Genomic DNA, 56126 nt, shown 5'->3' on the forward strand with positions numbered 1-56126 from the left:
CAGTCGGCGGTCGCTATCTTGCGGTACCCGCTGAACTCGCCGTCATCATTCATCAACAACAGGCGGGTATTGGTGCCGCCGACGTCAACGCCAAGAAAATGCCGCATCATGTCCCCCGCCTCAGGCCGCCTGCCGCATTTGATCCAGCATTTTTTCCCATGCCGTCTCCAGATCCGGATCGAGGTTGAACAACCCGGAGCTGCCGACGATCAACACCTCCGCGCCGGCGCCCATCAGATCGCGGTAGGTCCGCTGATTGCAGGATCCGTCGATCTCGATCAGATAGCGCAGATTTTGCTGGCGTTTCAGATCGCGCAACTGACGGATCTTTTCCAGCATTTCGGGAATGAACGGCTGCCCGGCATAGCCCGGATCGACGGTCATCACGGTGACCTTGTCCAGCAGGTGAAGGTAGTGGCGGATAAACTCCACCGGCGTGGCCGGGTTCAGCACCACCCCCACTTTTTTGCCCAGCGCGCGGATTTGATTGATCACCCGAAACGCGTCGCGGTTGATGGTTTCGGCGTGCGGGCAGATAAAGTCCGCGCCGGCGCGGGCGATCGGGTCGATGAAATCGGTCGGGTTCTCCACCATCAGATGCACATCCAGCAACAACGAGGTGTGCGGGCGGATCTGTTCGATAAAGAACGGCGACAGCGTGATGTTTTTAACGTAGTGCCCGTCCATGATGTCGATATGCAGCATATCGGCGCGGCGATTCAGCACCGCCAATTGCTGGCGGATATCCATCAGGTTCATGCACATCAGTGAAGGTGAAATCTGGTATTTCATTAGCGTTATCCTGCGCAAAAGGGAAAAGGGATCAGTGGCCCGCCGCGGTTCTGGCCTGGGCCGCGCTGCGGCGCATCGCCCGCCGCTGCCGATAGCGATGCCGGAAAAACTTCATCGCCAGCACCGCGATCAGCACCGCGCCCCACATCGCCAGACTGAAATGCGGGCTGACGTTCATCAGGTTCAAACCGGTCGCGATCACCTGCAGCACGATCAGCGCCAATACCACGCCGCTGACCCGACCAAAACCGCCGAATGGATCGGTGCCACCCAGAATGATCGCCAGCACCGTCAGCAGCAGGTAAGAGTCGCCGTAGCCCATGCGCGCCGAGTTGAAGCGCGCCATCATCACCAGCCCGGCAATGACGCACAGCAGGCTGGAGAGGGTGTAAATGGCGATCAGTACTCGATGGGTATTCACGCCGCTGAAGTGGGTAGCGTTGATGTTGCTGCCGCTCATGTAGATGCATTTGCCGAGCCGGGTTTTCTGCAAGAACAGCGCCAGCAACGCGGCGACCACCAGGAAGATCCACAGCGGTACCGGCATACCCAGCACGCTCTCAGCGCCGATAAACCGCACGATCTCCGGCATACCGCTTAGGGCCGCGCCGCGCGTCAGGTAGATGCCGATACCGTTGACCGTGGTCATGGTGGCCAGCGTCACCAGAATCGGATGTGCACCGACGTACGCCACCAGTGCGCCGGTCGCCGCGCCGATAAGCCCGGCCAGCAGCATCGCCGCCGCCAGTGCCAACACCAGCCACAGCGCCTGCAAGCCCAGCCCGGCGTCCGCCGGCAGATAGCTGATGAACAGCCAGGCCATCAGCAGGCTAGTCAGGTTGGCGCTGGCGATAATGCACAGGTTCAGGCCGCCGCTGAGGATCGGGATGAACATCGCCAGCGTCAGCAGGCCCAGCTCCGGCAACTGGAAGGCCACGCTGGTGAAGGTGGCGCCGCTGAAGAAGCGCCCCGGCATCAGCAGGCTGAAGGCCAGCACCACCGCCAACAGCAAGGCCAGCAAACCGACGGCGGCCCCGTCTGGACGAAATTTCAGGTTGTTGCCCATCAGGTGCTCCTCAGGCGAAACCGACGTCGGTTTCTTTGCGTTTCTTGTAGTGAGTGACGGTGATCGCCGCGACGATCACCAGACCGATCACCACGTTCATGAAGTAGCTGGACACGCCGATCAGGTTGAGGCCGTTTTTCAGCACGCCGATCAGGAACACGCCCATCAGCGTGCCGACCACGCTGCCCTTGCCGCCGTTCAGGCTGGCGCCGCCCAGCACCGCCGCCGCCAGCACGTCAAGCTCGCCGCCCACCAGCGCGTTGGGCACCACCTCCCCCATGCGGTACACCTGCACCAGGCCGCCGATCGCCGCCATCGCGCCCAGATAGCCATAGGCGAACAGATGCAGCAGGCCGACGCGGATGCCGATGCGCCGCGCCGATTCCGCATCGCCACCGACGGCAAACAGCTGGCGCCCGAGGTGCGTTTTGTTCAGCAGCAGCCAGGTCAGCAGTGCCACCGCCAGCATCACCAGCGTCGGCAAACCGAGCTGATAGCTCTGCTCACCCAGTTGGAACGGCAGCACGCTGCGCGGCAGCGTCCACCAGTCCGGCAAGGCGTACAGGCTGCGGCCGTTGGTCAACCACATCAACATGCCGAACAACAACGCCTGCATGCTGATGGTGACGATGATCGAGACGATGCGCAGGCAGTAGATCAACAGCGCGTTGACCATGCCGAGCGCGGCGCCGATCGCCAACGCCAGCAAAATACTGCCCGCCGGGCTGGCCAGGCCGTAATGCGTCGCCAGCGTGGCGATCAGGTACTGCACCACCGAGGCGACTGCGGCGAAGGAAATGTCGATGCCGCCGGTCACCAGCACCACGAACAGGCCGAGGGCGAATATGCCGCTCACCGCGTAGCTTTCGCTGAGGTCGAGCAGGTTTTGCACCGTCAAAAACTGATCGCTGAGCAGCGAAAAGACGATGACCGTCAGCAGCAGCACCCAGGCCAGGTAGCCTTCGTTGCCGCGCGGTTTCAGACTGAATCTACGCATTGACCGCCTCCGCCAGCTGCTGCTGGCTCACCTGCCCCGGCAGGTATTCGCCGATCACGCTGCCGCCGCTGAAGTGCAGCACCCGATCGCAGTTGTAATACACCTCCGGCACTTCATCGGAGATCAGCAGAATGGCGATCCCTTCCTGCGCCAACAGATGGATCAGTTGGTAGATGCTGGCCTTGGCGCCAACGTCGACGCCAACGGTCGGCGAATCGAGGATCAGGATCCGCGGCTGGGTCAGCACCCACTTGGCCAGCACGATCTTTTGCTGATTACCGCCGGACAGCGTCGAAACCGCCTGATCCGGATCCGCCACCCGCACGCCGAGTTTGGCGATCCACTCCGCGACGATGCGATTCTTGCGGTAATCGTCGATCAGGCGAAAACGCCCGCGCAGCTTATCGAGAATGGTCAGCACCGCGTTGTCCGCCACCGACTGTTGCTGCACCAGCCCCAGCGTCAGGCGATCCTCCGAGACGTAACCGATGCCGGCCTTGATGGCGTCCTCATGGCCGCGAAAGCGTACCGGTTTGCTGTCGAGATAAAGCTTGCCGCTGTCGGGGCGGGTCATGCCGAACAGGCTCAGCGCCAGCTCGGTACGCCCGGAGCCGAGCAGTCCGCACAGCCCGAGCACCTCGCCCTGATGCAGGCGGAAGCTCACGTCCTGATACTGCCCGGCGCGGCTGAGACGATCCGCCTCCAGCATCACCCGATCCTTATTCATGCTCGGTGACTTCAGGCGATAATCCAGCTTCAAGCCGGTCATCAACTCGGTCAGGCGATCGCCGGTGATCTCCGCCGCCGGCCAGGTGCCGATCTTGTTGCCATCGCGGATCACCGTGACGCGATCCGAGATCTCCAGCACCTCGTCCAGCCGGTGGCTGACGAACACCACGCAGATGCCTTTCGCTTTCAGGTAATCCACCGTGCGCAGCAGCTGATTGACCTCGGTGCGGGTCAGTGAGGCGGTCGGTTCATCCATGATCACCAGCCGCGCTTCCGCCACCAGCGCGCGGCAGATTGCCACCTGCTGGCGCTGGGCAATCGGCAGCTCCGCCACCCGTTTGTCGAGATCGAGATTAAAACTCAGCTCCTGCAGCAGGCGCTCGGCGGTGCGCCGCAGCCGCGCCGGCCGGTGCCACCCCAACAGCCCGCGCAGGTTGTGCTCGAAGGCGATGTTTTCCGCCACCGTCAGGTTGGGAAACAGCGACAGATCCTGATAGATCACCTGGATGCCGAAGGCGCGCGCCTGATCCGGCGACAGCCGGCCGAAGGTTTGCCCATCGAGGGTAATGCGGCTGCCGTCATCCGGTTGATACACGCCGGCGATCGCCTTGATCAGCGTGCTCTTGCCGCAGCCGTTGGTACCGGCCAGGCAGTGCACCTCCCCCGGCATCAGCGCCAGTGAGATATCGTTCAGCGCTCGCTGCCCGCCGAAGGTCATCGACAGCTGTTGCAACGCGATCAGCGGTGCACCCTGCGTTGCCGTATTGCCGGAAATCGCCATGATTACAGCCCCATTTTCACCAGCTTCGGCAGGTTTTGCTTATCCAGGCTTTCGGTGGCGTTGCCGAGAATAGTGTGCTGCTGCGCATCCACCTGCACCTTACCCATACCCTCGATGGTCATGCCATCGGTGATTTTTTCTCCTTTGTGCATCATGTCGGCGATGCGCACGAACACTTCGCCGGCCACCATCGGATTCCAGATATAACCGCCCTTGATGGCGCCGCGATTGACCAGCGAAGCGCCCTGGCCTGGGCTGAACGGCCCAATGACGCAGATATCGTTGCTTTTGCCGCGGTTGAGCACCGCGCGCCCGGCGCCGATCGGCCCCTGCGAACCGAACGCCAGCACGCCTTTCAGATCGGGATATTTGGCCATCAGATCGTTGGTGGTGCGCACACTGTCATCCAGCGATTCCCCCACGCCGAACTTGTCGCCCACCAGCTGCATGTTCGGGTAGTGCTGCTTCTGGTAGTTGATGGCCGAGTCCGACCAGGTGATGTGCAGCGGCACCGTCAGGCTGCCGACATACACCGCATACTTGCCCTGCTCTTTCATGCAGGCGGCCAGCGCTTTCATGTGGTTGACCCCGTGCTGCGAGGCGTCCACCAGCTCAAAATCCCAGTCGGCGTACTTCTGGCCGGGGGATTCGTGCACGATCACCTTGATGCCCGCTTCCTGCGCGCGCTTGAGCACCGGCTCCAGCACCCGGGCGTCGTTCGGCACCACGCCGATAATGTCCACCTTCTGCGCGATCAGATCCTCGATGGCGCGCACCTGCAGCGCCGGATCCGCCGCCGTCGGCCCGACCATCCAGGCGTCGATGCCGCGTTTGGCGCTCTCGCTTTTGATGCCGGCCTCCATGGCGTTGAACCAGGGAATGCCGCCGATCTTCACCACCACGCCCATTTTCAGCTTGTCCGCCGCCTGCGCGGAGACCGACAGCAGCAGCGAGGCAAACAGACCGACCAGTACGGATTTTTTCATTGTTCTCTCTCCACAAGTGTTGGCTGTAATAAAAGGTTTTCGTTGTTGTTATCGCGCCGCCCTTTTCGCGGCGGGTGAAACTTCAATCACGTCGACGTTATTCCAGGCCAATTCCTGACGAAACTCGTCGTCGCCAAGCCTGTCGGTGATCAGGGTGTCTATTTCCCGGTAGTGGCAGATGCGCGCGAACGAGCGGCGGCCGAACTTGTTGCTGTCCACCAACAGGAACTTGCGTTCCGACGCCAGCAGCATCTGCTGCTTCAACCGCGCATGGTGCTCGTTGCTCTCGCGGATACCGCCGTCCTGGCAGATGCCGTGGCAGGAGAAGAACAGCTTGTTGATCACGAACTCCTTCAGCATCTGCTCCGCCAGCACGCCGATAAAATCCTCGTACTTGGCGGAATACTCGCCCCCCAGTCCGATGGTGCGCACGTTGGCCTTGCAGGCCAGCGTCTGGATGATGTGCAGCGAGTTGGTCAGCACCACCAGTGAAATATCCGGCAGCTGGCGCGCCAAAAACCAACTGGTTGAGCTGCTGTCCAGCAGCAGGCAATCCCCCGGCGCGATAAACTCCAGCGCGCGTTTGGCGATACGCGTTTTCTGCTCCGGCGCCTCGTTGCTGCGCTGGCGGAAAGATTCCCCCTGGTCTATCTCGGCGGGCACATAGGTTTTCTCCACCGCCGGTGGCTCGACGAACACCGCGCCGCCGTGGCTGCGCAGCAGCAGGCCGCGCCGTTCAAGCAAGGCCAGATCACGCCGCGCCGTCTCGATAGAGATGTGGCACAGCTGCGCCACCTCCTGCACCATCACGCGGCCGCGCTGGCTCAAGACTTCGGTGATAAAGCGATGACGTTCTACAGGCAGCATGTTTCTTTTCTCCTCCACGACGATGATTACGATATCGATTTGCCGCGCCGCGTTTTGCGCGCAGACGCAAAGCGCATCGCCCCGCGATCGGTCAACGATCGCGCTGTGATAGTTGTCAAAAAAATCGGGAAGGAAATGAAATGAATAATTACGAAAGTGTGGAGTAACAGGCAGTTATGATGTGTGTGCGTCTTAGACAGACAGGAGAGAAACGGTAAACGGTCACAATTCCACGTTCCGCAGCATGACCGTTAATGACCGTTTGTGTGGTTTTGACCGAGCGCCGGCCCCAAAGTAGCCCGGCGTTCTATTTACAGCGGCTTATGCGCCGTTTCCCGCGCCGCCCATACCGCCCAAAGTGTGATAAGCAGAGCCAACGCAACATAGGCGGAAATCGCCAGCGTGCTGTCGTAAGATTTAAACAGAGAAGTGATGATCAGCGGGGCAAAGCCGCCACCGATAATCCCCGCCAAGGTATAGGCTAACGAAGAGCCGGCATAACGCACCCGTGTCGGGAACTGTTCCGTGATGAATGCCGCCTGTGGCCCATACATCGCCGCATGGATCAACAGCCCAATCACCACAGCCATGCAGATCAACACCGGTTGACTGCTGTCGAGCAGGACGAAGAACGCAAACGCCCACACTATCGCCGCCAATGCACCGCCGATATACACCGGACGACGGCCGAAGCGATCCGACAACGCGCCAAACAGCGGTACTGCGACGGCGTTGCCTATCGCCCCCAGCATGGTGGCACCCAGCGCCAGCGGGCGCGGCAGATTCAGCACGGTGGTGACGTAGGTCAACGTGAACACGACCACCAACGCATAGAGCACGTCAGAGCCGATACGCGATCCGCCGGCGATCAGCAGCGGACGCATGTGCTGCGTGAAGACTTCGCGCACCGGCGACTGCGTAACATCTTTCGACGCCTCCAGTTGCAAAAATGCCGGCGTCTCACCCACACCCCGGCGCAGCCACAAACCGAAAATGACCAGCACCAGACTCAGCAGGAACGGAATCCGCCAGCCCCATTGCTGAAAATCGTCCGCCGACATCGCCAACGTCACCAGCGTAATGAGGCCTGTGCCGATCAACGAACCGCAGGACGGCCCTACCTGAGCAAAGGACGCGTTGCGCCCGCGCTGATGCGGCTTACCGTGTTCCATCGACAACAGTACCGCACCCGCCCATTCTCCGCCCAGCGCAATGCCCTGAATAAAGCGCAGCGTCACCAGCAGCAGTGGGCTCCAAATCCCCCAGCTGGCGTAGCCGGGCAGCAATCCCATCAACGCCGTGGTCACGCCCATGATCACCAGCGTGGTGACCAGTACAAAGCGCCGCCCCAACACATCGCCAAGGTGGCCGAATAAGATGCCACCGATCGGCCGGGAAACATAGCCCACCGCGTAAGTGGAGAAAGCCAGAATCGTGCCCACCAGCGGATCGAACGATGGGAAGAATACATGGTTGAAAATCAACGCGGCCATGATGTTGTAGACGGTGAAATCGTACCATTCCAGCGCCGTACCGATCGAGCTGGCCGCCGCAAGTTTGCCGGTATTGGGCGTTGCGGCGGCACTTTCTGCGGCCGGTGCGGCAACCTGTGCCGTTTCAGTGGTGTATGCATTCATGATGTCAGCTCCTGTGCAGTCAGTTGCCAGCCAAGGGCATAATGCCAGGCATCGGCGGCGGGCATGTTCAGCGCTTCAGCGGCCTGCTCGCTTAAACGCAGGCCGGCTTCGGCGTCGCTGCTTTCGATCAATAGCATCGGCAACATTCGGCGGTTTTCTCGCGATTCTTTCGGCAGCGGGGAACTGAGTTCGGCATCCGGCGTCAACAGGCTGCTGCGCACGAATCCAGGCTGTTCAGCCAGCTGCGCGCCCAGTTGCAAGATGCGGGCATGCAGCGCTTCCGATGCCGCCGACGGCAGCACGAAGATACAGAGATGACTGCCGCACCCTTGGCCAGTGACCGCCTCCACCGCACACACTCTGCGCATTGGATCTCGCATTTTCTCCAGGCTCGCCACCGACCATGGCGTTTGGTGTTGAAACGCGGCGCGATAGGCTTCGGAGGTAAAACTGGCCAACGATTCGGTTTTATACAACCCCAAATATTGACGCCCCCCCTGCAATGCCCGATAGCGTGTGCCGGATAAAAAGCCGGGCACCCGCACTCGCTCCTCCACATGTTCGCGGTCATACCAGCGATTGAAATCCGCATCATCCTGCGTGGCGACATCCGTCGCGACAAACAGCATTCCGTTCTGGGAATCGTTCATGAATATTCTCCTGGTCATCTCAAAAGGCAGGCCTGCGCCCACCGGAAAATCACGCGTCGGCGAGGCAGCGCTCGATCGCCAGCGCCCACCCCAACAACGCCTCATCACGCATCGGCAACCCAGCCAGCATCAGTCCGACCGGCGCCTCTCCTGGCTGTTGGCAAGGCAAGGACAACGCGCAACCGTCGAGGAAATTGATGATCGCGGGATTGCGCAGCATCAGTCCGTTGCAACGGAAGTAGGCATCATCCGCCGCCAGCTCGCCGATAGTTGGCGCAATCAGCGGCACGGTCGGCATCAGCAAAGCGTCAAAACTCTGCAGCGCCGCCGTAACTCGCCGCTGCCAGTCGGCACGTTGTCGCTGCAACAGCTGCAGCTCAGCATCGCCCAAGGATGCACCGCGGCGAATGCGCGACAGCACCCTTGGGTCATAGCCATCGGCCCGTTCAGCGATCAACGCTTGATGCCAGCGCCAGGACTCCAGCGCGGTGAAACCGCCATCGGCATTGATCGCCGCCAGCTCGGCGAACGCCGTGGCGGGGATCAATTCAATACGTGCGCCTGCCTGACTCAGGCATTGCAGGCTGCGCTGGAACGCCCCGGCAACTTCCGGCTGCAGTTCATCCAGCACCACCGCTTGCGGCACGGCAAAATGCGCCTGCGCCAACGTTTTTTGCGGCACCCGCAGCGGACAGCCGGCAATCAGTGCATCCAGCGCAATACAGCTGGCGACGTCATGAGCGATCACGCCGATCGAATCCAGCGAAGGCGACAGCGGCAGTAAGCCAGCGTCATTGATGCGCCGTGCAGTGGGTTTATAACCGGTCAACCCGCACAGCGCGGCGGGAATGCGTACCGACCCGCCGGTATCGCTGCCAATCGCGCCCAGGCACATGCCGTCGGCCACCGCCACCGCCGCACCGGAAGAGGAGCCGCCGGGAATGCGCGCCGCCTGGCGCTCCCAAGGATTGGCCGGCGTCCCGTAATGCGGATTGATGCCCAGACCGGAATAGGCGAACTCCGTCATCGTCGTTTTGCCAACCACCACCGCGCCGGCTTGCAACAGCCGTTCCACTACCGCAGCGTGTTTTTCAGCGGCTGGCGCGTCCGCTAATACGCGCGAACCGGCCGTGGTCACCTCACCGGCCACGTCAAACAGATCCTTGACCGAGATCGGCACGCCATCCAGCGCCGACAGAGGCGAGCCGGCGGCGCGTCGCCGATCGGAGGCCTGCGCTTGCCGTTGCGCCCACTCGGTGTATGTTCGCGTAAACGCGCGCCCCCCCTCTCCCCGCTCATCGACGATCTGCGCCAAAGCGGCGGTGGTGAGTTGCACTGCGGTGAACTCACCGCTAGCCAGCCCGGCGGTGGCCTGCATCAAAGTCAGCTTTTTCATTACGCCACCACCGGCAGTTCGATGCTGCGGTAGCGATGACTGATGGTTCGCCCGAGCACGTCGTCCACCAGTTCCATGCGAAACTCGCCAGCCGGTCGAATGCCGCCGATCGCCGCCACCGTGCCGCAAGTCATCGCCAACCCGTCGGGCGTTTGCGGCTGCGCCAGCCCGCACTCCGGCGGTTGCATACCGGTGAAGTAACGTTCCAGCAAATCACCGGGCGTACGCAACGCGGCAAGGCAGCCCTGTTGATACAATCGCCATTCGCCCTCTTCCCTGATCCACGAACGCAAGATCAAACTGTCCCAATGTTCCAACACCTCCTGGAGCGGCCAGGCGGCTCGCGCCACCGGTTTAACGCAAATCTGTTTCGACAGCGCCACGCTGTGCGCTTCGAGTTGACGATCGGTGTGATCGGACGCCAATGACACGAACAGTTCGCCGCGGTGGGCAAAAATCAGCGGTTCCACTTCGCCGGACGTCGCGTTGCCAATGACTTCAATGGTCTCTTGCTGGCTCAACTGATTGGCGGCAACGCGGTAAAACAGGGGGATTGCACTGGGCTGGGGCACGCCCAGCTCGGCCAATTCACGAATATGGTGCAAGATCGCCTCGCGATCGCGTCCGGTCCAACCGGCGATCACCAGATGATCAATCTCAACATTCAACGTCGCCGCGCCGCAGGATTCAGGTAAAGTGAAGGTCAGTCTCATGGCAGTTTCGCCCCTTTTGTTAAAACACTGTGAAATTTCACTATATCTTTAGTTACCAAATAAGCGATTTCCATGCCATGTTTTTGTGTACTATGTCTAAAAACTTTCTTCTTGCAGGAGCAAAACGTGAAGACTGTTGACGCAGAAAGCCCGCAGCGCCCGATGACGGAAGAAGCCGGCGTGTCACTGAACGAGCTGGCCTACCGGCGTTTCAAACAGGCGCTGGTCACACTCAGCTACAAGCCGGGCGAATATCTCAATACCGCGCAGGTGATGAACGACCTGGATATGGGGAGAACGCCGATCAATCAGGCAATCCACCGCTTGGCCAACGAGGGGTTATTGCAGGTCATCCCGCGCAAGGGCGTGATGGTTTCACCGTTGTCGATGGACGATGCGTTGGAATTGATCGAAGTAAGGCTGGCTAACGAGATGCTGTGTATGCGGCTGGCAAGCCAGAAGATTACCGAGAGGCAGATAGCAACGCTGACCGAACTCAATCGGCAAATCGAAGCCGCGAGCCAGGAGCGAGATAGGGTGCGCATGATGACACTCGATCATGAATTTCACCAGGAACTGGCGCAGATCGCCGGCAATAACATGCTGGCGGATATCCTGAGTGTACTGCACGCCAGGGCGCAGCGTTTTTGGGCCAGCACCCTGTCGCGGGAAGGGCATATGCGCGAAGTGATCGACGAACACCGGGCAATTATCGCCGCGCTGGCCGCACAAGACAGCGCCGCCGCCGCCGAGGCCGCGCAGGCGCATATCCTGTCATTCCGCACTGCGCTGCTGCACGACGGGTAACCCCGCGGCGCAGGATATTACCGGGAATAGTTATGATGACCCTGTTCTGCCGATGAGCAGGAGATAAACGGTAAACGGTCACATTTCACGCTCCGCGGAATGACCGTTTTTATAGTTTTGATCGAGCTCCATCGAGAGGTGGCCGACGTTGGTAGGCGTTGCCTTAAAAAACAGCAAAAAAATCCGGTGAGAATCTCACCGGATCGTTAGCCGCCTGACACACATTATTCTTCGTGCTCATGCTCTTTCAACATCGCCTCACGCAACACGGCGTTCAGGCGTTTCTGATAGCCTTTGCCTGGCCGCTGAAGCCAAGCCAACACATCCGCATCGATTCGGATGGTCTTCGATACTTTCATCGGCTTATAAAAACGCCCCTGCACCGCAGTCTGCCACGTTTCTTCCCCCAGCGCCGGCGCATCGGCATAATCGATGTCCTCGTCCGGCAACGCACTCAGTGAAGCAATTTGCGCTTTCTGCTCCTCCGTCAACGGCGGGAGTACGCTATGGGCCAGATTTTTGGCGGAATTTTTGCGCTTCATATCTTCCCCTCTCTTTGGCATCGGCCTTGCGTGCTGAAATGATACGCACGATCTCGACGGTATCGCCTTCGACATCCGTTTCGATCGTCGTATGTGCCACCAGCAACAGCAAACAGGATCCGACCATACCGATCGTTTGCCAACGTTCTTCTCCATCCTCGATCCTTTCCAGCACAGCCAAATGGTTGGGATCCAGAAAAACCCGTTGCGCTATCTCAAAACTGACACGGTGTTTACGCTGGTTGCTGTGATTTTTATCCTGATTCCATTCAAAATAAACATACATTTTTGTAACTACATTTTGATTGTTATTTAATCAAAATACACTCCGCACGACGGGATGTCAAAACCCCCTCATGCATTCAACGCCCGCCTGCTGCCTCGATAAAAGTACCGGTCACGTAAGACGCAGCGTCAGACAGCAGCCAAGCGATCGCCTCCGCCACTTCCTGCGGCTGCCCGCCGCGCTGCATCGGTAAACTGTCCTTCACGCGATCCACCCGGCCGGGCTCGCCGCCGCTGGCGTGCATCTCGGTATAGATGAATCCGGGCCGTACGCCGTTGACGCGGATGCCCTGCGCCGCCACCTCGCGCGATAACCCGATGGTCAGGGTATCGACGGCGCCTTTCGAGGCGGCGTAATCGACGTATTCCCCCGCGGCCCCCAACCGGGACGCCGCGGAGGAAACGTTGACGATAGCGCCGCCCTGCCCGCCATGGCGCTGCGCCATGCGTTTCACCGCCTCGCGGCAACACAGGAAGTAACCGGTGACGTTGGTGCCGAGCACCTGATTGATGCGCTCGGCGGTCAACTGTTCAATGTTCGCCTGCTGGAACAGAATGCCGGCGTTGTTGACCAGCGCGCTGAGCGTGCCCAGCCCGGCATCCAGCGCCCTGAACATCGCCATCACCTGCGCTTCATCGGCCACGTCGGCCTGCAGCGCCAGCGCCTTACCGCCCTGCGCCTCGATCTCCGCCACCACCTGGCGCGCCGCATTTTCGTCACGCAGGTAATTCACACCCACCGCATAGCCCTGCCGGGCCAGCAGCAAGGCGGTCGCGCGGCCAATCCCCCGGCTTGCGCCGGTCACCAATGCCACTTTCGTCATACTGTTTTTTCTCTGGTTAGCGATATCAACACAGCGGCCTGCGCGCAGGCGCCCCGTATGCCCGTCAGAGTATAGAGCGGCTCCCTAAAAACCGCTTCAAAGCTGAGCCAGGCGGCGCAGCTGCTTTTTAATGCGCGACTTGGCGCAGCCGTAAGCATCCGTCGCCGCCGCCTGATGCACCCGCTGCAAAGCGGAAGCATGATGGCCGCCGTGGCTATGGCTCTGCGCATCGCCGCGAAAAGACAACAGCAACAAAACGAGCAACGTCGCCACGCCTGAATACATCAGCCGCCGCGAGGCGCCCGCGTTCGGGAAACCTTCAGTCTGCATGTTTCGCTCCCCCAGCCATGATTTCGAATGGCAGCAAAATAACTGAAATTCCCCCCCGCTCCCTTAACGCGAGATTAAAGCCAGATTAAGGTTTGCTTAAGAACGCGCAGGCAGAGCGGTTTTCCCCGTTGTCTTCCCGTCAGCGTTATAGTTAGATAAGCGCGACTCAAGGCTCTCAGCGGAAATAACGTGAACATACTGTTGGTGGAAGACGACCTGCAATTAGGCAAGGCGCTGTGCCGCGCATTGGAGCTGGCCGGCTTTAATTTGTGCTGGGTGCGCCTGCTCACCGACGCGGAAAATAAACTTTCACCCGGCGGGTTCGATTTGATGCTGTTGGATCTCACGCTGCCGGACGGCGACGGTTTGCAGAAGCTGATCGCCTGGCGCGCCGCCGGGCAAAATATTCCGATCATCATCCTGACCGCTCGCGACCGCATCGAAAGCTTGGTGAACAGCCTCGACTCCGGCGCGGACGACTTTCTGGCCAAACCCTTTGCGCTGCCCGAACTCATCTCGCGCGTCAAAGCGGTTAACCGGCGCATGGCGGGCTTCGCTTCTCAAACCTGGAGCCTCGGCGCGCTGTATCTCGATCCGGTCAACCATCAGGTCATGCTGGATAACGAACTGCTGATGCTGTCGAAAAAAGAGTATCACCTGCTGCACGAACTGATGCGCTGCGCCGGCACCGTGGTGCGCAAAGCGGTGTTGGAACAGCGGCTGTTCGGCCACGGCGACAGCGTGGAAAGTAACTCGCTGGAAGTGCACATGCATAATTTACGGCGCAAAATCGGTAAAGAAAGAGTGATTACCGTACGCGGCATTGGCTATTTGCTGAAGAAAGAGTAGCGGAATGATCGGTTTCAAATCCTTCTTTATGCGTACCATTATTTTTCAGGTGCTGGCCATTTTATTATTGTGGGGGATCCTCGTCGCCTGGGTGAAATATTGGTATTACCCCGACATGGAGAAATATTTCGATAACCAGCAACGCATCGTCGCTGCAGGCATCGCCAATATTCTCGACGAAACCGGCACTGACAATATCGATTACCGCGGCATCATCAAGACCATTGAAGGCATGTACATTGATTCCATCAATAACGGCATGCAGGATGAAATCGACTATCACCCGCTGTTTGTGGTTTACGATCGGGACAGCCGGGTGCTTTACAGTTCGCAAACGCAGGGAGAACCGCTGCGCCTGCCGCCTTCGGTGCTGTCCGGCTCCGTCAATTACGCCGGTGCCAACTGGCATCTCGCCGGCAGCTGGAGCGAAAAGCACCAGTACCGGGTGATCGTCGGCGAATCGTTCAACGATCGCACCACGCTGTTCGGCAACCCGGCGGAGAGCACCGCCGTACCGCTGCTGGGCATTCTGGCAGCCATCATCGTTACCTTGCTGTTTACCGCCTATTTCAGCCTGCGGCCGCTGCGCCAGATCGCCCGCACCATCTCCGATCGCCAGCCTGGCAACCTGTCGCCGATCAACGTCAGCGAGCAGTATCAGGAAATCCGGCCGGTGGTGATGGAGGTCAACAAGCTGATGGCGCGCATCGACGCCGCCAATCAGCGCGAGAAGCGCTTTATGGCCGATGCGGCGCACGAGCTGCGCACGCCGATCGCCGCCGTGCTGGCACAGCTGCACCTGCTGACCCAGGTCGGCGAGCAGCAGGAGCGCCGGGAGATCATCGGCGACATGCAGCAAGGGCTAGATCGCGCGGCATCGCTGTCGCGCCAGCTGATCAACCTGGCCAAGCTGGAGGCGGAAGATTTTCCACTGAAAATTGAGGCGGTGGACATCTACGCAGAGATCGGCAAATGCATCGCGCAGCACGTCCCCTATGCGCTGGAAAAGGATGTGGAACTCTCGCTCGACGGCAGCGAGGACGTGGTGGTGAGTACCGATCGCCATGCGCTGATCGCCATCTTCACCAACCTGCTGGACAATGCGCTCAAGTACGCGCCCCCCGGCAGCCGTATCGAAGCCAATATCCGCTCGCTGGCGCCGCTCGGCTGCTATATTACGTTGCGCGACAACGGCCCGGGGGTGAGCGAAGAACACCGTTCCCGCCTGTTTGAGCGCTTTTACCGCGTGCCCGGCACGCAGCAAACCGGCAGCGGGCTCGGCTTGGCCATCGCCCGAAACCTGGCCGACAAAATCGGCGCGCAGCTGCGCGTCACCGAAGGCCTTGACGATCGCGGCATCGGCTTCATCATCGATTTGCCGGAAAGTTATCGGCCGCAGACTGAGAGGGAACAACGACCATGATCGCCCCTGTTCTGCTGCAACGGCAGCAACTCGACCGGCTATGGGATATCGACCGCAGCGAAATTATCGACACTCTGTATCGCCTGCACGACGGCAAGCTGCAAGCCTACCCGGACTACTACGACGTGCGCGGCTGGGATCCGCACGATCGGGAAACCTATACGCCGATCCACGAAGCCTGCTTCGATCGCGGCGGCGCGTTCTTCGCGCTGTTCGAAGGCGAGGAGATCGTGGCAGCGGCGGCGCTGGACACCGAACCGCGCGGCCCACAGCGGGATCTGCGCCAGCTGCTGTTCTTTTACGTCAGCGCGCACAAACGCGGCCAGGGGTTAGGCAAGCAGCTGTTCCAACTCTGCCTGCGTCAGGCGGCGCAAGACGGCGCCGCCGGGCTGTATGTCTCCTCCATTCCCAACAAAAGCACCGTAGACTTCTATCTGGCGCAGGGTTGCCGGCTCATCGAACAACCGGATACCGAATTGTTCGCCCGTGAGCCGGAAGACATTCATCTGGTCTGCCCGTGCCGCTAGCGGCCGGGGTTAACGGGCAATGCGCATCACCGAACGCACGTCGCTTTTCTTGTTCAGATCCCACACCTCGGCGATCTCCGCCAACGCGTGCTCCTGCGTCTCGATAGTGAGCGCTCCGGTCGCCGCCAGCGCCAAAATCTCGGCCGCGTAGCGCTGCATCTCCGGGATCGGCGGGAAGTTGCCGGTGCCGCTGCCGAGGATCTGCAGCTGGTTGCTGCGCAGCACCGCCGCCGGCAGCCGGATGTCCGGCGCGGCCATCGAACCGACGTTGACCAGGCGAATGCCGCGTCCGCCGGCGTAAGACGAGAGATCGTGATTATTGAGCGTCGCGAGCAGCGCTTCGGTCGCCGGCCCCCAGATGTAATCGACGATCACCTGATAACCGCCCGGCCCCGCCGCTGCCGCGAAGGCCTGCGTCAGCGCCTCGCCGTGCAGGCTCAGATCCACCGTGGCATCCACGCCCAATGCCTCCAGCACGCTCAGCCGACGGCCGGCGGCAACGATACGCCCAGCCCCTGCCTGACGCGCCGCGGCAACCGCCAGTTTGCCTGAGGTGCCGGTGGCGCCGATGATCAGCACCGTTTCACCGGGCTGCAGATCCGCTCGCCAGCGCAACGGCAACCAGGCGGCGAAGGCCGGATTGATCAGCGCAGCCGCCGTGGCGTCATCCACCGCCTCCGGTACCGGCACCGTCCATGACGCGACGCTGCGCTCAGCCATCGCACCGTAAGGACGGCGGAAGGAGGCAAAGTACACCCGTTTTCCGTCCGCCGTACGGCCCACGCCGTCGGTACCGGGCACAATTGGCAATTGCTTCGGGCTGGAATAGTGGGTGCCGGCGACGGTGGCGCGATCCAGCTGTTTGATGCCGGCCGCCAGAACGTCGATCGGCACTTCATTCGCCTGCGCCTGGGGCTCCTCAAAAGTGCCGAAAACCGGGGCTTGCCCCAGCGCTGTTACGATTGCCGCTTGCATGGTGACTCCTTAAATCGTGGGAACGTACAGGAAAAAATAGGCCGCTATAAAATAAAAAGGGACACCGCATGATGCGGTGTCCCCCAAACACAAACTTTGCCGAACGTGTTATTCGTAATCGCTCATCGGCACGCAAGAGCAGAACAGGTTACGGTCGCCGTACACGTCGTCCAGACGCTTAACGCTCGGCCAGTACTTGTTCTCGCGCACGCCGGCCACCGGGAACACCGCCAGCTCGCGGCTGTACGGGTGCTGCCAGTCGTTGACCAGCTCCGCCTGCACGTGCGGCGCATTCACCAGCGGGTTGTCTTCCAGCGGCCATTCGCCTTTGGCGACGCGGTCGATCTCGCTGCGGATTGCCAGCATCGCATCGATAAAGCGATCCAGCTCCACTTTGCTTTCCGACTCGGTCGGCTCGACCATCAGCGTGCCCGCTACCGGGAACGACATGGTCGGCGCGTGGAAGCCGAAGTCGATCAGGCGCTTGGCGATGTCCATTTCGCTGATGCCGGTCTCTTCCTTCAGCGGACGAATATCGAGGATACATTCGTGCGCCACGCGGTGATCGCGGCCGGTATACAGGATCGGATACGCGTCTTTCAGACGAGTTGCGATGTAGTTGGCATTCAGGATCGCCATCTGGCTGGCCTGCTTCAGGCCTTCCGCGCCCATCATGCGGATGTACATCCAGCTGATCGGCAGGATGGAGGCGCTGCCGAACGGCGCCGCGGAGACCGCGCCCTGCTGGGTGGTTACGCCGTCGATCTGCACGACACTGTGGCCCGGTACGAACGGCGCCAGGTGCGCTTTCACGCCGATAGGGCCCATGCCCGGGCCGCCGCCGCCGTGCGGGATGCAGAAGGTTTTATGCAGGTTGAGGTGCGAAACGTCCGCACCGATGTAGCCTGGCGTGGTGATGCCCACCTGGGCGTTCATGTTGGCGCCGTCCAGATATACCTGACCGCCGAACTGATGCACGATCTGGCACACTTCACGGATGGTTTCTTCATACACGCCGTGGGTCGACGGGTAGGTCACCATGATGCAAGAGAGTTCTTCACCTGCCTGCTCCGCCTTGACGCGCAGATCGTGCAGATCGATGTTGCCGTTCTTGTCACAGGCGACCACCACCACGCTCATGCCCGCCATTTGGGCGGAGGCCGGGTTGGTGCCGTGCGCCGAGCTCGGGATCAGGCAGACGTGGCGGCCCGCTTCGTTGCGGCTTTCGTGGTAGCGACGGATCGCCAGCAGGCCGGCGTATTCGCCCTGCGCGCCGGAGTTCGGCTGCATGCACACCGCGTCATAGCCGGTCAGCTGCACCAGCCACTGAGACAGTTGGCCGATCATCTGCTGGTAGCCGGCAGCCTGCTCCGGCGGGCAGAACGGGTGCAGTTCGGAGAATTCAGGCCAGGTGATCGGGATCATTTCCGCCGCAGCGTTCAATTTCATGGTGCAAGAGCCCAGCGGGATCATTGCCTGGTTCAGCGCCAGATCCTTACGCTCCAAGCGATGCATGTAGCGCATCATCTCGGTTTCGCTGTGATAGCGGTTGAATACCGGGTGGGTCAGGATCGGGTCCTGGCGCAACATGGCGGCCGGGATCGATGCGCTGTTCTTGCTCACAGCCGCGTCCAGCGCGTCGATGTCCAGGCCGTGGTTGTCGCCGGCCAGCAGTGCGAACAGCGTTTGCACGTCTTCACGCGAGGTGGCTTCATCCAGCGTGATGCCCACGGCGCCGTGAATGTCGGTACGCAGGTTGATGCCGAAGCTCAGCGCACGTTCCAGCACGGCAGCCTTGTCTTTCACTTCAACGGTCAGGGTGTCGAACCAGGTGTTATGACGCAGCGTCAGGCCGGCCTTCTGCAGCCCGGCGGCCAGAATGTCGGTCAGGCGGTGGATACGCCCGGCGATGCGCTGCAGCCCTTGCGGGCCATGGTACACCGCGTACAGGCTGGCGATGTTGGCCAACAGCACCTGGGAGGTACAGATATTCGAGTTGGCCTTCTCGCGGCGGATATGCTGCTCGCGGGTCTGCATCGCCATACGCAGCGCGGTGTTGCCGGCGGCATCGCGGGAAACGCCGATGATGCGGCCCGGCATCGAACGCTTGAACTCGTCGCGGCAGGCGAAGAAGGCGGCGTGCGGGCCGCCGTAGCCCATCGGCACGCCGAAGCGCTGCGCGGAGCCGAACACCACGTCGGCGCCCTGCTTGCCCGGCGCGGTCAGCAGCACCAGGGCCATGATGTCGGCGGCCACGCTGGTGATGATTTTGCGCGATTTCAATTCGGCCAGCAACGCGCTGTAGTCGTGCAGCTCGCCGGTGGTGCCCACCTGTTGCAACAGCACGCCGAACACGCCGTCCAGCTCCAGCACTTTTTCCGCTTTATCGACGATGACGTCGAAGCCGAAGGTTTCGGCGCGGGTGCGCACCACGTCCAGCGTCTGCGGATGCACGTCGTCAGCCACAAAGAAGCGGTTGGCGTCTTTCAGCTTGCTGGCGCGTTTGGCCAACGCCATCGCTTCGGCGGCGGCGGTCGCTTCATCCAACAGCGACGCGGAGGCCAGATCCAGGCCGGTCAGATCGAGGGTCACGGTCTGGAAGTTCAGCAGCGCTTCCAGGCGGCCCTGCGACACTTCCGGCTGATAAGGGGTATAAGCGGTGTACCAGCCCGGGTTTTCCAGCATGTTGCGCAGGATCACCGGCGGCGTCAGCACGGCGCTGTAGCCCATGCCGATATAGGATTTGTAGCGCTGATTTTGCGAGGCGATCGCCTTCAGCTCAGCCAGCGCCTGGTGTTCGGTCGCCGCGTCGCCGACCGGCGGCGGCCCCGGCAGCTGAATATCCGCCGGCACGATCTGTTGGATCAGCGCGCTGAGCGAGCGAGCGCCCACCGCTGCCAGCAACTCCTGGCGTTGTTCCGCAGAAGAGCCGATGTGGCGTTCGATGAACGCTTCGCTGTGTTCGAGTTGGCTGAGTGTCTGAGTCATTGCTACAAATTCCTGAATGCTTGCGTGATACGGGATATAGCTTGAACGGTAACTAAAACGCCCCGGCCGAGAAGCCTGGGGCGTGGTCACGATTACTCGTCGATCGAGGCCTGATAAGCCGCGGCGTCCAGCAGGTTCGCCAGCTCGCCTTCGTCGGAGGCTTTGATCTGGAACAGGAAGCCGTCACCGTAAGGTTCGCTGTTGACCAGCTCCGGGGAGCTTTCCAGCTCGCTGTTCACCGCCACGATTTCGCCGCTGATTGGCGCGTAAATGTCCGACGCCGCCTTGACGGATTCCGCCACGGCGCAATCTTCACCGGCGGCGACGCTGCGGCCCACTTCCGGCAGATCGACAAACACCATATCGCCCAGCAGTTCCTGCGCGTGTTCGGTGATGCCTACGGTGTAAACGCCGTTACCTTCTGCACGAACCCACTCGTGGGAGGATGCGTATTTCAATTCTGTTGGCACATTGCTCATCGCCGGTTACTCCTTCGAAGAAATAAAAGAATCAATCAATAAAAAATCAATTTGTCAGCGGCTTGCCGGCGCGAACGAAACCGGGCTTGGTCACTTTGACCGGCATTTCACGGTTGCGGATCTGCACGATAGCCTGCTCGCCGATGCCTGCCGGCACGCGCGCCAGCGCGATGCTGAAGCCCAGCGTCGGAGAGAACGAGCCGCTGGTGATCACGCCTTCGTGGGTTTGCCCCGCCGCGTCGGTGAAACGCACCGGCAGCTCATTACGTAATACGCCTTTTTCCGTCATGATCAAGCCGACCAGTTGCTCGGTGCCCTGCTCGCGCTGTTGCTCCAGCGCTTCGCGGCCGATGAAACGGCGATCTTCCGGCTGCCAGGCGATGGTCCAGCCCATGTTGGCGGCCAGCGGCGAAACGCCTTCATCCATCTCTTGCCCGTAGAGGTTCATGCCCGCTTCCAGACGCAGCGTGTCGCGCGCGCCCAGACCGGCCGGCTTGACACCCGCGGCCAGCAATTTTTGCCAGAAATCCGCCGCCTGCTCTTTCGGCAGCGCGATCTCATAGCCGGCCTCGCCGGTGTAACCGGTAGTGGCGATGAACAGCTCGCCGGCCTGCACGCCGAAGAATGGCTTCATGCCCTCGACCGCGCTTTTTTGTTCCGGGGTGAACAGGGTGCCGGCACGCTCTTTGGCCTGCGGGCCCTGCACTGCGATCAGCGCCAGATCGTCGCGCACCGTCAGCGCGACGCCATACGGCGCGGCGTGCTCTTCGATCCAGGCCAGGTCTTTGTCGCGGGTGGCGGAGTTCACCACCAGGCGGAAATAGTCTTCAGTGAGGAAATAAACGATCAGGTCGTCGATCACGCCGCCGGAGGCATTCAGCATGCCGGTGTACAGTGCTTTGCCGGGTTGGGTCAGTTTGGCGACGTCGTTCGCCAGCAGGTAGCGCAGGAACTCGCGGGTGCGGGCGCCGTGCAGATCTACAATGGTCATGTGAGACACGTCGAACATGCCGGCATCCTGACGCACCGCGTGGTGCTCATCAAGCTGCGAGCCGTAGTGCAGCGGCATCATCCAGCCGTGAAAGTCTACCATGCGCGCACCGCACGCCACGTGCTGGTCGTACAGTGGGGTTTGCTTTGCCATCTTTTCCCTCTTTCCACTCGTCGCTAGAAGTTAGGGTGCTGCCACGCAATGCGGCGGAGCCTGGCTCGCGGCCCGATCGCCATGGCGCACTGACTGCTCAACACAAATGCTGCGCCGGGACGGGCGGAAACTGCGTGTAACCGCCGTGACGCAAACGATACCTTTCCCTCGAACTTATCACCGAACGACCACATTAACCATAAGTTAAAATAGGCTCATCGCCGTTCCCGGGCGGTAAAATGCCGGGGTAGTGTGCAGAGTTTTTCACTGGAAAAATGCGCCTTAAGGCACAAAATTAACAATTAAAGCGGTAAAACGCCGAAGTTATATAACAAACAGATGGTCGCGCATGGGATCCCGACTTTTGATAACCGAACATGGAATTAGAAAAAGTAATGATAAAAAGCGGCTGAAATTAGATTATTTCAAATGAAGGGTTATATAAGGAAAAGCGATGGAATAAGGCGAGAAGCGCGAGCCCGGTGCGGGCCCGCAGAAGGAAGGGATCAGGCAAGCCACTCGGGCAGATCGTTCAGGCCCATCGCCTGACGCACCAGCTTAGGCTTGACGCCCGGCAGGCTGTCCGCCAGCCGCAGGCCCACGTCACGCAGCAGCTTTTTGGCCGGGTGGTTGCCGTCAAACAGTTCGCGGAAACCCTGCATGCTGGCCAGCATCACCGCCGCGCCATGTTTGCGGCGGCGCTCATAGCGGCGCAGATAGAGGTGCTGGCCGATATCCTTGCCCTGCCGCTGCAGGCGGCGCAGTTCGGAAATCAGCTCGGCGGCATCCATAAAGCCCAGGTTCACGCCCTGCCCGGCAAGCGGGTGCACGGTATGCGCCGCATCGCCCACCAGCGCCAGGCGGTGCGCGGCGAAGCTGCGCGCATAGCGGCCGGTCAACGGGAACGCCAGCCGTTCGCTTTCCAGGCTGCAAGCCCCCAGGCGCATGTCGAAGGTCATCGCCAGTTCGCGGTTGAATTGCTCCGGTTCCAGCCGTTTGAGCCGTTCGGCTTCTTCCGGCGTCACCGACCAGACGATAGAGCTCAAATGCGGATCGCTGAACGGCAGGAACGCCAGAATGCCGTCGCCGTGGAAAATTTGCCGCGCCGTCGCCTGATGCGGTTCTTCGGTGCGAACGGTGGCCACCAGCGCGTGGTGACGGTAATCCCAGAAGGTGAGCGGGATATCGGCATGCTGGCGCAGCCACGACTGGGCGCCGTCGGCGCCGATCACCAACCGGGCGGTCAGCATGCGCCCGTCCTCCAGCGTGACGAAGGCGTCATTTTCGCCCCATGCTACCTGCTTGAGCGCGGCCGGGGTAATCAGCGTGATGTCCGACAGGCTTTCGGCGCGTTTCCACAGCGCCTGCTGGATCACCGAATTTTCGATGATGTGGCCGAGATGGCTGAAGCCGCACTCGTCGCCGCGGAAAGCAATCTTGCCGAAGCTGTCGCGATCCCACACTTCCATCGCATTGTAGGCGCTGGCGCGCAGCTGGAGAATGTCGTCCCACACGCCGATGTGCTGCAGCAAACGCTCGCTGGCGGCATTGATGGCGGAGACGCGCAGGGCCGGCTGTTCCGACGGCGGCGCCATCTCCGGCTGGCGCTGCTCCAGCACCGCCACGCGCAGCCCGCTGCCCTGCAGGCCGCAGGCCAACGCCAGCCCCACCATACCGCCACCGGCGATAATCACGTCAAATGATTGCATGCTGCTCGATTTCCTTAAATAACGCGCGACGCCTTGCCGCGCCGCGCTTTGGGCGCGTTAAAGCGCCCGACCATGTCTCTAACGTTCCACCCAGCCCAGCGTACGCTTGGCGAAGGCATCGCGTATCGCCGGCAAACGTTCCATCGCCATCAGCCCCAGATTGCGCCCAATCACCAGCGGGCCATAACGGTTGGCGAACAGATGAATCAACCCGTCGGTCACGCCGATCGTCGCCTGTTGATCGTTTTGCCGCCGCTGCTGATAACGGCTCAGCAGTGCGTAACCGCCGGCGTCTTCGCCGCTGTCTGCCGCTTCCGCCAGCGTTTCCGCCAGCGACATCACGTCGCGCAGGCCAAGGTTGAACCCCTGCCCGGCGATAGGATGCAGCGTTTGCGCCGCGTTGCCCACCAGCGCCAGCCGGTGGCTGACATGGCGATCGGCGGTCAGCAGCCCGAGTGGATAACTGTGCCGTTTACCGGCCTTGAGGATACGCCCCAGCCGCCAGCCGAAAGCCTGTTGCAGCTCGGCGATAAAGCGCTCGTCGTCCCAGGCATCCACCTGGGCGCGATCTTCACGCGCATGGCACCACACCAGTGAACTGCGCCCCTGCGACATCGGCAACAGCGCCAGCGGCCCATAGCGGGTAAAGCGCTCAAAGGCGCGCCCCTGCGGATCTTCCGCCGTGGTGACGTTGGCGATGGTGGCGAACTGCGGATAGTCCTCCTGCCGCCACTGCACGTTGCAGGCCTGCGCCAGCGCAGAGCGCGAACCGTCGGCCGCCACCAGCAGCTGCCCGCGCAGACGCTGGCCGTTGTCCAGCAGCACCTCCGCCCGCTCTGCGGTGCGGATCACGTCCACCACCCGCGCCGGGCAGTGCAGCGTGACACCCGGCGCCTTGGCCAGCAGCGCGAACAGCCGCTGCCCGGCGTCGTGCAGTTCGATCACCTGGCCGAGCGCATCGACCTGATAGTCTTGCGCCTGCAGATTCACGAAGCCGGCGTGCCCGCGATCGCTGACGTGCACCTGAGTGATCGGCGTAGCGCAATCGCGCAGCGCCGGCCAAACGCCGATGCGCGCCAGCTGTTGGCAGGTACCCTGCGCCAATGCGATGGCGCGGGCGTCAAAACCTGGGTGGCTGCGGTCATCCGGCCGGGTCGCCTCGACCAGATCCACCGCCATTCTTCCCTGAGTGAGCGACGAAATGGCCAGCGCCAACGTCGCGCCCGCCATACCGCCGCCAACGATAATAACGCTCATGTTACGACCTTGCCGCCGCCATCAAGGCCTCGATGGCATCGGCGTCTTTCACCACGGTGGCGGTCAGGTTTTCATTGCCGTCGGCGGTGATCACGATATCGTCCTCGATGCGGATGCCGATGCCGCGGTACTCCGCCGGCACGTCCGCATCCGGCGCGATGTACAGCCCCGGCTCCACGGTCAGCACCATGCCCGGCTCCAGCAGCCGATCGCGGCTCGGCGTGCCGTAGTGGCCAACGTCGTGCACATCGAGACCCAGCCAGTGGCTCAGCCCGTGCATGAAGAACTGACGGTGCGCCTGCTCGGCGATCAGCGAGTCGACTTCACCTTTCAATACGCCCAGCTCCACCAGCCCGACCACCATGATGCGCACCACTTCGTCATTGACTTCGCGAATGCTGGTGCCGGGTTTGAACAGTTCCAAAGCGCGCTGCAGCGACGCCAGCACAATGTCGTACACCGCGCGCTGCGGCCGGCTGAACTTGCCGTTGACCGGGAAGGTGCGGGTGATGTCGCCGGCGTACCCCTGGTACTCGCAGCCGGCGTCGATCAGCACCAGATCGCCGTCGCGCATCTGGCTCTCGTTCTCGGTGTAGTGCAGGATACAGCCGTTTTCGCCGCTGCCGACGATGGTGTTGTAAGACGGGTAACGGGCGCCGAGGCGGGTGAATTCATGATGAATTTCCGCTTCCAGCTGGTATTCGAACATGCCCGGGCGGCATTTTTCCATCGCGCGGGTATGCGCCAACGCGCTGATCTCACCGGCGCGGCGCATCACCGCCAGCTCTTCCGGCGACTTGAACAGCCGCATGTCATGCAGCCACGGCCGCCAGTCGGTAACGGTGGCCGGCGCCTGCAGGCTCTGGCGGAACCCCTTGCGCAGCTTGTCCAGCGCGCCGAACAGGATCTGATCGGCATAGGCGTATTCGCCCTGCGCGTGGTAGACCACGTCCAGGCCGTTGAGCAGCAGATGCAGCTGGTCATTGATTTCATCGAACGGCAGCGCGCGATCCACGCCCAGCTTCGCCGGCGCGGCGTCTTGCCCCAGGCGGCGACCAAACCAGATTTCCGCCGTCAGATCGCGCACCCGGTTGAACAACACGCTGTGGTTGTGCGTTTCGTCGCTTTTAATCAGCACCAGCACCGCTTCCGGCTCATTGAAGCCGGTCAGGTACCAAAAATCGCTGTTCTGCCGATAGGGATAGTCTGAATCTGCACTGCGCGTCGTTTCCGGCGCAGAGAAAATAACCGCCGCGCTGGCCGGCGCCATTTTCGCCAACAGCGCCTGGCGGCGGTTGTTGAATTCCTGCTGAGTCATTACCTTCTCCTGAAATCATGCCATCCGCACCGCCGGCGGAGGGGCGATAGAACGTTTAGTGCAGCGTCGGTTTGATGTTTTCCGGCGCCGTGGGCTTGTGACGGGTGAATTCGCCGTGGCACATGATGGCGGCAACCCGCACATACTCCGCCACTTCTTCCAACGACTGTTCCAATTCTTCCTGATCTTCGTCTTCGTCGTAGCCCAGCTGCGCGATGTTGCGCAGATCGTCGATCGCTTCACCGACCTCGTCTTTCACCTGAGCCAACTTCGGCTGCATCATGCCCAGCCCGAGCAGGAAGTGGTTGACCCAACCGCCCAGCGCGTCGGCGCGATCGAACACGCTGACGATCTCCCCTTCAGGCAGCATCAGTTGGAACAGGAATTCGTCATCTTCCAGCGTGTCACGCGTCACTTCATACAGCTGCTGCAGCGGTTGGCTAAGCGCCTGCGGGAAGGCGACGCCTTCGTTGGTCAGATCGTGCACCAGCGCCTGCCAGCCGGCGTCACGGCTGCCGCCGCACAGCAGGCCGCTGATCAGGCCGTGCATTTCTGCCGCGGTCAGCGCCACCGACTGCTGGTTGAGGGCCACGGTCAAAGATTGGTAACTTGGAAATGTATTCTGTATAGACATGCGCATTCGTCATCGTTGGCAGGATAAGTTCGTGTTATGCTACCACCAAGGTCCGTCGCTATACCAGATAAGCGCGACACCTCAGTGGCTAGTTATAATCGCGATGTGGCAGGTTTCACACTGCGCCGGCGGGTGACGAAAGTGCGGTAAATACGCATTTTGAAACCCTTTTTTGACTGGCAATGTGCGCCACAGTAGATTACAACCAGGTACTGAAAAAGGGGTTGTATCTTGGTACCGAGGTATATATAGTGGCGCCCGCTTTGACGGCCCGGCCAGGGCGGACAAGGCTGGCGCGAAATTTAGGCAGGAAGGTGGCATGTCTGCACAACCGGTAGATATTCAAATTTTTGGCCGCTCGTTAAGAGTCAATTGCCCGCCAGAACAACAAGATGCGTTGAATATGGCGGCGGACGATCTTAACCAACGGTTGCAAGATCTTAAAGTTCGCACTAGAGTCTCCAATACTGAGCAACTGGTTTTCATCGCGGCATTGAACGTCTGTCACGAACTTGCTCAAGAACGGTTGAAAACCCGTGACTATGCGTCCAATATGGAACAACGCATACGGATGCTGCAGCAGACCATTGAACAAGCGCTGCTTGAACAAGGTCGCATCTCTGAACGTCAGGATGCACAATTCGAATAACTTAAGTTGTTGAAATCAAAGTTTCAGCAACGAGTACAAAATTTCTCTGAGATGTTCGCCAGCGGGCCAGTCCCCTGAGCCGATATTTAGTACAAACAGAATGTGTTGCTCCGCGATCGGTGAGCACGCTCGGTGCGCCGAGAAGCCTTAAGATTGCGACGGCACGTTCACCTTGAACCATGGGTTCAAGGGTTACAGCCTGCGACGGCATCTCGGAGATTCCCCTTCTCAGCGGTTTATGTGTGCTGAACGCCACACTGAGCAAGCCTGATACGATGTCTTTTCAACCCCAATTCGCGCAGCAGCGCCAAGCCATACGCCAACTCATTCGCCAACGCCGACGCGAACTTACGCCGGATCAGCAACGCTTTGCCGCAGACAAGATAACCGAGCGCCTTGCCGCACATGCACGCATTCAGGCGGCGCGCAGCATCGCGGTATTTTTGTCGTTTGACGGCGAACTCGACACCGGGCCGCTGATCGAGCAACTGTGGACGCTCGGCAAACAGGTTTACCTGCCGGTACTGCATCCGTTCAGTTCAGGACACCTGCTGTTCCTGCGCTATGCGCCGGAAACGCCGCTGGTACGCAATCGCTTCAATATTCTCGAGCCCCGCCTCGATGTGCGCCAGGTGTTGCCGCTGGGCGAACTTGACGTCGTGCTGACGCCGTTGGTGGCATTCGATCATACCGGGCAGCGTTTGGGCATGGGGGGCGGTTTTTACGATCGCACCCTGCAAAACTGGCGCAGCGGCGGCCCCTATCCCATCGGTCTGGCCCATGATTGCCAGCAGGTGGAGCGCCTGCCGACCGAGCACTGGGATATCCCGCTGCCGGAAATCCTCACCCCGCTCTGCAGCTGGGCGTGGCACGAGCCCAAATAGCAAAAGGCCGGATCGCTCCGGCCTTTTTCGTTGCGGCAAGCCGCCGAATCAGAACAGCAGACGGGCGCGAATGGTGCCGTCGATGGCCTTCATGCGCTGCAGCGCAGCGTCGGCGCGTGCGATTTCCGCTTCGATGTCGATCACCACGTAGCCGATTTCCGGCCCGGTTTGCAGATACTGGGCGGCGATGTTAACCCCCTCTTCGGCGAAGATCTGGTTAATCTGCGTCAGCACACCCGGACGGTTTTCGTGGATGTGCAGCAGGCGGCTGGCGTTCGGACCATGCGCCGGCAGCGACACTTCCGGGAAGTTGACGGCGGACAGAGTCGATCCGTTGTCGGAGTATTTCGCCAGCTTGCCGGCCACTTCGTCGCCGATGTTCTCCTGCGCTTCCTGCGTGGAACCGCCGATGTGCGGCGTCAGCAGCACGTTATCGAACTCACACAGCGGCGAGTTGAACGGATCGCTGTTGGTCGCCGGCTCTTCCGGGAAGACGTCGATCGCCGCACCCGCCAGGTGATTGCTGGCCAGCGCGTCGCACAGCGCGGGAATATCCACCACGGTGCCGCGCGAGGCGTTGATCAGAATGGCGCCCGGCTTCATCAGCGCCAGCTCTTCCGCCCCCATCATGTTCTTGGTGGCCAGCGTTTCCGGCACGTGCAGCGTCACCACGTCGCTCATATTGAGCAGATCGGACAGATGACGCACCTGCTGCGCGTTGCCTAACGGCAGTTTGTTCTCGATATCGTAGAAGAACACCTTCATGCCCAGCCCTTCGGCCAGAATGCCCAGCTGGGTGCCGATATGGCCGTAGCCGATGATGCCCAGCTTTTTGCCGCGCGCCTCATAAGAGCCCACGGCCAATTTGTGCCACACGCCGCGGTGCGCCTTGGCGTTGGCGGCCGGAATGCCGCGCAGCATCAACAGCAGCTCGCCCAGCACCATTTCGGCCACGGATCGGGTATTGGAGAAGGGGGCGTTGAAGACCGGAATACCGCGTTTGGTCGCCGCTTTCAGATCAACCTGGTTGGTGCCGATGCAGAAGCAGCCCACCGCCACCAGTTTTTCTGCGGCGGCGAACACCTCTTCGGTCAGATGCGTACGCGATCGGATGCCGACGAAGTGTGCATCGCGGATGGATGCCTTCAGCGATTCGGTGTCTAACGCACCCTTGTGGTATTCGATGTTGGTATAACCGGCGGCACGTAAATTATCGACCGTGCTCTGATGAACCCCTTCCACCAACAGGAATTTAATCCTGTCTTTCTCCAATGATACTTTTGCCATTTACCCGACCCTATGTTCAGACTTCAGAAGCGGCTGTGACGACACAGCTCCCATCCAACATAACAAAAATAACGCGGGCGGCAATACAAACGATTGCCTGCCCGGCAGGACAAGGCGCAGCGTTGATGGCGGTTTACGGCAGAAAATGCCATAGGGAAAGTTTTCAGCAGAAGCTTTGGGGAGTCAGCTTTCACAATGTGACATAAGTCACCAAATTTGCCGTTTTTCAGAAAAGATATTTTAACCGAAGAATTATGCGGCCCGGCACTACCGGGCCACAGACGGCAGAGGCTTATTTGACTACTTTCACGCCTTCCGGGGTGCCGACCAGCGCCACGTCCGCGCCGCGGTTGGCGAACAGCCCCACGGTCACCACGCCGGCGATGCCGTTGATCTTGTTCTCCAGCGCGATGGCGTCGGTGATGCTCAGGTTATGCACATCGAGGATCACGTTGCCGTTGTCGGTCACCACGTTCTGGCGATACTCCGGCAGGCCGCCGAGTTTCACCAGCTCGCGCGCCACGTAAGAGCGAGCCATCGGGATCACTTCCACCGGCAGCGGGAACTTGCCCAGCACGTCCACCTGCTTGCTGGCGTCGACAATGCAGATAAATTTCTTGGCGATGGCGGCGATGATCTTCTCGCGCGTCAGCGCAGCGCCGCCGCCCTTGATCATCTGCATATGGCCGTTGATTTCGTCCGCGCCGTCCACGTAGATATCGAGCGAGTCCACTTCGTTGCTGTCGAACACGTGGATGCCGAGGCTTTTCAACTTGGCGGTGGAGGCGTCTGAGCTGGACACCGCGCCTTCGATCTGGTGCTTGATGGAGCCCAGCGCGTCAATAAAGTGGGCGGCGGTAGAACCGGTGCCGACCCCGACGATGGTGCCCGGCGTCACGTATTCCAGCGCCGCCCAGCCCACCGCTTTTTTCAGTTCATCCTGCGTCATAATATGTCCCTTGCCTCTGTACGAAAACGTGTGCGTATTATAGGGTAAAACGCTATTTTTCACGCCGGCAGGATCACACTTATTTACCGCAGCCCGCATTTTTACCCGCTTGGCGGCGAGCTGGAGGCGTGATTTTTCCACCTGCGCCGCACGCAAAATGTGGCATAGTGCCGGTATCATTCTAATTTAAGGGATATCTTTCCGATGAAACGCCCAGACTATCGTACGCTGCAAGCGCTGGACGCGGTGATCCGTGAGCGCGGCTTCGAGCGCGCCGCGCAAAAACTCTGTATCACGCAATCGGCGGTATCCCAACGCATCAAACAGCTGGAAAACCTGTTCGGCCAACCGCTGCTGGTTCGTACCGTGCCGCCGCGCCCGACCGAACAAGGGCAAAAGCTGCTGGCGCTGCTGCATCAGGTGGAGCTGCTGGAGGAAGAGTGGCTCGGCAATGACACCGGCGTCGATACGCCGCTGCTGCTGTCGCTGGCGGTCAACGCCGACAGTCTGGCAACCTGGCTGCTGCCGGCGCTGAAGCCGGTGCTGGCGGACTCCCCCATTCGCCTGAATCTGCAGGTGGAAGATGAAACCCGCACCCAGGAGCGGCTGCGCCGCGGTGAGGTGGTGGGCGCGGTGAGTATTCAGCCGCAGCCGCTGCCGAGCTGCCTGGTGGATAGGCTGGGGGCGCTGGACTACCTGTTCGTGGCCTCCAGCGGCTTCGCCGAGCGCTATTTCCCGAACGGCGTCACCCGCTCCGCGCTGCTGAAAGCGCCGGCGGTGGCCTTCGATCATCTCGACGACATGCACCAGGCATTTCTGCAGCAGAACTTCGATCTGTCGCCGGGCAGCGTGCCCTGCCACATCGTGAACTCATCGGAAGCCTTCGTGCAGCTGGCGCGTCAGGGCACCACCTGCTGTATGATCCCGCATCTGCAGATCGAAAAGGAGCTGGCATCCGGTGAACTGATCGATCTGACGCCCGGGCTATACCAGCGCCGCATGCTGTACTGGCACCGTTTCGCGCCGGAAAGCCGCATGATGCGCAAAGTGACCGACGCACTGCTGGAACACGGTCATCAGGTGCTGCGTCAGGATTAAAACGAAAAAAGGTTCGCCGCAGCGAACCTTTTCTTCAATACGATAACCTTACTGCGCGGCGTTACGCTGCAGCTCGAACACCACGTCCACCTGATCGTCGAAGTGAATGCTTTGCTGTTCATAGGTTTGCGCCGCGTCGCTTTCCGCCGCCGCACCGGCCGCCTTATACATCCGCGCCACCGGCATCGGCTGGTAGTTGGCGACCCGGTAGCGAATGCTGTACACCGGTCCCAGCTTGGCGTGGAAGCCTTTGGCCAGGGATTCGGCCTGCTGAGTCGCGTTCTCGATCGCTTTTTGCCGCGCCTGCTCGCGATACACGTCCGGCTTGGCGACGCCCAGCTCCACCGCGCGGATCTCGTTCAGGCCGGATTTCAGCGCGCCGTCCAGCAGCTCGTTCAGCTTGTCCAGCTGACGCAGAGTCACCTGCACCTGGCGCACCGCCCGGTAGCCCTTCAACACCGACTCACCGGTTTTTAGGTAATCGTATTCCGGCTGGGTGCGCAGGTTGGCGGCGCTGATGTCTTTCTTCTCGATGTTGTTTTTCTGCAGGAAATCAAAGTACTGCGCCACGCGCTCGTCTACCTGCTTCTTCGCCTGGGCGGCGTCTTTGGAGGAGACGCTCACTTCGATCGCCAGGGTGGCGATATCCGGCGTGGCGTCCACGCTGGCGGTGCCGGAGGTGACGACGTGCGGCCCTTCAGGCACTTCAGCCGCCTGCAGCGCCATCGGTAACGTCCCTAATCCGACCATTGCGGCCATAGCCAATGCTTTTAGCTTCACAGTGTCTCCTTAATGACAGGCTGTCTCTGATCGCCGGCTTTTCCCTGTGAGAACCGCCGGATTCCTGGCATCAAACGTAGCATATCGCACGGCGTTTTGAATTCGGATTAGTGACAAATTCTTATAAATTTGCCCCCTGCCAGGCCAGCTGCAGCGCGATGCCCCACATCACCAGCCCGACCAGCGCGTTGATGATGCGCTGCGCCCGCTGCGTGTTCAGCCACGGCGCCAGCCAGGAGGCCAGCAGCGCCAGGCCAAAGAACCACACCGCCGACGCGCTGACCGCGCCAAGCGCGAACCAGGAGCGCACGTCCGCCGTCAGCTGCCCGCCCAGGCTGCCGAGCACCACAAAGGTGTCCAGGTACACGTGCGGGTTCAGCCAGGTGACCGCCAGCATGGTGACCACGAGGCGCCAGCGACTCTGCGCCAGCTCCTGCGCCGCGGCCTGTGCCGGTTGCGGGCTGAAGGCGGAACGGAACGCGCCCCAGCCGTACCACAGCAGAAACGCCACCCCGCCCCAGGTGACCAGCGCCAGCAGCAGCGGCGAGCGGGTCAGCAATGCGCTGCCGCCGAAAATCCCGGCGCAGATCAGCACGATATCGCTCAGCGCGCACAGTGAGGCAATCATCAAATGATACTGGCGGCGAATGCCCTGGTTCATCACGAATACGTTCTGCGGGCCCAGCGGCAGGATCATGGCGGCGCTCAGGGCAAAACCCTGCAGGAAGACGGCTAACATGGGAGATTCCTCGAATGATAAAAGGCGCCGGACGAAGGCGCGTGTGGGTCAACACGCGCATCATACGAGGAAGCGATCATTAGGTGAAATTGATGTTTCTAATCCAGTATCAGAGACGCTAATACTTAAATCGGCGTGACGAACCCCAGCTCCTGAGAGATGCGTTGCGCGGTGGCCAGCACCGGTTTAATCAGGCTTTTGACGCCGATCTGCTGCAGCTTGGCGGTCGGCAGAGAAACCGACACCGCATAAGGCACGCGCTGTTGAATATCGAACACCGGTGCCGCCACGCAGGAGACCCCCAGCTCGTTTTCCTCGCGATCCATCGCCATGCCGCGCTGGCGAATATCGGCCAGTTCCTCATACATCTTCGGCAGCTCGGTAATGGTATTGCGCGTCAGCGTCTGAATCTCTTGCTGGTGAGTCTGCCAGTAGTGAGCCGGGTAATCATCATTGCCGTAAGCCATGAAGATTTTACCCATCGCCGAACAGTACAGCGGCATATGCTGGCCGATATAGGCGCGGGTGCGCATCATGCCGGTGGTCGGCTCCAGCTTGTAGATCAGGATGACGTGGTCGTCTTCGCGGCTGGAGAAGTTGACCGTCTCGCCCACTTCCAGATTCAGCTGTTCCAAATGCGGCGCGGCCACGTGAATGATGTTGAGTGACGACAGCGCCTTCTGGCCGATGGAAATGAACTTGGTGGTCAGGCGGTAGCTGCCCGGCGACGGCGCCTGGGTCACATAGCCGCTGGTGTGCAACCCCTGCAGCAGGCGGTGCACCGTGCTCTTGTTCATGCCGGCCAGCTCGGACAAATGCGCCAGCGGACATCCGTTGGGGAAATTACTCAGGATCTCAATCAACTGCAAACCGCGGAACAGGCTTTGGCTGCCCAGCGGTTTGTCTTTCTTGTCATCTTTCTCGTCGACGGCTTTCAGGCTCATAGCGAAAATCTCTCCAGTGTCGAACCGCCAACCGGCGCTGCGGCAAAGTCAGCAGGCTCTTTGCCGGGCATGTTACCCCAAGGCCCGCATCAGGTGAAGACGGAACGCCGTTTCATTGTCCGCAGCGGGATAAAAATCCGCAATATTTCCCCCATGTTGAAGTGAGCCATCGGTCACACTTCCGCAAAGTAAAAAATAACTCATTGTTTAATAACAATAATTAAAACCTCACCGCCTTTGATTTAGCGCAACGAACGTCATATTATTTTTGAAATTGAATTTCGCATATTGAAATTTAAAGACCAGATACTCACCAGCAGTTTGGCTAATTTGCCCGACATCTTCGCACGGGCACGACACCAGGGGCGCATCACATGACTATGGATAATGCGGCACAACCCATCCTTACCCTCAGCCACATCGTCAAACGATTTGGCGGCAACGTGGCGGTCAACGACGTCAGCCTGCAGGTGATGCCGGGCGAAGTTCTGGCGTTGCTGGGCGAAAATGGCGCCGGCAAATCGACGCTGATCAAAGTGCTGGCGGGCGTCTACCCGCGCGACGGCGGCGATATTCGCTTTCAGGGCGCAAGCATCGCCTCCGCCGCCGCGATAAAAAGCACCAGCCGCCAGCCGATCGCCTTTATTCATCAGGATCTCGGCCTGATCGAATGGATGACGGTGGCGGAAAACATGGCGCTGGTGATGGGGTTTCCCCGCCGCTTTGGGCTGATCGACTGGCGCGCCATTCGCCGCCGGGCGGCGCAGGCGCTGCAAGACGTCGGCATCGCGCTCGATCCCGATGCGCGCGTCTTCGAACTGTCGCGCACCGAAAAATCGCTGCTGGCGATCGCCCGCGCGGTGGCGGTCAACGCCGAGCTGCTGGTGCTGGATGAACCGACCGCCTCCCTGCCCGCCAACGACGTGCGTCATCTGTTCGCCGTGATCAACCGGCTGCGCGCCAAAAAGGTCGGCATGATTTATGTCACCCACCGTCTGGACGAAGTGATCGAAATCGCCGATCGGATCTGCGTGATGCGCGACGGGCGCTATGTCGCCGGCGGTCGCACCGCCGACTACTCGCTGCGCGATCTGGTGCAAACCATCGTCGGCGAAGCGATGGCGGACGATCAGCGCGAACCGCTGCCGGAACATCGTCCGCCGGTGCTGCAGCTCGATAGCGTCACGGTGGGCGACATCGGCCCGGTGAGCTTCGACTTGCAGCCGGGCGAGATGCTGGCGCTGGCCGGCCTGCGCGGGGCCGGGCAAGAAGAGATTGGCCGGCTGCTGTTCGGGTTGCGCCAGGCCGACGGCGGCGCGATTCGATTTCGCGATCGGCCCTATCAGGCGAGCACCCCGCAGCAGGCGATGGCCTGCGGCGTTTCGCTGGTGGCGGGCGATCGCACCGGCGAAAGCCTGGTGATGTCGATGAGCGTGCGTGAAAACCTGTTTATCAACCCCTGCGCCAGCGGCCACCGGCTGCTCTCCCGCTACGGGCGGCGAGCGGAGATCGGCGCCAGTTGGTGGAAGGTGCAGCTGTTCGACGTACGCCCCAAGGACGTCAATATCGATATCAGCGCGCTGTCCGGCGGCAACCAGCAAAAGGTGGTGATGGCGCGCTGGATGCATCTGGGGGCGCCGCTGCTGATCCTGGAAGATCCCACCGCCGGCGTGGACGTCGGCGCGCGCGCGGAAATCTACCATCTGCTGAATAAATCCCTGGCGGAAGGCGTGGCAGTGCTGGTTATCTCCAACGATTTCGAGGAGATCGCCCATATTTGCAACCGCGCACTGGTATTCAACCGCGGGAAAGTGGTCGGCGAGCTGAAAAATCAGCAGGTGTCATTCGCCAATTTATTGGAGCTGGCCTCTGCCAGCACCGGGGAAAACGTCGCAATCACGTCAGAATCCGAGGTAGGCCATGTCTAAAACATCCGTTAAATCAACCGCACTGGAGCAGCGCGTCAGCCTGGCGCAGGACGGCACCGGCCCGTGGCTGATGCAGGTTCTCACCCGCTATGGCCTGCTGCTGCTGTGCATCGCGCTGGTCGTGCTGTTCTCACTGCTCACCCCCTCCTTCGCATCGATGCTGACGCTGCAGGCTATCTTGTCGAGCAAGGCCAAAATCGCCCTGTTGGCGCTGGCGGCGACCATCCCGATGATCGTGGGGAAGATCGATCTTAACGTCGGTTTCGGCATTGTGCTGTGGCACATTCTGGCGATCACGCTGCAGGTGGAATACGGCTTCTCCTGGCAGATGGCGGTGCTGACGGTGCTGGCGATCTCGGCGCTGTACGGGTTGCTGAACGGCATTCTGGTGGCGCTGGCCGATATCGACAGCTTCGTCGCCACCCTCGGCTCCGGCACCGTACTGTACGCCATTGCCCTGTGGCACTCCGGCGGGCGGCAGATCGTCGGCGACTTGCCGGATGCCTTCATCGCGCTGCACCACACCGAGATCGCCGGCATTCCGATCGTGGCATTTTACGTGCTGATCGTCGCGGTGGTGCTGTGGCTCATCACCGAACACACCCCGCTCGGCCGCTGCATGTATGCGGTGGGCGGCAACCCGGCGGCGGCGCGCCTGAACGGCATCTCGGTCAACCGCTTTACCATCGGCGCCTTCATCGCCTCCAGCGTGCTCACCGGTTTCAGCGGCGTGTTGATCGCCGCCGAACAGGGCGTCGGCCAGGCCAGCGTCGGCATGGACTATCTGCTGCCAGCGCTGGTCGGCGCCTTCCTCGGCAGCACCACCATTCGCCCAGGGCGCGTCAACGTCTGGGGCACCGTGGTCGGCATCGCCATTCTGGCTATCGGCATCGCCGGCATCCAGCAGTTCGGCGGCGAATTCTGGGTCGAGCCGCTGTTCAACGGCGCGACGCTGTTGCTGTCGATCACTCTGGCCGGCTATGCCCAACGCCGCCGGCTGCTCAATCAGAAAGCGGTACAACGCAGCCAGGCGACGCCGGCTGACAACAACAATCAGACAGCGACCCACCCTTAAACCAGGAGCACACCATGAAACGCATTTGGCTGTTACCGGGGTTCACCACATTCTTGCTCGCCGCATCGCCGGCCTGGGCCGACGCCTATCTCGATCAGGCCACCGCCGCCGTGGCGAAGGCTACCGCCAGCGCCACCCAGTGGGACGGCCCCACCAGCGGCCCGCAGCTGCAGGCCAACAAGAAGATCATTTTTATCGCCTCCGACATGAAGAACGGCGGCGTGCAAGGGGTGCAACAGGGGTTGAGCGAAGCGGCGAAAGCCGCCGGCTGGAAGCTGGAAACGCTCGACGGCGGCGGCTCGGTGAAAGATCAGCTGGCATCGCTCAATCAGGCCATCGCCCAGAAACCAGACGGCATCGTGATCGGCGGCTGGAACCCTAACGTCGCCAAGATCCCGCTGAAAAAGGCCGTACAGCAGGGCATCGTGCTGACCGCCTGGCATGCGGTGCCGGAACCGGGCCCCATCGCCAAATACAATGTGTTCTATAACATCACGTCGGATTCCAACGAAGTGGCGCGCATCGCCGCGCAATACGCGGTGGTGCAGTCCGGCGGCAAGGCGAGCGTGTTGATCTTCACCGACTCGCTGTACCAAATCGCCTTGGACAAGGCCAACGTCATGAAAGAAGAGATCGCCAAATGCAGCGGCTGTACGCTGCTGGAATTCATCGACACGCCGCTGGCAGATACCGCCAACCGCATGCCGGCGATGACCTTCAGCCTGCTGCAGAAGTACGGCGACAAATTCCAATATGCGCTGGCAATCAACGATCTGTATTTCGACTTTATGGCGCCGGCGCTGAAAACCGCCGGCAAAGGCGGCAAGAACGCGCCTTACAACGTGTCGGCCGGCGACGGTTCAATCTCCGCTTACCAGCGTATCCGCTCGGGCGACAGCCAGTCGGCGACGGTGCCGGAGCCCTTGAAGCTGCACGGTTGGCAGCTGCTGGACGAATTCAACCGCGCCTTCGCCAAGCAGCCGCCTTCCGGCTACGTGACCCCGGCGCATCTGGTCACCCGCGACAATATCGCCGCCGACGGCGGCGCCAATAACCTGTATGACCCGCAAAACGATTACCAGGGCCATTACAAAGCGATCTGGGGCGTGAAGTGAACGGCGGCATTCGGCATTCATTGCGCACGCACGCTCAGCTCGAGCGCTTGTGCTCACCGGCGATTTGGGCCGAAGGGCCGGTCTGGCTGCCGCAAGAGGATGCGGTGGTGTTCAGCGACGTGAAAGGCAATCGCATGTTCCGCTGGTCGCGCCGGGGTGAGCTAAGCCTATACCGCTCGCCGTCGCACTACGCCAACGGCAATGCGCGCGACGGCGAGGGGCGTGTGGTCAGCTGTGAACACGGGCGGCGCGGCATCAGCCGCACCGAAAGCGATGGCGAAGTGCGCCTGTTGATCGACCGCGTCGACGGCAAGCGCTTTAACTCGCCGAACGACGTGGCGGTGTGTTCCGACGGCACCCTGTGGTTCACCGATCCGCCCTACGGCATCATCGGCGACGAAGAGGGTTACAAATCGGAAAGCCAGGTGATCGGCTGCTATCTCTACAGCTTCGATCCGCGCGACGGTTCGCTGACCATCGCCGCCTGCGACCTGCAGCGCCCGAACGGCCTGGCGTTTTCACCGGATGAAAAATGGCTGTACGTTGCGGACATGTCGATCGTGGATTTTCCGACGCTGGGCCGCCGCGAGCTGCGCGTCTATGCGGTCAACGGTCGCGAGCTGGAAGCCGGCCGCCGTTTTGCAACCGTGGAACCCGGTTTCCCGGACGGCTTCTGCGTCGATCGGGCCGGCAATCTGTTTTGCAGCTGCGCCGACGGCGTGCTGGTCTTCGATCCAGAGGGGCGACAGATCGACAAAATCAACGTGCCGGAACGCGTCTCCAATTGTACCTTCGGCGGCCCGAACGGCGATGAACTCTATATCACCGCCACCACCTCGCTCTACCGCATGGTGCTGAACACCCGCGGTTAACCGGGGTCCCGCAAGACGCAGGGTGGGTTTTGATCCGCCCTGCTTTGTCACGTCTGAAGCACGCCATCTCCACCAAAACGTGGCGGCGATCACAAAATCACCACTCAATTTTAACGTCATGTTTTTCATGAATAATTTTACTCCCCCTTGCTTTGACTTCCCTGAATCGCCGGGATAGCATTTATTTGAAATGCAATTTCGCATATTGAAATTTAGCGAACCAAAAACAGACGATTCGCACAGGCGGAGAACCGGCATGAGAGTGAGTTACAGCGAGTTAAAACAGCAATTCAAACGCGTGCTGCTGGCGCGCGGCGTGGCGGAACATCTCGCCGACGACTGCGCCGGCATGTTCGCCGACACCACCGCCAGCGGCGTTTACTCCCACGGCGTTAACCGCTTTCCGCGCTTTATTCAGCAGCTGGACGCCGGCGATATCGTGCCGGACGCCGAACCCAGCAAACTGTTGTCTCTGGGGGCGATCGAGCAATGGGATGCGCACCAGGGCATCGGCAACCTTACCGCCCGCCGCATGATGGATCGCGCCATGCAGTTAGCCGACGAGCATGGCATCGGCCTGGTGGCGCTGCGCAACGCCAACCATTGGATGCGCGGCGGCGGTTACGGCTGGCAGGCGGCGGAGAAAGGCTATATCGGCATTTGCTGGACCAACTCGATCGCCGTGATGCCACCGTGGGGCGCCAAAACGTGCCGTATCGGCACCAACCCGCTGATCGTCGCCGTGCCCGGCAACCCGATCACCATGGTGGACATGTCGATGTCAATGTTTTCCTACGGCGCGCTGGAGCTGAACCGGCTGGCGGGCAAAACCCTGCCGGTGGACGGCGGCTTCGACAACGATGGCCGCCTGACCCGCGATCCGGCCACCATCGAAGAGAACCGGCGCATTTTGCCAATGGGGTATTGGAAAGGATCGGCGCTGTCGATCGTGCTGGACATGATCGCCACCCTGCTGTCCGGCGGCGCCTCGGTGGCGGAAGTGACGGAAGATCACCGCGACGAATACGGCGTCTCGCAGGTGTTCATCGCGATTGAGATAGACCGGTTGATCGACGGCGACAGCCGCGATCAAAAACTGCAGCGCATCATGGATTACGTCACCAGCGCCGAACGGGACAACCCCGACGTCGCCATTCGCCTGCCGGGCCACAAGTTCCCGCGCATTCTGGAAGAAAACCTGCGCGACGGCATTCCGGTTGACGAACGAGTCTGGGCGCGCATTCAGGCGCTGTAACGGGAGGATCATCATGATATTCGGCCACATCGCCAACACCGCGCCCGAGCAGTACCCGACGCCGGTCGCCAACGCCGTCGCCTATTTGCAGCGCACCGATTTCAGCGTCTTGCCCGCAGGGCGCTATGAAGATCCCGCCACCGGCTACGTGGTGCAAGTGCTGGATCTGCATACCCAACCACCGGATGCGCTACGCCCGGAAGTCCACCGGCAAAACGTCGACGTGCAGTTTCTGGTCAGCGGTACCGAGCTTATCGGCGTAGCGGTGGACAACGGCGACAACGTCATTCATCAGGAGCTGCTGGCGCAGCGCGACATCCTGTTTTATCAGGACGTGGCCGACGAATCCTGGCTCACGATGCGGCCCGGCAACTTCGCGGTATTTTTTCCGCAGGACGTGCATCGCCCGGCCTGCATTAACCAACGCCCCTGCGCGATACGCAAGGTGGTGGTGAAGATACCGCTGGCGTCGTTTAGCGCCCGATAGACGCAGCACCCGTAACGATAACAACACCGGTCCATGAGGCCTGTGCGGGCGCCCTTGCGCCCAAATTAAGCAAAACAATAACGCCCGACCCTACAAAAAAGTGAACATCGAAAGAGGTCCTTATGAATACAGCCTCCGTTTCCGTCAGCCAAAGCCAGGCTATTCCCAAGCTCCGCTGGCTGAGGATCGTGCCGCCGATCCTCATCACCTGCATCATTTCTTACATGGATCGGGTCAACATCGCCTTCGCCATGCCCGGCGGCATGGATGACGAACTCGGCATCACCGCCTCGATGGCCGGGCTGGCCGGCGGCATCTTCTTTATCGGTTACCTGTTTCTGCAGGTGCCCGGCGGCAAGCTGGCGGTATACGGCAACGGCAAGAAATTCATCGGCTGGTCACTGTTGGCCTGGGCGGTGATCTCGGTGCTGACCGGGCTGGTCACCAATCAGTACCAGCTGCTGTTCCTGCGCTTCGCCCTCGGCGTTTCCGAAGGCGGCATGCTGCCGGTGGTGCTGACCATGATCAGCAACTGGTTCCCGGATAAGGAGCGCGGCCGCGCCAACGCCATCGTCATCATGTTCGTGCCGATCGCCGGGATTCTCACCGCCCCGCTGTCGGGTTGGATCATCACCGCCTGGGACTGGCGCATGCTGTTTCTGGTGGAGGGCGCTCTGTCGCTGGTAGTCATGGCGCTGTGGTACTTCACCATCAGCAACCGGCCGCAGGAAGCCAAATGGATCTCGCAGGCGGAAAAAGAGTATCTGGTAAAGACCCTGCACGACGAACAGTTGCTGATCAAAGGAAAAACGGTGCGCAACGCCTCGCTGCGCCGGGTGCTGGGCGACCGGATCATGTGGCAGCTGATCCTGGTGAATTTCTTCTACCAGACCGGTATCTACGGTTACACCCTGTGGCTGCCGACCATTTTGAAAGGGCTGACCCACGGCGATATGGAGCAAGTGGGCCTGCTGGCTATCTTGCCCTATATCGGCGCCATCTTCGGCATGCTGATCATCTCCACCCTCTCCGATCGCACCGGTAAGCGCAAAGTCTTCGTCGCCCTGCCGCTGGCCTGCTTTGCCGCCTGCATGGCGCTGTCGGTGCTGCTGAAGGATCACATCTGGTGGTCTTACGCTGCGCTGGTCGGCTGCGGCGTATTCATTCAGGCGGCGGCCGGGGTGTTCTGGACCATCCCGCCCAAATTGTTCAACGCCGAAGTGGCCGGCGGCGCACGTGGCGTGATCAATGCGCTGGGCAACCTCGGCGGCTTTTGCGGCCCGTATATGGTCGGCGTCCTGATCAGCCTGTTCAACAAGGATGTCGGCGTCTACAGCCTGGCGGCCTCGTTGGCGATCGCCTCCGTGCTGGCGTTGATGCTGCCCAATAAATGCGACCACAGCGCGAGGAGCGAATGATGGAATATTGGCTGGGGCTCGACTGCGGCGGCACCTTCATCAAGGCGGGATTATACGACCGCAGCGGCCATGAACACGGCGTTGCGCGGCGCAATCTGGCGATCGTCGCGCCGCAGCCCGGCTGGGCCGAGCGCGATATGGCATCGCTGTGGCGCACCGCCGCCGACGTGATCCGGGAAGTGCTGTCCGCCAGCGGCGTCGCCGCCGGCGCCATCCAGGCCATCGGCATCTCGGCACAGGGCAAGGGCGCATTTCTGCTGGATAAGCAGGGGCAGCCGCTGGGCAACGCCATGCTCTCCTCCGATCAGCGCGCGCTGGCGCTGGTGCAGGAATGGCAACGGCAGGGCGTGCCGCAGGCGCTGTATCCGCAAACGCGCCAAACGCTGTGGACCGGGCACCCGGTCTCGCTGCTGCGCTGGCTGAAGCGGCATCAGCCGGAACGTTACGCCCGCATCGGCAGCGTGCTGATGGCGCACGACTACCTGCGCTATTGCCTGACCGGCGAGCTGGCCTGCGAAGAAACCAATATCTCCGAATCCAACCTGTATCAGATGCGCAGCGGACGCTATGACTCGGCGCTGGCGCAGCTGCTGGGTATCGGCGACATCATGCCCGCCCTGCCGACGATCGTCGGTTCGGCCGAGATCGCCGGGCGCGTCGAGGCAAACGCCGCGGCCATCACCGGCCTGCAAACCGGCACTCCGGTGGTCGGCGGGTTGTTCGACGTGGTGTCCACCGCGTTGTGCGCCGGCCTGCAGGACGAAACCCGGCTCAACGCGGTGATGGGGACCTGGTCGGTCACCAGCGGCATCACCGACGCCATCATCGAGGATTTCGATCATCCCTTTGTCTATGGCCGCCACGCCGAAAACGGCCAATACATCGTGCACGAAGCCAGCCCCACTTCCGCCGCCAACCTGGAATGGTTCTGTCACCAATGGGGGCTGCAGGACTACGACCAGCTTAACCGCTGGGTCGCCGCCCTGCCGAAAGCCGCCGGCGATCTGCTGTTCGCCCCTTTCCTGTATGGCTCCAACGCCGGCCTGGGGCTGAGCGCCAGCTTCTACGGCCTGCAGGCCTTCCACCAGCGCGAGCACCTGGTGCAGGCGATCTACGAAGGCGTGGTGTTCTGCCACATGACGCACCTTAACCGTATGCGCCGGCGTTTCCCTGAGGCGCAGGCGCTGCGCGTGACCGGCGGCCCCGCCAAATCCCGCCCCTGGATGCAAATGTTCGCCGACGTCAGCGGCCTGCCGGTTGAGCTGCCGCAGGTGGAAGAAACCGGCTGTCTGGGCGCGGCGATGGCGGCCATGGTCGGCAGCGGCGTCTTCAACGATTTCACCGCCGCCCAGCACCGGCTGGCGCCGCGTATCGAGCGGCTGCTGCCTGATGCGGCCGCCGCCGAAGCTTACGACCACAAACACCAACGTTATCAGGCGCTGATTGCTGCATTGCAACATCTGCAGCCCGCCAACAAGGAGGCCCCATGAGCACGAAACCGCGCCTGCAGCTGGCGCTCGATCAAACCCGTTTGGATACGGCGCTGCGCACCGCCGAGACCCTCAGCCCCCATGTGGACATCATCGAGGCCGGTACCATTTTGTGCATCAGCGCCGGTATTCAGGCGGTTAGCGCGCTGCGTGAACGCTGTCCGCAGCACACGCTGGTGGCCGATCTCAAGGTGGCCGACGCCGGTGCGACGCTGGCCGATCAGGCCTTCGGCCAGGGCGCGGACTGGATGACGGTGATCTGCGCCGCGCCGTTGGCCACCATGGCCAGCGCGCGGGAGGTCGCCGAGCGTCACGGCGGTGAAATCCAGATCGAACTGTTCGGCCGCTGGACATTGGAGGACGCGCGGCAATGGCGCGGCCTCGGCATTCGTCAGGCGATCTATCACCGCGGCCGCGACGCGCAGGCCAGCGGGCAAACCTGGGGCCGGCAGGATCTGGATCGGATGAAGGCGCTGTCCGATCTGGGCATCGAGCTGTCGGTGACCGGTGGCATCACGCCCGCCGACCTGCCGCTGTTTAAAGAAATCGCCGTCACCGCCTTTATCGCCGGCCGCGCGCTGGCCGAGGCCGGCGATCCGCCGGCCGCCGCCAGGCAGTTCCGCACCGCCATCGATGACATCTGGAGATCATGATATGCGTCAGCACCCGTTGGGAATTTACGAGAAAGCGCTGCCGAAACACCTGAGCTGGCCCGAACGCCTGGCGCTGGCCAAGGCCTGCGGCTTCGACTTCGTCGAAATGTCGGTGGACGAAAGCGATGAACGTCTGGCGCGCCTGAGCTGGAGCAAGGCGCAGCGCCTGGCGCTGGTGGACGCCATGCTGGAAACCGGCATCCGCATTCCGTCGATGTGCCTCTCCGGCCACCGGCGCTTTCCGTTTGGCAGCCACGATCCGGCGCTGCGACAGCGCGCCTTCGACGTGATGGAACAGGCCATTCAGCTGGCCAAAGATGTCGGTATCCGGACGATCCAGCTAGCCGGCTACGACGTGTATTACGAAGAGCAGGACGAGGGGACGCTGGCGCGCTTTAGCGAAGGCATGCAGTGGGCGGTAGACCGTGCCGCCGCCGCCCAGGTGATGCTGGCGGTGGAAATTATGGACACCGCCTTTATGAACTCGATCGCTAAATGGAAAGCCTGGGACGCCCTGCTGGCCTCGCCGTGGTTCTCGGTGTATCCAGACGTCGGCAACCTCAGCGCCTGGGGCAATGACGTGCCGCGCGAGCTGGAGCTGGGCATCGATCGCATCGCCGCCATTCACCTGAAAGACACCTACCCGGTCACCGCCACTTCGCCGGGGCAATTCCGCGACGTGCCGTTTGGCGAAGGCTGCGTCGACTTCGTCGAGGTGTTTCGCACGCTGCAGCGCCTCAATTACCGCGGCGCATTCCTGATTGAGATGTGGACCGAAAAAGCCGAGGAGCCGGTGGCCGAGATCGTTCAGGCCCGCCGCTGGATCGAACAGAAAATGCAACAAGGGGGCATGACATGCTGACTCAGTTAAAACAACAGGTGCTGGAGGCCAATCTCGATCTGCCGCGCCATAAGCTGGTGACCTTTACCTGGGGCAACGTCAGCGCGGTGGATCGCGAACGCGGTCTGGTGGTGATCAAGCCTTCCGGCGTTGAATACGAGCATATGACGGCGGAGGATATGGTGGTGGTCGATCTGGCCAGCGGCCGCACCGTCGAGGGGGCAAAAAAACCGTCGTCGGACACCGCCACCCATCTGGCGCTGTACCGCGAATTTGCCGATATCGGCGGCATCGTCCACACCCATTCGCGCCACGCCACCATCTGGGCGCAGGCCGGGCTGGACATCCCCGCCTGGGGAACCACCCACGCCGACTATTTTTATGGCGCTATCCCCTGCACTCGCCTGATGACCCAGGATGAAATTGAGCACGATTACGAACTGGAAACCGGCAACGTGATTATCGAAACCTTCCGCCGGCGCGATATCAATCCCAACGCGATCCCGGCGGTACTGGTCAATGCCCACGGCCCCTTCGCCTGGGGCAAAGACGCCCACAACGCGGTGCATAATGCGGTGGTGCTAGAAGAGATCGCCTACATGGGCATTTTCTCGCGCCAGCTGACGCCGGGCATTCACAGCATGCAGCGCGAGCTGTTGGACAAACACTACCTGCGCAAACACGGCCAAAACGCCTACTACGGGCAGTAGAGCGCCGGGGACTTAACCGTGGCACCCGATGCTTTGCCGCATCGGGTGCCAACGGGCATGAGCCGCAGTGTAACGAAAACCGCATTCGCTCATCGACGCGAAATTCGCTATCATCCGCCCCCACCCACCAGCCGGCCGCCCGATGTCTACGATCACCGATACCTTTATTGCCCCGCCATGCCATGACCCAATAGAGATCCTCTATCAGGACGATCATCTGGCGCTGATCAATAAACCGGCCGGGCTGCTCAGCCTCTCGGGCAAGAATCCGCAGAATCTCGATTCGGTACACCACCGGCTGGTACAGATCTTCCCCGGCTGCGCCCTGGTGCACCGCCTGGATTTCGGCACGTCCGGGTTGATGGTGGTGGCCCGCAACAAGGCCGCCAACGCCGCGCTCTGCCGGCAGTTCAGCGAGCGCACCGTCAGCAAAGTGTACAGCGCGCTGCTTTGCGGCCATCTGGCGAATAACGAAGGGGTCATAGACGCGGCGATCGCCAAAGATCCGGCGCTGTTCCCGCTGATGTCGATTTGCGCCCTCCACGGCAAGCCCGCCCGCTCCCGCTATCGGGTCGTCGAGCGTTTTTATCGTGAAACGGAAGGCGGGATCCCGCTGCCGCTGACGCGGGTGCAGCTCACCCCGGAGACCGGGCGCACCCACCAGCTGCGTATTCACAGCCGGCAGTTGGGCCACCCTATTTTAGGCTGCGATCTGTACGGCGGGCGCCTGCTGCCGGGTACCGAACAGACGCCGCGGCTGATGCTGCACGCCAGCGAGCTGGACTTTGTGCACCCCATCAGCGGAGAGCGGATCGCCGCTCGTCACGCCGCGCCGTTCTGAACGCGGCTTACCACATCAAATCGTCGGGCACTTTAAAGTCGGCGTACGGATCGTCTTCATCCTGCTCTTCCTGACTCAGCGCACTGTGCAGCACAATGCTGGCCGCATCGCGCTGCGCGATTTTATCGGCGACGCTCGCGGGGATAATCGCGTATTCACACTCTTCCCGGTTCTCGACCACCAAGCGGGCAATGGCGAGGCGGCCATTGATCAGCTGAGTCTGCGTCGCCTTATCCACCAGGATTTTCTTGATCAGGTTGCCGTCGGTGAAGTTGAAACCGATATCACCTTTCGCCAGAACGATGCGGTTCATCTCGATCAGTTGCTTCACCTGCGCCTTGTATTCTTTGGACAGCGCGGCTTGCTTTTGCTGCTCGTTCAGCGCTTTATCGCGCTCAAGCTGCGCCTTTTTATTCTCTTCCACCGCCTCTCTGGCCTCACGGGCCTGAACGCGTGATTTTTTAGCCGTTCTTTGGACTTTGGCCATTTTCTTGCTGGTTACCAAGCCCGCTTTGAGCATCTGCTCTTGTAAGGTGAGTTTTGTCATGTTCGTGTCTGAAGCCGTGGGATCATGGGGGGATTATACCCGTAATTTTTCAGGCTGCACCAGGTTGCCGGCCCGGTACGTTGGCGGTTTGCGCTGCAGAGCAACGGCGATAAACCGCCCCGAACGCCAGATCATGAATAGCGCTCATGTGGTAATGAAATTAAGTCTCTTTCACTCCCTGCGGGACTCTGGCAAAAATAGACCTCATTAAAGACAGACAATATGAAATCGGCTGAATGAAAAAAAGAGAAAAACAACCCATTGAAAAAAATGGATAAATCCAGCCGTCATACCATATAACAGGATGCTATAAGACGATGAATAGAGACTTTACCTTTACGATTAAGAGCAGTTCTTTCGATGAAGATTATAACCCTTCTGAAAGTACGCGTATCACCACCAACTTCGCCAATTTGGCCAGAGGGGAAAACCGCCGGGAGAACCTGCGCAATACGCTGGTGATGATTAACAACCGCTTCAATACGTTGGCGCATTGGGATAACCCCAAGGCCGATCGCTATTCGGTCGAGCTTGAAATCATCTCGGTTGAGATGCGCGTTGAAGATCAGGGTGCCAGCTTCCCGGTGATCGAAATCCTGAAAACCAACATCATTGATAAAAAAACGCAAAAGCGTATCGAGGGCATCGTTGGGAACAATTTCTCCTCTTACGTGCGCGACTACGACTTTAGCGTCTTGCTGCCGGCGCACAATAAAAACACGGCGGAATTTACCATTCCGGATGATTTCGGCGATTTGCACGGCAATATCTTTAAGCACTTCGTCAATTCAAACGAATACCATGAAAATTTCAGCAAACCGCCGGTGATCTGCCTCAGCGTGTCCAGCAAAGACACCTACCATCGGACGGGCAATCAACACCCGGTGTTGGGCGACGAGTATCGGCAAGACGGCGCTTCGCTGACCGACCAGTATTTTAAAAAAATGGGCCTGCAGGTGCGCTACTTCATGCCGAAAAATAGCGTCGCGCCCCTGGCGTTTTATTTCCCCGGGGATTTGCTGAGCGATTACACCGATCTGGAACTGATCGGCACCATCAGCACGATGGAGACCTTCCAGAAAATTTATCGGCCTGAAATTTACAATGCCAACTCGGCGGCGGGGCAATGCTATCAGCCAAGCCTGAATAACCAGGATCATTCATTAACCAAGATTGTTTACGATCGCGAAGAGCGTAGCCAGTTAGCGATTGAGCAGGGGAAATTTACGGAAGAGCAATTTATCAAACCCTATAAACCTCTTCTTGAGCAATGGTCTGCTCACTACGCGCTTTGATTCACTCAAATACAGGTCATCTATTATGAAAATATTGCTCCCTACGTCGACCGCCGGCAGCTTGCCCAAACCTGTCTGGCTGGCCCAACCGGAAACCCTGTGGTCGCCTTGGAAATTGCAGAATGAAGAATTAATCGAAGGGAAACAGGACGCCTTGCGTTTGTCGCTGGCAGAGCAACAACAGGCCGGCATCGATATCGTCAGCGATGGCGAGCAAACGCGCCAGCACTTCGTCACGACGTTTATCGAACACCTCAGCGGCGTCGATTTCGAGAAACGCGAAGTGGTTAAAATCCGCAATCGCTACGAGGCGAGCGTGCCAACCGTTGTGGGGGCGGTCTCGCGCCAAAAACCCGTTTTCGTTGAAGACGCCAAATTTTTACGCCAGCTGACCAAGCAGCCGATTAAATGGGCCCTGCCGGGGCCGATGACCATGATCGACACGCTTTATGACAACCACTATAAAAGCCGCGAGAAATTGGCCTGGGAGTTCGCCAAGATCCTCAATCAGGAAGCTAAAGAGCTCGAGGCCGCCGGCGTCGACATTATTCAGTTTGATGAGCCCGCATTTAACGTGTTCTTTGACGAGGTGAATGACTGGGGCATTGCCGCCCTGGAAAGAGCCATTGAAGGGCTTAAGTGTGAAACCGCCGTACATATCTGCTATGGATATGGGATTAAAGCCAATACCGACTGGAAAAAGACGCTGGGCTCGGAATGGCGGCAATATGAAGAGGCGTTTCCGAAACTGCAAACGTCCAACATCGATATCATCTCCCTGGAGTGCCATAACTCGCACGTGCCGATGGACCTGCTTGAACTGATCCGCGGCAAAAAGGTGATGGTCGGCGCCATCGACGTAGCGAATCATGCCATTGAGACGCCAGAGGAAGTGGCCGCTACGCTGCGCAAAGCGCTGCAGTTTGTCGATGCCGACAAGCTCTATCCGTCGACCAACTGCGGCATGGCCCCCCTGCCCCGTCAGGTCGCCCGCGGCAAGCTGAATGCGTTAAGCGCAGGTGCCGAGATCGTGCGCCGAGAGCTGTTAGCCAAATAACCTTGCCAGCGCCCGCCACAGACACCTCCTGTGGCGGGCGATTATCATCAATTCCCCCTCCCCGCAACGTCCCCGCTCTGGTGTATACTCGGATTTCTACGCGATGCCAGCCACAGCGGTTTTGGTTCAGGCCTGGCCTGAACAGCCCTCAGCCAGCCCACACCAGCCGAATAACAGTGGAATAACCATGAGCCCAAATACCGCTCGCATCAGCGAAATCATCGATCGCGCCAGGATCTCCCCCTACCAAATCCTGATCCTCACCCTGTGTTTCCTCATTGCCCTGCTGGACGGTTTCGATACCGCCATCATCGGCTATATCGCCCCGGCGCTGCGCGAAGAGTGGGATCTGCTGCCCGCTCAGCTCTCTCCCGCCTTCGGTGCGGGGCTGTTCGGCCTGCTGATCGGCAGCCTGCTGTTCGGGCCGATCGCCGACGCCTTCGGCCGCAAACGCGTGCTGCTCGTCGCGGTGCTGGTGTTTGGCGGCTGCACCCTGGCTTCGGCCTATACGCATTCGATCGAATCCCTGACCCTGCTGCGCTTCATCACCGGCATTGGCCTCGGGGGCGCAATACCAACTTGCATCACCCTCAGCTCGGAGTACTCACCGGCGCGCCGCCGCATGCTGATGGTCACCTTGAGCTGGAGCGGCTTTACCGCTGGGTTAGCCCTGGGCGGCCTGCTGGCCGGGCAGATCATCCCGGCGTTCGGCTGGCGCGGCCTGCTGCTGGTCGGTGGCATCGCGCCGTTGGCGCTGCTGCCGCTGTTGGCCTGGCAGATGCCCGAATCAGTACGCTTTATGGCCGCCAGCGCCAAACATGCCGATCGGCTGCGCCGGGTGGTCGAGCGCATCACCGGCCAGCGTTGGACGGGGGTAACCATCGTCGATGACGAGCGCCCGGCGCAGATCAAATCACCGATCTCGCATCTGTTTATCGAAGGGCGCGCCGTGCGCACCCTGCTGCTGTGGGCGGCGTTCTTCTGTTCGCTGTTCGTGTTTTACCTGCTCACCAGTTGGCTGCCGACGATCCTCAAAGACGCCGGTTTCGATATCGCCCACGCCTCGCGCATCGGCGCGATGGTGCCGCTCGGCGGCACCCTGGGCGCCATTCTGATGGCGCTGCTGATGGATCGGGTCGGGCCCTACCGCGTGCTGGCCGTCTCCTACCTGGGTGCCGCGCTGGTGATTGGCGCCACCGGGTATCTGATGGGCGACGTCTACACGCTGGCCGCCGTCGTGTTCCTTATCGGCTTCGGCGTGGCCGGCGCGCAGAACGGCCTGAACCTGGTTTCCGCCACCCTTTACCCGACCGCAGCCCGCGTGACCGGCGTCAGTTGGGCCATGGCCAATGGCCGCTTTGGCTCGATCGTCGGCTCAATGCTCGGCGCCTGGATGATGACCGCCGCCGGCTCGACGGAGGTGTTCTTCCTCTGGTTGGCGCTGCCGGCGCTGTTGGGCGCCGCCGCCATCTTCCTGCTTTATCGCCTCAGCCTGCGCCGCCGCGTGCCGCTCACGGAGCCGGCAGCGGACATCTGATCGCCCTAAAAGAAAAGGCCAAGACGCCATCGGTAGCGTCTCGGCCTGCAGTAAAAAAAGGGGGCCAAGGCCCCCTTCTGTGTTATTCCGCCTTGGCGGAAGCGTCTTCAGTGCGATACAGGTGCACGTCCATTTGCGGGAACGGAATGCCGATGTTGTGGGCATCCAGCGCGCGCTTGAAGTTTTCCATCAGATCGAAGTACACGTTCCAGTATTCCGCATTGGTGGTCCAGGAACGGGTCACAAAGTTCAGGGAAGATGGCGCCATCTCGTTCAGACGCACAGTCACGCCTTTAGCGTGCATGATGCGCTTGTCGGCAGCGATCACGTCGCCCAGCACCTTCTTCACCACGTCGATATCGGCGTTGTAGGCCACGCCTACCACGATATCCACACGGCGGTTCGGCTCGCGGGAGTAGTTGATGATGTTGCCGGCGATGATTTTACCGTTCGGCACCACGATGGTTTTGTTGTCTGCGGTGCGCAGGGTGGTGGAGAAAATCTGCACCTGATCGACGGTACCGGCCACGCCGCCCAGATCGACATATTCACCCACGCGCAGCGGGCGGAAGATCACCAGCAGCACGCCGGCGGCGAAGTTAGACAGCGAGCCTTGCAGCGCCAGACCGACAGCCAAACCGGCGGCACCCAGCACGGCGATCACCGAGGTGGTCTGCACGCCGACGCGCCCTAGCACCGCGATGAAGGTGAACGCCAGCACGCCGTAACGTACGATCGCCGACAGGAAGTCTGCCACCGTGGCGTCGATGCCGCGCAGTTTCATCACGCGGTTCAGCGCATTGCCGACCACGCGGGCCACGATCGAACCGATGATCAGGATAACGATGGCGGCGACGATATTCACCGCGTACTGGATCAACAGATCCTGGTTCTTCACCAACCAGTTGCCGGCACCGTTGATGCCGTCTACTACATTCAAATCTTTCATTCGTGTCGTCCTAACTCAGTCCCTAACGGGAGAAACTCGCAAAAATACACTGGCCTCGGCAGCCAGTAGGAAACCACCGCCTAAGGGTAACCAACATTAAAGGCTCATGCCAACCGTCAGCGTTAAAAATAGCCGAAACCGCCCGCCGCGTCTTCTATGCTGAAAACAGCGCGTTGGCTATTTCACGACAAGGGATCCGTTCTTCATGCACATTCGCTCTTCGCTCAAACACTATTGGCAAGTGCGGCCCAGGCTGCTGTTTTCCGTCGGCGCCGGGCTGCTGTGCTTTCTGCTTCTGCCCGCCCAACTCTCGTTGCTGCAGCGCCTGATGATCGGCTGGAATACGCTGGCCTGGCTCTATCTGCTGTTTCTTTGGCGGCTGATGCTGGTCAGCACACCGCAGCACATTCGCCAGATCGCTCGGCGACAGGATGAAAGCGCCAGCACGGTGTTGGCGCTGGTCAGTTTCGGTTGTCTGGTGAGCATTCTGGCGATCCTGTTCGAATTGAGCAGCGCCAAACAGGCCAGCGACTCGCTGAAAACGCTACATCTGGCGTTAACCGGCGCAACGCTGGCAGTCTCCTGGCTGCTGCTGCCGACCGCCTTCACCATGCACTATGCCCATCAGTTTTACCGTCAGGGCGCACAGCAGGATCCCTTGCCGCTGCTGTTTCCCGGCAATCTCACCGAGCCGACCTATCTGGACTTTGCCTACTTCTCCTTCACCATCGCGGTCGCGTCGCAAACGGCCGACGTGGCGGTCGGCGCCGCGGAGGTGCGTAAAATCGCGCTCGTGCAGTCGGTTATTTCGTTCGTGTTCAACATGCTGATCCTGGGCCTGTCGATCAACGTCGGTGCTGGCCTGCTGGGCTGAAAACGAAAAAGGCTCCCCGCAGGGAGCCTTATGCACGTGCAACAGGTGCCGAAGATTACAGAACGTCTACCGCGTTCAGATCTTTGAAAGCCTGCTCCAGACGCGTCACCATGCTGGTCTGCGCTGCGCGCAGCCATACGCGTGGATCGTAGTATTTCTTGTTCGGCTGATCGGCGCCTTTCGGGTTGCCCAGCTGGCCCTGCAGGTAAGCTTCGTTTGCTTTGTAGTACTGCAGGATACCATCCCAGGTCGCCCATTGGGTGTCGGTGTCGATGTTCATTTTGATCACGCCGTAACCCACAGACTCTTTGATCTCTGCGTCGGTAGAACCGGAACCGCCGTGGAACACGAAGTTCAGGCTGTTGTGCGGCAGGTTGAATTTCTTGGACACGTAGTCCTGAGAATCACGCAGAATGGTCGGAGTCAGCTTGACGTTGCCTGGCTTGTACACGCCGTGCACGTTACCGAAGGAGGCTGCGATGGTGAAGCGCGGGCTGATGGCGTTCAGTTTTTCGTACGCGTAAGCCACGTCTTCCGGCTGGGTGTACAGTGCGGAAGCATCCATATGGCTGTTGTCCACGCCATCTTCTTCACCGCCGGTGCAGCCCAGTTCGATTTCCAGCGTCATGCCGATTTTGGCCATGCGCTTCAGGTAGGCGCTGCAGATCTCGATGTTTTCTTCCAGAGATTCTTCAGACAGATCGATCATGTGGGAAGAGAACAGCGGTTTGCCGGTAGCGGCGAAGTGCTTCTCGCCGGCGTCCAGCAGGCCGTCCAGCCATGGCAGCAGTTTCTTCGCGCAGTGGTCGGTGTGCAGGATCACCGGCACGCCGTAGTGTTCAGCCATCTGGTGAACGTGGTGTGCGCCAGAGATAGCGCCCAGAATCGCTGCACCCTGAGGCACATCGGTCTTCACGCCTTTGCCGGCGATGAACGCGGCGCCGCCGTTGGAGAACTGAACGATAACCGGCGCGCGCACTTTAGCCGCGGCTTCCAGCACTGCGTTGATGGAGTCGGTACCCACGCAGTTTACCGCTGGCAGCGCAAAGTTGTTCTCTTTAGCAACTGCGAAGACTTTCTGAACGTCATCACCCGTGATGACACCCGGTTTTACGAAATCAAAAATTTTAGACATGTTACTTTGTCCTGTTTCGTCGGCCGTAGATGGATGTAAATCGATGTTTTCACGCCGCGCAGCGTGAGCCGCGCGGTATAAAACAAACGGGCGGCTTTCGCCTCCCGTTGTCTGAATTACTGCTTAGCGCGCTCTTCCAGCATCACGACTGCAGGCAGCGGTTTCCCTTCAACGAATTCCAGGAATGCGCCACCGCCGGTGGAGATGTAGGAAATTTTGTCAGCGATACCGAACAGATCGATGGCTGCCAGAGTGTCGCCGCCGCCAGCGATAGAGAAAGCGTCGCTATCGGCGATCGCGCGGGCGACAATTTCGGTGCCCTTACGGAAGTTAGGGAACTCGAATACGCCAACCGGGCCATTCCACAGAATGGTCTTGGCGTTCTTCAGGATAACGGCCAGACGCTCGGCAGAGACGTCGCCCATATCCAGAATTTGCTCGTTGTCCTGGATCTCGTTGGCCTGCTTCACGGTCGCGGTCGCGGTTTCGGAGAACTCGGTCGCCACGCGCACGTCGGTCGGAACCGGGATGTCGCAGGTTTCCAGCAGTTTCTGCGCGTTCGGGATCAGATCCGGTTCGTACAGGGACTGGCCCACGTTGTTGCCCTGCGCCGCCACGAAGGTGTTGGCGATGCCGCCGCCGACGATCAGCTGATCGGCGATTTTGGACAGGGAATCCAGCACGGTCAGTTTGGTGGAGACTTTAGAGCCACCCACGATGGCGACCATCGGACGGGCCGGGTTGCCCAGGGCCTTGCCCAGCGCTTCCAGCTCGGCGGACAGCAGCGGGCCGGCACAGGCGACAGGCGCGAACTTGCCCACGCCGTGGGTGGAAGCCTGCGCGCGGTGCGCGGTGCCGAACGCGTCCATCACGTACACGTCGCACAGCGCCGCGTATTTCTTGGACAGGGTTTCGTCGTCTTTCTTCTCGCCCTTGTTGAAGCGAACGTTTTCCAGCACCACCAGTTCGCCTTCGGCGACGTCGACGCCATCCAGATAATCCTTCGCCAGACGCACTGGGGATTTCAGATGATCTTTCAGGTAGTTGACCACAGGCAGCAGGGAGAATTCTTCGTTGTACTCGCCTTCGGTAGGACGACCCAGGTGGGAGGTTACCATCACGCGGGCGCCTTGCTTCAGCGCAGCTTCGATAGTCGGCAGGGAAGCGCGGATACGCGCGTCGGAAGTCACTTTACCGTCTTTTACCGGCACGTTCAGATCGGAGCGGATCAGTACGCGTTTACCCGCCAGATCCAGATCGGTCATCTTAATTACAGACATGGTGAACCCTCTTTATTGAATCTCTATAAAATTGCCTGAGCAGCGCGCCCATCACGCCGGCGCCGCCGTACTAGAAACCGCTGGCGGCCATTGCCCGTGTTGTATCCAACATCCGATTGGCAAAGCCCCATTCATTGTCGCACCAGACCAAGGTCTTTATCAGGTGCTGCCCGCTGACCCGGGTCTGCGTACCGTCGACGATAGCGCTGTGCGGGTCATGGTTAAAATCAATCGAGACCAATGGTAATTCCGTGTAGTCAACTATACCACGAAATGATTCCCGTGCGGCCTTTTGCAACAGCTGGTTGACCTCCGCCACCTTCACCGCGGCGCTCACGCTGACGCTAAGATCGATAGCCGTCACGTTGATGGTCGGCACGCGCACCGAGATAGCCTCGAAGCGATCGCAAAACTGCGGGAAGATGCGAGTGATGCCCGCGGCCAGCTTGGTATCGACCGGAATGATCGACTGGCTCGCCGCGCGGGTGCGCCGCAAATCCGCGTGATACGCGTCGATCACCGGCTGATCGTTCATCGCCGAGTGAATGGTGGTCACGGTGCCGGACTCGATGCTGTAGGCGTCGTCCAGCAGCTTGATCACCGGAATAATGCAGTTGGTGGTGCACGAGGCGTTGGACACGATGCGGTGTTCCGCCAGCAGCGTCTGATGGTTGACGCCAAACACGATGGTGGCGTCCAGATCGTTGCCGCCCGGATGGGCGAACAGCACTT

The 56126-nt window shown here is 60.6% G+C and carries 56 protein-coding genes and 1 other RNA gene (2 of these 57 running past the window's edge); 24 read left to right on the forward strand and 33 right to left on the reverse strand.

Features of this window, described 5'->3' with window-relative positions; all coding sequences use genetic code 11:
• The 11 genes from alsK to BVU99_RS04390 all read right to left on the reverse strand — a co-directional run.
• Window positions 1-110 carry the beginning of an allose kinase gene (gene alsK, locus BVU99_RS04340; protein ID WP_099817448.1) on the reverse strand. 799 nt of this gene lie to the left of the window's left edge, so 110 of the gene's 909 nt are visible here — the first part of the coding sequence; its start codon is at window positions 108-110; the stop codon falls past the left edge of the window.
• Between the two features lie 10 nt (window positions 111-120).
• The gene (alsE, locus tag BVU99_RS04345) at window positions 121-792 is read right to left on the reverse strand and encodes a D-allulose 6-phosphate 3-epimerase (protein ID WP_033639463.1); all 672 of its coding nucleotides are present in this window, start codon (window positions 790-792) and stop codon (window positions 121-123) included.
• A gap of 31 nt (window positions 793-823) precedes the next feature.
• On the reverse strand, window positions 824-1858 hold the full coding sequence (locus BVU99_RS04350; protein ID WP_089181253.1) for an ABC transporter permease: 1035 nt from the start codon (window positions 1856-1858) through the stop codon (window positions 824-826).
• A 10-nt stretch (window positions 1859-1868) separates the two neighbouring features.
• On the reverse strand, window positions 1869-2855 hold the full coding sequence (locus BVU99_RS04355; protein ID WP_025304132.1) for an ABC transporter permease: 987 nt from the start codon (window positions 2853-2855) through the stop codon (window positions 1869-1871).
• On the reverse strand, window positions 2848-4365 hold the full coding sequence (locus BVU99_RS04360) for a sugar ABC transporter ATP-binding protein (RefSeq protein WP_043142616.1): 1518 nt from the start codon (window positions 4363-4365) through the stop codon (window positions 2848-2850). The genes BVU99_RS04355 and BVU99_RS04360 overlap by 8 nt, the downstream gene beginning before the upstream one ends.
• A gap of 2 nt (window positions 4366-4367) precedes the next feature.
• The gene (locus tag BVU99_RS04365; protein ID WP_025304134.1) at window positions 4368-5351 is read right to left on the reverse strand and encodes a substrate-binding domain-containing protein; all 984 of its coding nucleotides are present in this window, start codon (window positions 5349-5351) and stop codon (window positions 4368-4370) included.
• A gap of 48 nt (window positions 5352-5399) precedes the next feature.
• Window positions 5400-6218: a DeoR/GlpR family DNA-binding transcription regulator gene (locus BVU99_RS04370; RefSeq protein ID WP_049208216.1), complete on the reverse strand. Its 819-nt coding sequence runs from the start codon at window positions 6216-6218 to the stop codon at window positions 5400-5402.
• A 311-nt stretch (window positions 6219-6529) separates the two neighbouring features.
• On the reverse strand, window positions 6530-7855 hold the full coding sequence (locus BVU99_RS04375; RefSeq protein WP_043142622.1) for an MFS transporter: 1326 nt from the start codon (window positions 7853-7855) through the stop codon (window positions 6530-6532).
• Window positions 7852-8505, reverse strand: coding sequence for a DUF4286 family protein (locus tag BVU99_RS04380; protein ID WP_043142626.1), 654 nt, complete (start codon window positions 8503-8505; stop codon window positions 7852-7854). The genes BVU99_RS04375 and BVU99_RS04380 overlap by 4 nt, the downstream gene beginning before the upstream one ends.
• A 49-nt stretch (window positions 8506-8554) precedes the next feature.
• Window positions 8555-9901, reverse strand: a complete 1347-nt coding sequence (locus BVU99_RS04385) for an amidase (RefSeq protein ID WP_043142628.1) — start codon at window positions 9899-9901, stop codon at window positions 8555-8557.
• Complete coding sequence (locus BVU99_RS04390) at window positions 9901-10614, reverse strand: DUF2848 domain-containing protein (protein WP_025304139.1); 714 nt, start codon at window positions 10612-10614, stop codon at window positions 9901-9903. Before BVU99_RS04390 ends, BVU99_RS04385 begins: the two co-directional genes overlap by 1 nt.
• A 162-nt stretch (window positions 10615-10776) precedes the next feature.
• Between BVU99_RS04390 and BVU99_RS04395 the strand changes: the two genes are divergently transcribed.
• Complete coding sequence (locus BVU99_RS04395) at window positions 10777-11421, forward strand: GntR family transcriptional regulator (RefSeq protein ID WP_169540627.1); 645 nt, start codon at window positions 10777-10779, stop codon at window positions 11419-11421.
• 224 nt (window positions 11422-11645) lie between these two features.
• Here BVU99_RS04395 and BVU99_RS04400 read toward each other — a convergent pair whose 3' ends face one another.
• The 4 genes from BVU99_RS04400 to BVU99_RS04415 all read right to left on the reverse strand — a co-directional run bounded on the left by BVU99_RS04400 (window position 11646) and on the right by BVU99_RS04415 (window position 13402).
• On the reverse strand, window positions 11646-11963 hold the full coding sequence (locus BVU99_RS04400) for a BrnA antitoxin family protein (protein WP_049296194.1): 318 nt from the start codon (window positions 11961-11963) through the stop codon (window positions 11646-11648).
• Window positions 11926-12249 carry a BrnT family toxin gene (locus BVU99_RS04405; RefSeq protein WP_071845113.1) on the reverse strand — a complete coding sequence of 108 codons (324 nt, stop codon included), beginning with the start codon at window positions 12247-12249 and terminating at the stop codon, window positions 11926-11928. The genes BVU99_RS04400 and BVU99_RS04405 overlap by 38 nt, the downstream gene beginning before the upstream one ends.
• Before the next feature lie 76 nt (window positions 12250-12325).
• Complete coding sequence (locus tag BVU99_RS04410; RefSeq protein ID WP_025304143.1) at window positions 12326-13072, reverse strand: SDR family oxidoreductase; 747 nt, start codon at window positions 13070-13072, stop codon at window positions 12326-12328.
• A 96-nt stretch (window positions 13073-13168) separates the two neighbouring features.
• Window positions 13169-13402: a hypothetical protein gene (locus tag BVU99_RS04415; RefSeq protein ID WP_099817447.1), complete on the reverse strand. Its 234-nt coding sequence runs from the start codon at window positions 13400-13402 to the stop codon at window positions 13169-13171.
• 189 nt (window positions 13403-13591) lie between these two features.
• Here BVU99_RS04415 and BVU99_RS04420 point away from each other — a divergent pair, with 189 nt between their 5' ends.
• The 3 genes from BVU99_RS04420 to BVU99_RS04430 are packed head-to-tail and all read left to right on the forward strand — an operon-like array spanning window position 13592 to window position 16201.
• Window positions 13592-14251, forward strand: coding sequence for a response regulator (locus tag BVU99_RS04420; RefSeq protein WP_025304145.1), 660 nt, complete (start codon window positions 13592-13594; stop codon window positions 14249-14251).
• Between the two features lie 4 nt (window positions 14252-14255).
• Entirely contained in the window at window positions 14256-15674 is a 1419-nt protein-coding gene (locus BVU99_RS04425) for an ATP-binding protein (RefSeq protein WP_099817446.1), read from the forward strand.
• Complete coding sequence (locus BVU99_RS04430; protein WP_244590490.1) at window positions 15674-16201, forward strand: GNAT family N-acetyltransferase; 528 nt, start codon at window positions 15674-15676, stop codon at window positions 16199-16201. The genes BVU99_RS04425 and BVU99_RS04430 overlap by 1 nt, the downstream gene beginning before the upstream one ends.
• 9 nt (window positions 16202-16210) lie before the next feature.
• On the opposite strand, the gene BVU99_RS04435 is transcribed toward BVU99_RS04430, so the two are convergent.
• The 8 genes from BVU99_RS04435 to BVU99_RS04470 all read right to left on the reverse strand — a co-directional run bounded on the left by BVU99_RS04435 (window position 16211) and on the right by BVU99_RS04470 (window position 26705).
• Window positions 16211-17176 carry a zinc-binding alcohol dehydrogenase family protein gene (locus BVU99_RS04435; protein ID WP_089181254.1) on the reverse strand — a complete coding sequence of 322 codons (966 nt, stop codon included), beginning with the start codon at window positions 17174-17176 and terminating at the stop codon, window positions 16211-16213.
• Window positions 17177-17284: 108 nt separating this feature from the next.
• Window positions 17285-20164 carry an aminomethyl-transferring glycine dehydrogenase gene (gcvP, locus tag BVU99_RS04440; protein ID WP_049296196.1) on the reverse strand — a complete coding sequence of 960 codons (2880 nt, stop codon included), beginning with the start codon at window positions 20162-20164 and terminating at the stop codon, window positions 17285-17287.
• Window positions 20165-20256: 92 nt separating this feature from the next.
• A complete protein-coding gene (gene gcvH / locus BVU99_RS04445) occupies window positions 20257-20643 on the reverse strand; it encodes a glycine cleavage system protein GcvH (protein WP_099817444.1) in 387 nt (128 codons plus the stop codon).
• Window positions 20644-20689: 46 nt separating this feature from the next.
• On the reverse strand, window positions 20690-21787 hold the full coding sequence (gene gcvT / locus BVU99_RS04450; RefSeq protein ID WP_004931631.1) for a glycine cleavage system aminomethyltransferase GcvT: 1098 nt from the start codon (window positions 21785-21787) through the stop codon (window positions 20690-20692).
• A gap of 506 nt (window positions 21788-22293) precedes the next feature.
• Window positions 22294-23496, reverse strand: coding sequence for an FAD-dependent 2-octaprenylphenol hydroxylase (gene ubiI, locus BVU99_RS04455; RefSeq protein ID WP_025304151.1), 1203 nt, complete (start codon window positions 23494-23496; stop codon window positions 22294-22296).
• A gap of 78 nt (window positions 23497-23574) precedes the next feature.
• A complete protein-coding gene (gene ubiH / locus BVU99_RS04460; RefSeq protein ID WP_049206143.1) occupies window positions 23575-24753 on the reverse strand; it encodes a 2-octaprenyl-6-methoxyphenyl hydroxylase in 1179 nt (392 codons plus the stop codon).
• A gap of 1 nt (window position 24754) precedes the next feature.
• On the reverse strand, window positions 24755-26071 hold the full coding sequence (gene pepP / locus BVU99_RS04465; RefSeq protein WP_025304153.1) for a Xaa-Pro aminopeptidase: 1317 nt from the start codon (window positions 26069-26071) through the stop codon (window positions 24755-24757).
• A gap of 55 nt (window positions 26072-26126) precedes the next feature.
• Window positions 26127-26705, reverse strand: a complete 579-nt coding sequence (locus BVU99_RS04470; RefSeq protein ID WP_049296197.1) for a YecA family protein — start codon at window positions 26703-26705, stop codon at window positions 26127-26129.
• 319 nt (window positions 26706-27024) lie between these two features.
• Between BVU99_RS04470 and zapA the strand changes: the two genes are divergently transcribed.
• The 3 genes from zapA (at window position 27025) to BVU99_RS04485 (ending at window position 28238) form a co-directional block, all read left to right on the forward strand.
• Complete coding sequence (zapA, locus tag BVU99_RS04475) at window positions 27025-27354, forward strand: cell division protein ZapA (RefSeq protein ID WP_004931621.1); 330 nt, start codon at window positions 27025-27027, stop codon at window positions 27352-27354.
• Window positions 27355-27394: 40 nt separating this feature from the next.
• Window positions 27395-27577, forward strand: a non-coding RNA gene (gene ssrS / locus BVU99_RS04480) — 6S RNA.
• A gap of 52 nt (window positions 27578-27629) precedes the next feature.
• Window positions 27630-28238, forward strand: coding sequence for a 5-formyltetrahydrofolate cyclo-ligase (locus BVU99_RS04485; protein ID WP_049206144.1), 609 nt, complete (start codon window positions 27630-27632; stop codon window positions 28236-28238).
• 48 nt (window positions 28239-28286) lie between these two features.
• On the opposite strand, the gene serA is transcribed toward BVU99_RS04485, so the two are convergent.
• Both serA and rpiA read right to left on the reverse strand, forming a co-directional pair.
• The gene (gene serA, locus BVU99_RS04490; RefSeq protein ID WP_046687762.1) at window positions 28287-29525 is read right to left on the reverse strand and encodes a phosphoglycerate dehydrogenase; all 1239 of its coding nucleotides are present in this window, start codon (window positions 29523-29525) and stop codon (window positions 28287-28289) included.
• Window positions 29526-29817: 292 nt separating this feature from the next.
• Complete coding sequence (gene rpiA / locus BVU99_RS04495) at window positions 29818-30474, reverse strand: ribose-5-phosphate isomerase RpiA (RefSeq protein ID WP_025304157.1); 657 nt, start codon at window positions 30472-30474, stop codon at window positions 29818-29820.
• 204 nt (window positions 30475-30678) lie between these two features.
• On the opposite strand from rpiA, the gene BVU99_RS04500 reads away from it, so the two are divergent.
• Window positions 30679-31572 (forward strand): LysR family transcriptional regulator ArgP, encoded by an 894-nt coding sequence (locus tag BVU99_RS04500; RefSeq protein WP_004931613.1) that lies wholly within the window; start codon window positions 30679-30681, stop codon window positions 31570-31572.
• Window positions 31573-31620: 48 nt separating this feature from the next.
• Here BVU99_RS04500 and BVU99_RS04505 read toward each other — a convergent pair whose 3' ends face one another.
• The 3 genes from BVU99_RS04505 to BVU99_RS04515 all read right to left on the reverse strand — a co-directional run bounded on the left by BVU99_RS04505 (window position 31621) and on the right by BVU99_RS04515 (window position 34035).
• Window positions 31621-32352 carry an oxidative stress defense protein gene (locus tag BVU99_RS04505; protein ID WP_025160209.1) on the reverse strand — a complete coding sequence of 244 codons (732 nt, stop codon included), beginning with the start codon at window positions 32350-32352 and terminating at the stop codon, window positions 31621-31623.
• Between the two features lie 121 nt (window positions 32353-32473).
• Window positions 32474-33091, reverse strand: coding sequence for an arginine exporter ArgO (argO, locus tag BVU99_RS04510; protein ID WP_025304159.1), 618 nt, complete (start codon window positions 33089-33091; stop codon window positions 32474-32476).
• A 125-nt stretch (window positions 33092-33216) separates the two neighbouring features.
• Window positions 33217-34035, reverse strand: coding sequence for an IclR family transcriptional regulator (locus BVU99_RS04515; RefSeq protein WP_025304160.1), 819 nt, complete (start codon window positions 34033-34035; stop codon window positions 33217-33219).
• Window positions 34036-34409: 374 nt separating this feature from the next.
• Here BVU99_RS04515 and BVU99_RS04520 point away from each other — a divergent pair, with 374 nt between their 5' ends.
• The 12 genes from BVU99_RS04520 to BVU99_RS04575 all read left to right on the forward strand — a co-directional run bounded on the left by BVU99_RS04520 (window position 34410) and on the right by BVU99_RS04575 (window position 46720).
• On the forward strand, window positions 34410-35963 hold the full coding sequence (locus BVU99_RS04520) for a sugar ABC transporter ATP-binding protein (protein ID WP_025304161.1): 1554 nt from the start codon (window positions 34410-34412) through the stop codon (window positions 35961-35963).
• Window positions 35956-37038, forward strand: coding sequence for an ABC transporter permease (locus BVU99_RS04525; protein WP_099817443.1), 1083 nt, complete (start codon window positions 35956-35958; stop codon window positions 37036-37038). The genes BVU99_RS04520 and BVU99_RS04525 overlap by 8 nt, the downstream gene beginning before the upstream one ends.
• A gap of 14 nt (window positions 37039-37052) precedes the next feature.
• A complete protein-coding gene (locus BVU99_RS04530; protein ID WP_099817442.1) occupies window positions 37053-38153 on the forward strand; it encodes a substrate-binding domain-containing protein in 1101 nt (366 codons plus the stop codon).
• Window positions 38150-39025: an SMP-30/gluconolactonase/LRE family protein gene (locus BVU99_RS04535; protein WP_025304164.1), complete on the forward strand. Its 876-nt coding sequence runs from the start codon at window positions 38150-38152 to the stop codon at window positions 39023-39025. The genes BVU99_RS04530 and BVU99_RS04535 overlap by 4 nt, the downstream gene beginning before the upstream one ends.
• A gap of 256 nt (window positions 39026-39281) precedes the next feature.
• Window positions 39282-40280, forward strand: coding sequence for a 3-dehydro-L-gulonate 2-dehydrogenase (yiaK, locus tag BVU99_RS04540; RefSeq protein ID WP_025304165.1), 999 nt, complete (start codon window positions 39282-39284; stop codon window positions 40278-40280).
• 13 nt (window positions 40281-40293) lie between these two features.
• On the forward strand, window positions 40294-40767 hold the full coding sequence (locus tag BVU99_RS04545; protein WP_099817441.1) for a YhcH/YjgK/YiaL family protein: 474 nt from the start codon (window positions 40294-40296) through the stop codon (window positions 40765-40767).
• A 122-nt stretch (window positions 40768-40889) separates the two neighbouring features.
• Complete coding sequence (locus tag BVU99_RS04550) at window positions 40890-42185, forward strand: MFS transporter (protein WP_025304167.1); 1296 nt, start codon at window positions 40890-40892, stop codon at window positions 42183-42185.
• The gene (locus tag BVU99_RS04555; protein ID WP_099817440.1) at window positions 42185-43675 is read left to right on the forward strand and encodes an FGGY-family carbohydrate kinase; all 1491 of its coding nucleotides are present in this window, start codon (window positions 42185-42187) and stop codon (window positions 43673-43675) included. The genes BVU99_RS04550 and BVU99_RS04555 overlap by 1 nt, the downstream gene beginning before the upstream one ends.
• Window positions 43672-44328 (forward strand): 3-keto-L-gulonate-6-phosphate decarboxylase UlaD, encoded by a 657-nt coding sequence (ulaD, locus tag BVU99_RS04560; protein ID WP_025304169.1) that lies wholly within the window; start codon window positions 43672-43674, stop codon window positions 44326-44328. The genes BVU99_RS04555 and ulaD overlap by 4 nt, the downstream gene beginning before the upstream one ends.
• A 1-nt stretch (window position 44329) precedes the next feature.
• Window positions 44330-45190 carry an L-ribulose-5-phosphate 3-epimerase gene (locus tag BVU99_RS04565; RefSeq protein ID WP_043142677.1) on the forward strand — a complete coding sequence of 287 codons (861 nt, stop codon included), beginning with the start codon at window positions 44330-44332 and terminating at the stop codon, window positions 45188-45190.
• On the forward strand, window positions 45184-45879 hold the full coding sequence (gene araD / locus BVU99_RS04570; protein WP_043142679.1) for an L-ribulose-5-phosphate 4-epimerase: 696 nt from the start codon (window positions 45184-45186) through the stop codon (window positions 45877-45879). The genes BVU99_RS04565 and araD overlap by 7 nt, the downstream gene beginning before the upstream one ends.
• A 142-nt stretch (window positions 45880-46021) precedes the next feature.
• Entirely contained in the window at window positions 46022-46720 is a 699-nt protein-coding gene (locus tag BVU99_RS04575; protein WP_099817439.1) for an RluA family pseudouridine synthase, read from the forward strand.
• A 7-nt stretch (window positions 46721-46727) separates the two neighbouring features.
• Here the strand turns inward: BVU99_RS04575 and BVU99_RS04580 are convergent, their stop codons facing one another.
• Complete coding sequence (locus BVU99_RS04580; protein ID WP_025304173.1) at window positions 46728-47267, reverse strand: DUF2058 domain-containing protein; 540 nt, start codon at window positions 47265-47267, stop codon at window positions 46728-46730.
• Between the two features lie 317 nt (window positions 47268-47584).
• Between BVU99_RS04580 and BVU99_RS04585 the strand changes: the two genes are divergently transcribed.
• From BVU99_RS04585 to BVU99_RS04595, 3 genes are all read left to right on the forward strand, one after another.
• Entirely contained in the window at window positions 47585-48562 is a 978-nt protein-coding gene (locus BVU99_RS04585) for a DUF1852 domain-containing protein (protein ID WP_099817438.1), read from the forward strand.
• 25 nt (window positions 48563-48587) lie between these two features.
• Window positions 48588-49619, forward strand: coding sequence for a methionine synthase (locus BVU99_RS04590; protein ID WP_049206152.1), 1032 nt, complete (start codon window positions 48588-48590; stop codon window positions 49617-49619).
• A gap of 187 nt (window positions 49620-49806) precedes the next feature.
• Window positions 49807-51156, forward strand: coding sequence for an MFS transporter (locus BVU99_RS04595; protein ID WP_099817437.1), 1350 nt, complete (start codon window positions 49807-49809; stop codon window positions 51154-51156).
• 82 nt (window positions 51157-51238) lie between these two features.
• On the opposite strand, the gene mscS is transcribed toward BVU99_RS04595, so the two are convergent.
• Window positions 51239-52105, reverse strand: a complete 867-nt coding sequence (gene mscS, locus BVU99_RS04600; protein ID WP_025304177.1) for a small-conductance mechanosensitive channel MscS — start codon at window positions 52103-52105, stop codon at window positions 51239-51241.
• A 205-nt stretch (window positions 52106-52310) separates the two neighbouring features.
• Here mscS and BVU99_RS04605 point away from each other — a divergent pair, with 205 nt between their 5' ends.
• Entirely contained in the window at window positions 52311-52979 is a 669-nt protein-coding gene (locus tag BVU99_RS04605; RefSeq protein WP_025304178.1) for a DUF1345 domain-containing protein, read from the forward strand.
• Window positions 52980-53034: 55 nt separating this feature from the next.
• Here BVU99_RS04605 and fbaA read toward each other — a convergent pair whose 3' ends face one another.
• From fbaA to epd, 3 genes are all read right to left on the reverse strand, one after another.
• Complete coding sequence (gene fbaA / locus BVU99_RS04610; RefSeq protein WP_025304179.1) at window positions 53035-54114, reverse strand: class II fructose-bisphosphate aldolase; 1080 nt, start codon at window positions 54112-54114, stop codon at window positions 53035-53037.
• Window positions 54115-54230: 116 nt separating this feature from the next.
• A complete protein-coding gene (gene pgk, locus BVU99_RS04615; RefSeq protein WP_025160206.1) occupies window positions 54231-55394 on the reverse strand; it encodes a phosphoglycerate kinase in 1164 nt (387 codons plus the stop codon).
• Window positions 55395-55464: 70 nt separating this feature from the next.
• Window positions 55465-56126, reverse strand: partial view of an erythrose-4-phosphate dehydrogenase gene (epd, locus tag BVU99_RS04620; protein WP_004931582.1) — the 3' portion only. The gene runs 355 nt beyond the window's last position; only the last 662 of its 1017 coding nucleotides appear in the window; its start codon lies off the right edge, out of view; it ends in the stop codon at window positions 55465-55467.

The organism is Serratia sp. OLAL2 (genome assembly GCF_002752475.1).
GTDB classification, from domain to species: domain Bacteria; phylum Pseudomonadota; class Gammaproteobacteria; order Enterobacterales; family Enterobacteriaceae; genus Serratia; species Serratia bockelmannii.

Excerpts from the sequence above, each read along its gene's own strand:
- alsE (WP_033639463.1), bottom strand. The coding sequence starts at position 792 with ATGAAATACCAGATTTCACCTTCACTGATGTGCATGAACCTGATGGAT.
- BVU99_RS04350 (WP_089181253.1), bottom strand. The coding sequence starts at position 1,858 with ATGGGCAACAACCTGAAATTTCGTCCAGACGGGGCCGCCGTCGGTTTG.
- BVU99_RS04355 (WP_025304132.1), bottom strand. The coding sequence starts at position 2,855 with ATGCGTAGATTCAGTCTGAAACCGCGCGGCAACGAAGGCTACCTGGCC.
- BVU99_RS04360 (WP_043142616.1), bottom strand. The coding sequence starts at position 4,365 with ATGGCGATTTCCGGCAATACGGCAACGCAGGGTGCACCGCTGATCGCG.
- BVU99_RS04365 (WP_025304134.1), bottom strand. The coding sequence starts at position 5,351 with ATGAAAAAATCCGTACTGGTCGGTCTGTTTGCCTCGCTGCTGCTGTCG.
- BVU99_RS04370 (WP_049208216.1), bottom strand. The coding sequence starts at position 6,218 with ATGCTGCCTGTAGAACGTCATCGCTTTATCACCGAAGTCTTGAGCCAG.
- BVU99_RS04375 (WP_043142622.1), bottom strand. The coding sequence starts at position 7,855 with ATGAATGCATACACCACTGAAACGGCACAGGTTGCCGCACCGGCCGCA.
- BVU99_RS04380 (WP_043142626.1), bottom strand. The coding sequence starts at position 8,505 with ATGAACGATTCCCAGAACGGAATGCTGTTTGTCGCGACGGATGTCGCC.
- BVU99_RS04385 (WP_043142628.1), bottom strand. The coding sequence starts at position 9,901 with ATGAAAAAGCTGACTTTGATGCAGGCCACCGCCGGGCTGGCTAGCGGT.
- BVU99_RS04390 (WP_025304139.1), bottom strand. The coding sequence starts at position 10,614 with ATGAGACTGACCTTCACTTTACCTGAATCCTGCGGCGCGGCGACGTTG.
- BVU99_RS04395 (WP_169540627.1), top strand. The coding sequence starts at position 10,777 with ATGACGGAAGAAGCCGGCGTGTCACTGAACGAGCTGGCCTACCGGCGT.
- BVU99_RS04400 (WP_049296194.1), bottom strand. The coding sequence starts at position 11,963 with ATGAAGCGCAAAAATTCCGCCAAAAATCTGGCCCATAGCGTACTCCCG.
- BVU99_RS04405 (WP_071845113.1), bottom strand. The coding sequence starts at position 12,249 with ATGTATGTTTATTTTGAATGGAATCAGGATAAAAATCACAGCAACCAG.
- BVU99_RS04410 (WP_025304143.1), bottom strand. The coding sequence starts at position 13,072 with ATGACGAAAGTGGCATTGGTGACCGGCGCAAGCCGGGGGATTGGCCGC.
- BVU99_RS04415 (WP_099817447.1), bottom strand. The coding sequence starts at position 13,402 with ATGCAGACTGAAGGTTTCCCGAACGCGGGCGCCTCGCGGCGGCTGATG.
- BVU99_RS04425 (WP_099817446.1), top strand. The coding sequence starts at position 14,256 with ATGATCGGTTTCAAATCCTTCTTTATGCGTACCATTATTTTTCAGGTG.
- BVU99_RS04435 (WP_089181254.1), bottom strand. The coding sequence starts at position 17,176 with ATGCAAGCGGCAATCGTAACAGCGCTGGGGCAAGCCCCGGTTTTCGGC.
- gcvP (WP_049296196.1), bottom strand. The coding sequence starts at position 20,164 with ATGACTCAGACACTCAGCCAACTCGAACACAGCGAAGCGTTCATCGAA.
- gcvH (WP_099817444.1), bottom strand. The coding sequence starts at position 20,643 with ATGAGCAATGTGCCAACAGAATTGAAATACGCATCCTCCCACGAGTGG.
- gcvT (WP_004931631.1), bottom strand. The coding sequence starts at position 21,787 with ATGGCAAAGCAAACCCCACTGTACGACCAGCACGTGGCGTGCGGTGCG.
- ubiI (WP_025304151.1), bottom strand. The coding sequence starts at position 23,496 with ATGCAATCATTTGACGTGATTATCGCCGGTGGCGGTATGGTGGGGCTG.
- ubiH (WP_049206143.1), bottom strand. The coding sequence starts at position 24,753 with ATGAGCGTTATTATCGTTGGCGGCGGTATGGCGGGCGCGACGTTGGCG.
- pepP (WP_025304153.1), bottom strand. The coding sequence starts at position 26,071 with ATGACTCAGCAGGAATTCAACAACCGCCGCCAGGCGCTGTTGGCGAAA.
- BVU99_RS04470 (WP_049296197.1), bottom strand. The coding sequence starts at position 26,705 with ATGTCTATACAGAATACATTTCCAAGTTACCAATCTTTGACCGTGGCC.
- zapA (WP_004931621.1), top strand. The coding sequence starts at position 27,025 with ATGTCTGCACAACCGGTAGATATTCAAATTTTTGGCCGCTCGTTAAGA.
- BVU99_RS04485 (WP_049206144.1), top strand. The coding sequence starts at position 27,630 with ATGTCTTTTCAACCCCAATTCGCGCAGCAGCGCCAAGCCATACGCCAA.
- serA (WP_046687762.1), bottom strand. The coding sequence starts at position 29,525 with ATGGCAAAAGTATCATTGGAGAAAGACAGGATTAAATTCCTGTTGGTG.
- rpiA (WP_025304157.1), bottom strand. The coding sequence starts at position 30,474 with ATGACGCAGGATGAACTGAAAAAAGCGGTGGGCTGGGCGGCGCTGGAA.
- BVU99_RS04500 (WP_004931613.1), top strand. The coding sequence starts at position 30,679 with ATGAAACGCCCAGACTATCGTACGCTGCAAGCGCTGGACGCGGTGATC.
- argO (WP_025304159.1), bottom strand. The coding sequence starts at position 33,091 with ATGTTAGCCGTCTTCCTGCAGGGTTTTGCCCTGAGCGCCGCCATGATC.
- BVU99_RS04515 (WP_025304160.1), bottom strand. The coding sequence starts at position 34,035 with ATGAGCCTGAAAGCCGTCGACGAGAAAGATGACAAGAAAGACAAACCG.
- BVU99_RS04520 (WP_025304161.1), top strand. The coding sequence starts at position 34,410 with ATGACTATGGATAATGCGGCACAACCCATCCTTACCCTCAGCCACATC.
- BVU99_RS04525 (WP_099817443.1), top strand. The coding sequence starts at position 35,956 with ATGTCTAAAACATCCGTTAAATCAACCGCACTGGAGCAGCGCGTCAGC.
- BVU99_RS04530 (WP_099817442.1), top strand. The coding sequence starts at position 37,053 with ATGAAACGCATTTGGCTGTTACCGGGGTTCACCACATTCTTGCTCGCC.
- yiaK (WP_025304165.1), top strand. The coding sequence starts at position 39,282 with ATGAGAGTGAGTTACAGCGAGTTAAAACAGCAATTCAAACGCGTGCTG.
- BVU99_RS04545 (WP_099817441.1), top strand. The coding sequence starts at position 40,294 with ATGATATTCGGCCACATCGCCAACACCGCGCCCGAGCAGTACCCGACG.
- BVU99_RS04550 (WP_025304167.1), top strand. The coding sequence starts at position 40,890 with ATGAATACAGCCTCCGTTTCCGTCAGCCAAAGCCAGGCTATTCCCAAG.
- BVU99_RS04555 (WP_099817440.1), top strand. The coding sequence starts at position 42,185 with ATGGAATATTGGCTGGGGCTCGACTGCGGCGGCACCTTCATCAAGGCG.
- ulaD (WP_025304169.1), top strand. The coding sequence starts at position 43,672 with ATGAGCACGAAACCGCGCCTGCAGCTGGCGCTCGATCAAACCCGTTTG.
- BVU99_RS04565 (WP_043142677.1), top strand. The coding sequence starts at position 44,330 with ATGCGTCAGCACCCGTTGGGAATTTACGAGAAAGCGCTGCCGAAACAC.
- araD (WP_043142679.1), top strand. The coding sequence starts at position 45,184 with ATGCTGACTCAGTTAAAACAACAGGTGCTGGAGGCCAATCTCGATCTG.
- BVU99_RS04575 (WP_099817439.1), top strand. The coding sequence starts at position 46,022 with ATGTCTACGATCACCGATACCTTTATTGCCCCGCCATGCCATGACCCA.
- BVU99_RS04580 (WP_025304173.1), bottom strand. The coding sequence starts at position 47,267 with ATGACAAAACTCACCTTACAAGAGCAGATGCTCAAAGCGGGCTTGGTA.
- BVU99_RS04585 (WP_099817438.1), top strand. The coding sequence starts at position 47,585 with ATGAATAGAGACTTTACCTTTACGATTAAGAGCAGTTCTTTCGATGAA.
- BVU99_RS04590 (WP_049206152.1), top strand. The coding sequence starts at position 48,588 with ATGAAAATATTGCTCCCTACGTCGACCGCCGGCAGCTTGCCCAAACCT.
- BVU99_RS04595 (WP_099817437.1), top strand. The coding sequence starts at position 49,807 with ATGAGCCCAAATACCGCTCGCATCAGCGAAATCATCGATCGCGCCAGG.
- mscS (WP_025304177.1), bottom strand. The coding sequence starts at position 52,105 with ATGAAAGATTTGAATGTAGTAGACGGCATCAACGGTGCCGGCAACTGG.
- BVU99_RS04605 (WP_025304178.1), top strand. The coding sequence starts at position 52,311 with ATGCACATTCGCTCTTCGCTCAAACACTATTGGCAAGTGCGGCCCAGG.
- fbaA (WP_025304179.1), bottom strand. The coding sequence starts at position 54,114 with ATGTCTAAAATTTTTGATTTCGTAAAACCGGGTGTCATCACGGGTGAT.
- pgk (WP_025160206.1), bottom strand. The coding sequence starts at position 55,394 with ATGTCTGTAATTAAGATGACCGATCTGGATCTGGCGGGTAAACGCGTA.